Source organism: Pseudomonas sp. MD330_10 (assembly GCF_042610415.1).
Lineage (GTDB): Bacteria > Pseudomonadota > Gammaproteobacteria > Pseudomonadales > Pseudomonadaceae > Aquipseudomonas > Aquipseudomonas rhodesiae.
This window is the reverse complement of record NZ_JBHGZU010000001.1, coordinates 1-56,078: the sequence shown is the minus strand read 5'-3', so window position 1 is coordinate 56,078 and position 56,078 is coordinate 1. Positions and strand designations below refer to the sequence as shown.

Here is a 56,078-nt window from a genome sequence, read left to right as displayed (position 1 = left end):
CCGCACAGGCCGTGGGCCTCGAAGGTTGGCTGATCACCCTGGAATTCCCTAGCTACTACGCGGTGATGACCTACGCCCAGGACCGCGCCCTGCGTGAGGAAATCTACGCAGCCTACTGCACCCGTGCGTCGGACCAAGGCCCGAATGCCGGTCAGAACGATAACGGCCCGGTGATGGAACAGATCCTCGACCTGCGTCAGGAACTGGCCAGCCTGCTGGGCTACGCCTCGTTCTCCGAACTGAGCCTGGCCACCAAAATGGCCGAGTCCAGCGACCAAGTGCTGAGCTTCCTACGTGACCTGGCCAAGCGCAGTAAGCCGTTTGCCGCTCAGGACCTGGAGCAGCTCAGGGCCTACGCCGCCGAACAGGGCTGTGCCGATTTGCAGAGCTGGGACAGCGGTTACTACGGCGAAAAACTGCGCGAGCAGCGCTACAGCGTGTCCCAGGAAGCCCTGCGCGCCTACTTCCCGATCGACAAAGTGCTGAGCGGCCTGTTCGCCATCGTGCAGCGCTTGTATGGCATTGAGATCGCCGAGCAAAAGGGTTTCGACACCTGGCACCCGGACGTTCGCCTGTTCGAAATCAAGGAAAACGGCCAGCACGTCGGACGCTTCTTTTTCGACCTGTACGCCCGCGCCAACAAGCGCGGCGGCGCCTGGATGGACGGCGCGCGCGACCGTCGTCGCACCATCGATGGCGTGCTGCAAAGCCCGGTGGCCAACCTGGTGTGCAACTTCGCCCCGGCCGACAGCGGCAAGCCTGCTCTGCTGACCCACGATGAAGTCACCACGTTGTTCCACGAATTCGGTCACGGCCTGCACCACCTGCTGACCCGTGTCGACCACGCTGGTGTCTCCGGGATCAACGGTGTGGCGTGGGATGCGGTGGAGTTGCCGAGCCAGTTCATGGAGAACTGGTGCTGGGAGCCCGAGGGTCTGGCGCTGATCTCCGGCCACTATGAAACCGGCGAGCCGCTGCCCCAGGACCTGCTGGAAAAAATGCTTGCGGCGAAGAACTTCCAATCCGGCCTGATGATGGTGCGGCAGCTGGAGTTCTCGCTGTTCGACTTCGAACTGCATGCCACTCATGGCGATGGTCGCAGCGTGGCGCAGGTGCTTGAAGGAGTACGCGACGAGGTTTCGGTCATGCGCCCGCCGGCCTACAACCGGTTCCCCAACAGCTTTGCGCACATCTTCGCCGGTGGTTACGCGGCGGGGTACTACAGCTACAAATGGGCCGAAGTGCTATCGGCGGATGCCTTCTCCAAGTTCGAAGAAGAGGGCGTGCTCAATGCTGAAACCGGCCGTGCGTTCCGTGATGCGATCCTGGCGCGTGGCGGTTCCCAGGCACCGATGGTGCTGTTCGTCGATTTCCGCGGCCGCGAGCCTTCCATTGACGCTCTCTTGCGTCACAGCGGCTTGAGCGAGGAAGCAGCATGAGCCAAGGACCTGTAATCACCAAAAAGCAATTTATCGCCGGGGCTGTGTGCCCGGCGTGCAGCGAGCCGGACAAGCTGAAAATGTGGACGGAGGACAACGTGCCCCATCGCGAATGCGTGGCCTGCGGCTATACCGACACGCTCAATGACCAAGGCTTGTCGGTGCCCAAGGAACTGGGTACGCGGGTCAATACCTCGGCGCTGAAAGTGCCGGATCCGAAGGTGCAGGCGGTGCAGTTCTTTCCGAACCCAAAGCTGAAAAAAGACTGAAGAAACCTCACGCAATCATTTAGGAGCTGGGGGCTCGCAAAGAGCCTCAAGACAATGCGGTCATTCACGTGGCTGCATTGTTTTGATCACGTCCGCCCCTACTGCATCTGCTCCCTCCTTGTTTGAGGTGGAGATCCAATCCTTCATCGAACACAGTGCAAACGCGCTAGTGCTGCAATCTCCGTTTGCCAAGGCTGTGCGCAATTTGCCGACATCGGCCCGCATCATGTAGCGAACGCCGTCCTTGAAACCATTACTGTTGCCAAATCCACCCAGGGTCATTTCGTTCAGCGCGTCTTCTTTGCTCCACCCTTGAATTACTACCCGGTACATCGCTGCCATCAAGCCCGTACGGTCCGAACCATGCTTGCAGTGCATCAGCACTGGGCCGTTGCTCTCTGCTTGCTGAATGGCGCGTAGCGCCGCCAGTACGTCCGAATCATCAACGTGATTGGTGCGATAAGTCAGTTGCACTTGCTTGATATCGGCTGTTTTAAGCCAAGTGGCATCGGATTCCGGTAGGAAATTGATCACCGTGCCGATCTTCAGCTTTTCCAACAATGGCAGCGCGCCGCTATCCGGTAAGCCACTGCGGTACAACGTGGGGGTCATCTGGTGCAAGTTGTAGTGGGTATCAATCGGTTGCGCCCATTCGGGTGAGCGCACGGAAGTGATGATCTCATCGGCCTGCACGGGGGTAGTGGCGAACAGGCTGACGAGCGTGAGGCAGAGAGCCGCAAATAAGCCGTGTTTCAACATGGTCGACGTAACCGAAAGGAGCTAATGGCTTTCAGATTGCGTGACGTCGGGTCAATGCCGTGTGAGTCGGTCGTCAAAGAAGCGTGATTTGGCGGGCTTTGTGGCCGGTGATTTTCAGCTGAATCGATTTTCCTCGATGCTTAGCCTGCTATCATTCGTAACTATTCATGTCAGCTGTGTTCTATCTCTCTGAAACAGTTGGATCCAATTGCCCTGTAGACGCTCAAGCCGCTCGCCAGAAGCGGCTGTTCAATCCGTGACCACATGATGAGGTGCTCCATGTCTGATCAAGATCAAGACAACCCCCGGCGTGAGTTTTTACGCAAATCCTTGACCTTGATCCCGGTGGTCACGGTTGCCAGTACCGGCCTGGGTGGTTCGATGCTGATGGCCGCGCCTGAGCCGGCACAGGCCAGCGCGGCCAAGCCAGCGGTTAGCGAAAAAGCCTACGAACCCAGCTACTTCACGGCTGAGGAATGGGCGTTTATCCAGGCTGCCGTCGCGCGCTTGATCCCTGCCGATGCCCAAGGCCCTGGTGCCCTTGAAGCGGGTGCGCCGGAGTACATCGACCGTCAGATGAACACGCCCTATGCCAGTGGGGCGTTGTGGTACATGCAGGGGCCATTCAACGCCGATGCCGCCCCAGAGATGGGCTGGCAGAGCAAGTTGGTGCCCAAAGAGATCTATCGCCTGGGCATTGCCGCGACCGATGCCTGGTCGAAGGCATTCAATGGCAAAGCCTTTGCCGCTCAAGACAGCGCTACCCAGGACGATATGCTGCGTCGCCTTGAAGCTGGCGGCGGCGAGGTGTCGGCCCATTTCGAGGCGGTGCCGGCGAAGATGTTCTTCAACCTGTTACTGCAGAACACCAAAGAAGGGTTTTTCTGCGACCCGATTCACGGGGGCAATAAAGGCATGGTCGGCTGGACACTGATCGGTTTCCCCGGCGCGCGCGCCGACTTTATGGATTGGGTGGAACGCAACGAGCAATACCCCTTCCCGGCAGTTTCCATCCGCGGCGAGAGGGCATAAGCGTGGCGACCATCATGAAGAAAGTCGATGCAGTGATCGTAGGCTTTGGCTGGACCGGCGCGATCATGGCCAAGGAACTGACGGAAGCGGGCCTGAACGTGGTTGCGCTGGAGCGCGGCCCGATGCAGGACACCTACCCCGACGGCAACTATCCCCAGGTCATCGACGAACTGACCTACAGCGTGCGTAAAAAGCTCTTCCAGGATATTTCCAAAGAGACCGTAACCATTCGCCATAGTGTGAATGACGTAGCCTTGCCCAATCGGCAGCTCGGTGCATTCTTGCCCGGTAATGGCGTGGGCGGTGCGGGCTTGCACTGGTCGGGCGTGCATTTTCGCGTCGACCCTATTGAGCTGCGCATGCGCAGCCACTACGAAGAGCGCTACGGCAAGCACTTCATACCCAAGGACATGACCATCCAGGACTTCGGCGTCAGCTATGAAGAGCTGGAGCCGTTCTTCGACTATGCGGAAAAAGTCTTCGGCACCTCCGGCCAGGCCTGGACCGTCAAAGGTCAATTGGTGGGCGAAGGGCGCGGCGGCAACCCTTATGCGCCGGACCGCTCCAACCCGTTCCCCCTGCAAGCGCAGAAAAATACCGTCTCTGCACAGCTGTTTCAGAAAGCCGCTACGGAGGTGGGTTACAAGCCCTACAACCTGCCGTCGGCCAACACCTCGGGGCCTTATACCAACCCCTACGGTGCGCAAATGGGGCCGTGCAACTTCTGCGGTTTCTGCAGTGGCTACGTGTGCTACATGTACTCCAAGGCGTCGCCGAACGTGAACATCCTGCCGGCCCTGCGGCAGGTGCCGAATTTCGAACTGCGGCCCAATTCTCACGTACTCAAGGTCAACCTCGACAGCACCAAGCGCAAGGCCACCGGCGTGACCTACATCGACGGCCAGGGCCGCGAGTGCGAGCAGCCGGCGGACCTGGTAATCCTCGGTGCGTTCCAGTTCCATAACGTGCGTTTGATGCTGTTATCGGGTATCGGCAAGCCCTACGACCCGATCAGCGGCGAAGGCGTGGTCGGCAAGAACTTCGCTTACCAGAACATGGCCACCATCAAAGCGTTCTTTGACAAGGACACCCACACCAACAATTTCATCGGTGCCGGCGGCAACGGCGTGGCCATTGATGACTTCAACGCCGACAACTTCGACCACGGCCCCCACGGCTTTGTGGGCGGTTCGCCGATGTGGGTCAACCAGGCCGGCAGCCGGCCGATCGCAGGTACGTCCAACCCGCCGGGCACCCCCGCCTGGGGCAGTGCGTGGAAGCGCGCCACCGCCGATTACTACACCCATCAGGTGTCAATGGACGCCCACGGCGCTCATCAATCCTACCGGGGCAACTACCTGGATCTGGACCCGGTATACCGCGATGCCTACGGCCTGCCACTGCTGCGGATGACATTCGACTGGCAGGAAAACGACATCAAAATGAACCGCTTCATGGTCGAGAAAATGGGCAAGGTGGCGCAGGCCATGAACCCCAAGGCGATCGCTCTGCTGGGCAAGAAGGTCGGTGAGCACTTCAATACCGCGTCCTACCAGACCACCCACCTCAACGGTGGCGCGATCATGGGCACCGACCCGAAAACCAGCGCGGTCAACCGCTACCTGCAGTCCTGGGATGTGCACAACGTGTTTGTCCCGGGCGCATCCGCTTTCCCACAAGGCTTGGGTTACAACCCTACCGGCCTGGTGGCGGCGCTGACCTACTGGTCGGCCCGAGCGATCCGCGAGCAGTACCTGAAAAACCCCGGCCCGCTGGTTCAGGCATAAGGAGCGATGACCATGAAAGCATTTGTTATCGCGACCTTGGCGCTGCTCAGCAGTTGCTCGATCAGCGCCGCTGAAACCGACCTGATCAAGCAAGGCGAGTACCTGGCCCGCGCCGGTGACTGCGTGGCCTGCCACACCGCCAAGGGCGGCAAACCCTTTGCCGGTGGCCTGCCGATGGAAACCCCCATTGGTGTGATCTATTCCACCAACATCACCCCGGACAAGACCGGCCTGGGTGATTACAGCTTCGAGGACTTCGACAAGGCCGTGCGCCATGGCGTCGCCAAAAGCGGTAGTACGCTTTACCCAGCCATGCCCTACCCGTCTTACGCTCGTGTCAGCGAAAGCGATATGCAGGCGTTGTACGCGTATTTCATGAAAGGCGTCGAACCGGTCGCCCAAGCGAACAAGGACAGCGATATTCCCTGGCCCTTGAGCATGCGCTGGCCGTTGACGGCGTGGCGCTGGATGTTTGCGCCGGCCGTTGAGGATTATAAGGCCGTAGCGGGCTCCGACCCGGTGATCAGTCGCGGCGCCTATCTGGTGGAGGGCCTTGGCCACTGTGGCGCATGCCATACGCCGCGCGCCCTGACCATGCAGGAAAAAGCCCTGAGTGCTCAGGACGGCAGCGCGTTTCTGTCCGGCAGTGCGCCGTTGGAAGGTTGGATCGCCAAAAGCCTGCGCGGCGACCACAAGGACGGGCTCGGCAGCTGGAGCGAAGAGCAACTGGTGCAATTCCTCAAGACCGGTCGCAGTGACCGCAGCGCGGTGTTTGGCGGCATGAGCGATGTGGTCGTGCACAGCATGCAATACCTGTCGCAAGACGACCTGACCGCTATCGCCCGGTACCTCAAGAGTCTACCGGCGGTGGATCCCAAGGATCAGCCGCACCAGTACGACAAGCAGGTGGCGCAAGCCCTGTGGAAAGGCGACGACAGCCAGCGGGGTGCGTCGGTGTATATCGACAACTGCGCGGCCTGCCACCGTACCGACGGGCATGGTTATACACGGGTGTTCCCGGCGCTGGCGGGCAACCCGGTGTTGCAGACGGCGGATGCGACGTCGCTGATCAACATCGTGTTGAACGGCGGCACATTACCGGCCACCCACGCGGCACCGTCCACCTTCACCATGCCGGCGTTCGCCTGGCGTCTGTCGGACCAGGAAGTGGCGGATGTGGTGAGCTTTATCCGGGGCAGTTGGGGCAACCAAGGTGGGCCAGTCAAGGCCAGCGACGTGGCGGACCTGCGCAAAGACGACATGCGCACCACCTCCGGCGATGATCTGGGGCAAGTGACGAAAAAGCACTGATCTTGCATTGACCGCCAAACGGCACTGGTCAGACACCCTGCGCCTCGGTACTGTATATAAAAACAGTATCGAGGCGTTCTTATGTCGACTGCGCTGCCACCCCGGGGCCGGGGCACGGCCACCAACCTGCACAACCGCTTTGCGCCCACGGTCAGCGTGGTCGAGGATGACGGTTGGCATCAGGAAGTACCGCCGACCCAGGGCACCGAAGTGCGTATCGAGACGGCCAAGACCATCATCACGCGCAACAACTCACCAGACCTGCCGTTCGACCGCTCGATCAACCCTTATCGTGGCTGCGAGCATGGCTGTATTTACTGCTACGCGCGGCCCAGCCATGCCTATTGGGACATGTCCCCGGGGCTGGATTTCGAAACCCGTCTGATCGCCAAGCACAATGCCGCCCAGGTGCTGGAGCAGCAGCTGTCGAAACCGGGCTATGTGTGTGCGCCGATCAACCTCGGTTCCAACACCGATCCCTACCAACCCATCGAGCGCGAGCACCGCATCACCCGACAAATCTTGGAAGTGCTGCTGCGATACCGGCACCCGGTGACTATCATCACCAAGGGCTCGCTGATCCTGCGCGATCTGGACTTGCTCACCGAGTTGGCGCGCCAGCGTCTGGTGGCGGTGATGATCAGCCTCACCAGCCTGGACGATGAGCTCAAGCGCATCCTGGAGCCACGCACGGCGGCGCCCAAGGCGCGTCTGCGAGCGATTCGGGTGATGCGTGAGGCGGGGGTCCAGGTGGGCGTGCTGTGTTCGCCGATGATCCCGATGATCAACGACAGCGAGCTGGAAAGCCTGCTGAGCGAAGCCCATGCCGCCGGTGCCCAGAGCGCGGCCTACATGATGCTGCGCTTGCCGTTGGAGGTGGCGCCGCTGTTCGAAGAATGGCTGGCGGCGCATTATCCGCAGCGCGCGGCCCATGTGATGAGCCTGGTGCGCCAGGTGCGCGGCGGAGAGGTGTATGACAGCCGTTTCGGCGTGCGCATGCGCGGCGAAGGGCCGTTTGCCGATCTACTGGCCCAGCGCTTCAGCAAAGCGATCAAGCGTTTGGGGCTGGATCGTCGGGAAGGCTTCAATCTGGATTGCGAGGCGTTCTGTCCACCTGGCCGACAATTGGCATTGTTGTAGACTGGCTGGGAAGAATGCACCATTCCTGTAGGAATAGTCGCGTTTTGACATCACTGAAACCCGCGTTCTAGAGCGGTTCATTCAGTTTGAGTTAAGTTTCGATGGTTACCTTGTTCAGCGAGTGACTGATGAGTCGGCTCTGGAGTCCGTGGTGGTTTACAACTATTCCACTAGCCAGGCGTCGAACTGACCTGAAAACTCCCCTGCATTAATTAAGAGGATGAATCATGAGTGACAAGGATAAACAGCCGTTGGCTGCGTCGGCATCAGCCCCTCAGGTGGCAGAATCCGCCGATGCAGCGTTGCAACATATCGTTGACGGTTTTTTGCATTTCCATCACGACGTCTTCCCTCAGCAGGAAGAACTCTTCAAGAAACTCGCCACGGCCCAGAGCCCAAGAGCGATGTTCATCACCTGCGCAGACTCGCGCATCGTCCCTGAATTAATCACCCAAAGCTCGCCCGGCGACCTGTTCGTTACCCGTAACGTCGGTAATGTGGTGCCCCCTTACGGGCAGATGAACGGCGGTGTTTCCACTGCGATCGAGTACGCGGTGCTTGCCCTGGGTGTACAGCACATCATCGTCTGCGGGCATTCCGATTGCGGCGCCATGCGCGCGGTGCTCAACCCCGACAGCTTGGAGAAAATGCCCACGGTCAGGGCCTGGCTGCGGCACGCCGAGGTCGCCAAGGCCATGGTTCATGACAACTGCGACTGCGCCAATGAAGGCGAGAGCATGAAGGTGCTGACCGAAGAAAACGTCATCGCCCAGTTGCAGCATTTGCGCACCCACCCTTCGGTGGCTTCGCGCATGGCCAACGGTCAATTGTTTATCCACGGCTGGATTTACAACATCGAGACCAGTGAAATTCGCGCGTACGACGCGGAGCAATCAGCGTTCCGACCGTTGAGCGGTTCCGGACCTATCCCTTGCGCGACGCCTAAAGCGCGCTTCTAAAACACTTCCCTGCCGGGTAAAGCGGTGGCTGCCATGGACGCAGCCAGGCTTTACCGCGCCCGGCGAATGCCTCGGGAGAGCCATCATGCGTGCTGCTCAATTGAAAGCTGTACTGCCACGGGAGCTGCTCGCTTCGGTGGTTGTGTTTCTGGTCGCCCTGCCCCTGTGCATGGGCATCGCCATTGCGTCCGGCATGCCGCCGGCCAAGGGCCTGATCACCGGCATCATCGGTGGCCTGGTGGTGGGCTGGCTGGCGGGGTCGCCGTTGCAAGTCAGCGGTCCGGCGGCGGGTTTGGCAGTGCTGGTGTTCGAGTTGGTGCGCCAGCACGGCATGCTGATGCTCGGGCCTATCCTGCTGCTGGCGGGTTTCCTGCAACTGGTGGCCGGACGATTGCGCCTGGGCTGCTGGTTTCGTGTGACCGCACCGGCGGTGGTCTACGGCATGCTGGCGGGGATTGGCGTGCTGATTGTGCTGTCGCAGGTCCATGTGATGCTCGACGCCGCGCCCAAGCCTTCAGGGCTGGATAACCTGGCGGGCTTCCCGGCCGCGCTGGCCGAGGCGATCCCCACCCTTGGCGGTGGCCTCGGCTGGCAAGCGGGACTGCTTGGTTTGTCCACCATGCTGGTGATGTACCTGTGGGACAAACTGCGCCCGCAGTCACTACGATTCGTGCCGGGAGCCTTGCTCGGTGTTGGCCTGGCGACGGTCACCAGCCTGGTGCTGGCGCTGCAGGTCAAGCGGGTGGAGGTGCCGGAGAACCTCGCCGATGCCATCGACTGGCTGCGCCCCAGCGACCTGCTCAACCTGGCTGACCCCCAACTGCTGATCGCCGCGTTCGCCGTTGCTTTCATTGCCAGCGCCGAAACCCTGCTCTCCGCGGCGGCTGTGGATCGCATGCACAGTGGTCAACGTTCCGATTTTGATAAGGAATTATCTGCCCAAGGTGTAGGCAACATGCTGTGTGGTCTGGTGGGCGCCCTGCCGATGACCGGTGTGATTGTGCGCAGTTCGGCCAACGTCCAAGCAGGCGCTACCACGCGGCTGTCAGCGATGTTCCACGGCGTGTGGCTGTTGGGTTTTGTGCTGCTGCTGTCGAGTGTGCTGCAAAGCATTCCGGTCGCAAGCCTGGCGGGTGTGCTGGTGTACACCGGGATCAAGCTGGTGGACGTCAAGGCGTTCAAGGCGCTGGGGCGCTACGGACGGATGCCGATGTTCACCTATGCCGCCACAGCGCTGGCAATCATCTTCACTGACTTGCTGACGGGTGTGCTGGTGGGCTTCGGGCTGACCCTGGTCAAGCTGGCGTTCAAAGCGTCGCGCTTGAAAGTCAGCCTGATCGATCTGCCTCAGGACGGTGAGATGGAACTGCGGTTGATTGGCGCGGCGACGTTTCTCAAAGTACCGGCGCTGACTCAGGTGCTGTCGACTGTGCCTACCGGCACCACGGTGCATGTGCCGCTTAACAACCTGAGCTACATCGACCATTCCTGCCTGGAGTTGCTGGAAGAATGGGGCCGGGCAAATGCGGCCAAAGGGTCGAAGTTGGTGATTGAGGCGCGGGGGTTGAAGCGCAGGCTCGAAGGCCGAATCAGGACGACGACGGGGATCGGCTCGGCACCCTCTATCGGCTGACGGAGCCGGATCAAATGCGGGAGAGGGTTACCACCCTCCCGCATTAGATTGAAAATTCAAGCCGGCTGATCCAGCTCCAGCTCAACACCCAACTGGCGCGACAGGCACGGCCAGCGCTTCCACGCGGCTTCCGTTTCCGGGCTTTTGAGCTGCTCGCGATAGGTCTCCACAGACTCCAGCGCAAAGCTGTCCTCGTTGAGCATTTCATCCACGGCGTGGTGTACGGCTTCATCCAGCTGGTTGGCGAATGCCTCGCCGATCAACTGATGGGCGATCACGTTGGCGACGGTGATATCCACCGGAATCAATGGCTGGCCAAAGTGCTTGATATACAAGTCGTTGACCTCTTCCACCAGACGATGGGCCAGGTACGCTTCATCCAGCAGACCGTCGAGCCCTTCGTGGCCTTGCAGCAAAGCGGGCGGTTGCAGGAAAAAATGCTCGGCGATCTTCAGGACGGGTTTGATCTGACTTTCGATACCGGCCTCGCGCGCCACCTCGTTGGCCGCATCCAGCAGGTCCGGCACGAGGTCGATGTAGGCAGTGACAAAGCGGGTCATGATGGCGACGTGATCACCGTCAGCCAGGGAAATGGCCGAATGCAGGTGCGGCAATTGTTTTTCCAGCTGGCAACCCAGCTGGCCCGTTTCGGTCTCGTGTTGATGGGCACGGGAAATCTGCTCGCGCAATGCGGCGGTGTTCATGAACGCTCCAGTAGTGCAGGCATAAGAAGAAAGAGCATAAGGTAGCTCGTTTATACGAGAGCCTCAGATGCATTTGTCATAATTATTTCACGGTTATACGCAGGCGTTATATCGGATAGCCATCGTTCGTCGGAAAATCGATTCCGCCCCCCGCTTCCATTGGGTTTCCACCCAGCCTTTTCGGCTCATTTGCCCCTACACATTGCGGGGTTGCAGACCCTGTCTATACTCGGATTTGTACGCGATTAGCTGATGACGCCAGACTGCATAAGCAGGCAAGGCTAAGCGGTTGTAAGCAGTATGGAAGCCGCTCCCTTCGACGCAGGTGCAAACCGGCGGGATAACAAGAACGATAAGGGGAACCCGCAATGATGCGACATCCACACGTTTGGATGGGCCTCCTGTTGTGGTCGGTATTCGGCCAGGCGCACGCCGCTTGGACCACGAATATGGCGCCAGGGGCGACAGAAGTCAGTCACGCTGTGTTCGACCTGCATATGACCATTTTCTGGATCTGTGTGGTGATCGGCATCGTCGTGTTCGGCGCCATGTTCTGGTCGATGATGGTCCACCGCCGCTCCACCGGGCAGGTCGCCGCCAAGTTCCACGAGAGCACCACCGTGGAAATCCTCTGGACTGTCGTGCCCCTGCTGATCCTGATCGCGATGGCCATCCCGGCCACCAAGACCCTGATCAATATCTACGACAGCAGTGAATCGGATATCGATATCCAGGTCACCGGCTATCAGTGGAAGTGGCACTACAAATACCTGGGCCAGGATGTGGAGTTCTTCAGCAACCTGGCCACACCCGCCGAACAGATCCGTAACCAGGCTACCAAGGGCGAGCATTATCTGCTGGAAGTCGACCAGCCGCTGGTGCTGCCGGTGGGCGCCAAGGTGCGCTTTCTGGTGACGGCCGCCGACGTGATCCATTCCTGGTGGGTGCCGGCCTTCGCGGTCAAGCGCGATGCCATTCCGGGGTTCGTCAACGAAGCCTGGACCCGTGTCGAGAAGCCCGGCCTCTACCGTGGCCAATGCGCCGAGCTGTGCGGCAAGGACCACGGTTTCATGCCCATCGTGGTGGAGGTCAAGTCCAAGGCCGACTACGACACCTGGCTGGGCGAGCGCAAGGCCGAAGCCGCCAAGCTTAAGGAGCTGACATCCAAAGAGTGGACCCTCGACGAGCTGGTGGCTCGTGGCGACAAGGTCTATCACACCACCTGTGTGGCCTGCCACCAGGCCGAGGGCCAGGGCCTGCCGCCGATGTTCCCGGCGCTCAAGGGCTCGAAGATCGCTACGGGGCCTGCGGCCGATCACCTGAGCATCGTGTATCACGGTAAGCCGGGAACCGCGATGGCCGCGTTCGGCAAGCAGCTCTCGGAAGTGGATATCGCCGCCGTAGTGACTTACGAGCGCAACGCCTGGGGCAACAACAAAGGCGACATGGTCACGCCTAAAGACGTGTTGGCCATCAAGCAGGCGGAAAGCAAATGACTCCTTTCATTGCAAATGCCCTGAACCGCCCCGCCCCTTCGTTTGCAGGAGAACGGCCATGAGCGCTGTGATCGATGACCATGGCCACGCCAGTGACCATGCCCACGGCCCCGCCAAAGGTTTGATGCGCTGGGTGCTGACCACCAACCACAAAGACATCGGCACGATGTATCTGTGGTTTGCCTTCACCATGTTCTTGTTGGGCGGCTCCTTCGCCATGGTGATTCGCGCCGAGTTATTCCAACCGGGTTTGCAAATTGTGGAACCCGCGTTCTTCAACCAGATGACCACCATGCACGGCCTGATCATGGTGTTCGGCGCGGTGATGCCGGCATTTGTCGGCCTGGCCAACTGGATGATCCCGCTAATGATCGGTGCCCCCGACATGGCCCTGCCGCGCATGAATAACTTCAGTTTCTGGCTGTTGCCGGCGGCGTTCCTGTTGTTGGTGTCGACTTTGTTCACGCCAGGCGGTGGGCCGAATTTCGGCTGGACCTTCTACGCGCCGCTCTCCACGACCTATGCGCCGGAAAGCGTGACGTTCTTCATCTTCGCCATTCACCTGATGGGCATCAGTTCGATCATGGGTGCGATCAACGTGGTCGCCACCATCCTCAACCTGCGTGCGCCCGGCATGACATTGATGAAGATGCCGCTGTTCGTGTGGACCTGGTTGATCACCGCGTTCCTGCTGATCGCGGTCATGCCGGTGCTGGCCGGCTGCGTGACCATGATGCTGATGGATATCCACTTCGGTACCAGCTTCTTCAGTGCCGCCGGTGGCGGTGATCCGGTGCTGTTCCAGCATGTGTTTTGGTTCTTCGGCCACCCTGAGGTGTACATCATGATCCTGCCGGCCTTCGGCGCCGTCAGCTCGATCATCCCGACCTTCTCGCGCAAGCCATTGTTCGGTTACACCTCGATGGTCTACGCCACGGCGAGCATCGCGTTTCTGTCGTTTATCGTGTGGGCGCACCACATGTTCGTGGTGGGCATTCCGCTGGTGGGCGAGTTGTTCTTTATGTACGCCACGTTGCTGATCGCCGTGCCCACGGGGGTGAAGGTGTTCAACTGGGTCAGCACCATGTGGCAAGGCTCGCTGACCTTCGAGACGCCGATGCTGTTTGCCGTGGCCTTTGTGATTCTGTTCACCATCGGCGGCTTCTCTGGCCTGATGCTGGCGATTGCGCCGGCGGACTTCCAGTACCACGACACCTACTTCGTGGTGGCGCACTTCCATTACGTACTGGTGCCCGGCGCGATCTTCGGCATCTTCGCCTCGGCGTACTACTGGCTGCCGAAATGGACCGGCCATATGTACGACGAAACCCTGGGCAAGCTGCACTTCTGGCTGTCTTTCGTGGGCATGAACATGGCGTTCTTCCCGATGCACTTCGTGGGCCTGGCGGGCATGCCGCGGCGGGTGCCGGACTACAACCTGCAGTTCGCTGACTTCAACATGGTGTCTTCGATTGGCGCCTTTATGTTCGGCGCTACGCAGATCTTCTTCCTGTTTATCGTGATCAAGTGCATCCGTGGCGGCCCGCCCGCGCCGGCCAAGCCGTGGGATGGCGCCGAAGGCCTGGAATGGAGCATTCCATCGCCGGCGCCGTACCACACCTTCACCACGCCGCCGGAGGTCAAATGAATACGCCGATCCCCTGTGGGAGGGGGCTTGCTCCCGATGACGGTATGTCAGCCGACATCACCCTGGTTTGCGACGCAGCAGGTGGGCGTCATGGCTGACTCCGTGCCCGTCAGGCGGCTGGTCACGCGGCTGTTGATCCTGGTGGTGGCGATGTTCGCCTTCGGGTTCGCCCTGGTGCCCATCTACGACGTGATGTGCAAGGCATTTGGCATCAACGGCAAGACCGCTGGGCAGTACGAGGGCTCGCAGGTAGTGGACCCGTCGCGCCAGGTGCGCGTGCAGTTTCTGGCCACCAATGCCATCGACATGGTCTGGGAGTTTCGCTCCAAGGCCGATGAACTGGTGGTTAACCCTGGGGCGGTAAACGAGATGCTGTTCGTGGCCTATAACCCCAGCAATAAGCCAATGACCGCCCAGGCCATTCCGAGCATTTCCCCGGCCGAAGCGGCGGTGTATTTCCACAAAACCGAGTGTTTTTGCTTCACCCAGCAAGTGCTACAGCCTGGCGAGCGCATCGAAATGCCCGTGCGTTTCATTGTCGATCGCGACATGCCCAAGGATGTAAAGCATTTGACCCTGGCGTACACGCTGTTCGATATCACTGCGCGCCAACCGCCCGTGGCTGCCCATAGCGGCGGCTAGCTACTGTTTGCCCGCTCAATCAGGAGAGCGAATACATGTCGACTCATGATACGTACTACGTACCAGCGCAAAGCAAATGGCCAATAATTGCCACGTTCGGCCTGTTGATCACCGTGTACGGCCTGGGCCTGTGGTTTAACGATCTCAAGGCCGCGCGCCCGGAATCCCACGGGCCGTGGATCTTTTTCGTCGGTGGCCTGCTGTTGGCCTACATGCTGTTCGGCTGGTTCGGCGCGGTGATCAAGGAAAGTCGCGCCGGTTTGTACAGTTCGCAGATGGACCGCTCGTTCCGCTGGGGCATGAGTTGGTTCATCTTTTCCGAAGTGATGTTCTTTATCGCGTTCTTCGGTGCGCTGTTCTATGTGCGGCATGTGTCCGGTCCGGCGTTGGCGGGCGAAGGCCCTAAGGGCATTGCGCACATGCTGTGGCCGAACTTCGAGTTTGCCTGGCCGTTGCTCAACAACCCGGACCCGAAACTCTATCCAGCGCCGGAGGGCACTATCAGCCCGTGGGGCTTGCCGTTGGTCAATACGATCCTGCTGGTCAGTTCCAGCGTGACCATCACCATTGCCCACCATGCCCTGCGTAAAGGCCATCGCGGTGCTCTGAAACTCTGGCTGGCGATCACCGTGCTGCTGGGCTTGGCGTTCCTGGGGTTCCAGGCCGAGGAATACATCCACGCCTATAAAGAGCTGGGTCTGACCTTGGGCTCGGGCGTGTACGGCGCGACCTTCTTTATGCTCACCGGTTTTCACGGCGCCCACGTGACCATCGGCACGATCATTCTGTTTGTGATGCTGATGCGCATCCTGCGCGGGCATTTCAATGCCGAGCACCAGTTCGGCTTCGAAGCGGCCAGTTGGTATTGGCACTTTGTGGATGTGGTGTGGATCGGCCTGTTTTTCTTCGTTTACGTGCTGTAGGGCGTTTCACCACGGCGCGTGCGACACCAACTGGCCGCTGAAAAATCCCCAGGTAATCAAGCCGAGGGTGATCACGGCCAGCACTACGCGCACGGTCAGGGCAGTGACGAGGCGGTTGGAGTGGCCCTCGTCCTTGACCAGAAAGAACAAGCCACTGAACAGGCTCACGACGGTCGCGATCAGCATCAGGGCAATAGCTGCTTTGAGCATGGTGCGGCTCCTGGGCTTTCGAGGGGAGGGGCGATGAGATCCAGTATAGCCAGTGCCTGGCAGCGCTTTCGTCCCGGTATTGCGCCGACGGTGGTAGTGCTTGTGCTGCTGCCGCTGATGGTGGGGCTGGGATGCTGGCAGCTGTCTCGCGGCCAGGAAAAGCAGGTGCTGGTGGACAGCTATGCCGAGCGCCGTGCGGCCGAACCGATCCATGGTGACCAGCTCGCGGCGCTCGCAAACCCTGCGTTTCGTCGGGTTCACCTGCGCGGGCAGTTCGATGCCGAGCACAGCGTACTGCTCGACAACCGCATGCGCGATGGCAAGGCTGGTGTCGAGCTGCTGCAACCCTTCCATGACCAGGCCAGCGGTCTGTGGCTGTTGCTCAATCGCGGCTGGCTGCCCTGGCCGGACCGGCGCACCCCGCCGGCCTTCACCACCCCTGAACAACCGGTGAATCTCGACGCCTGGGTGTACGTGGCGCCGGGCGAAACCTTCCAATTGCAGGCCGACCCGGTGGCGTCCAATTGGCCGAGCTTGCTCACCGCGCTGCACCCCTCCGCGTTGTGGGCCGAGCTGGGTCGCAGCGGGTATGCCTACGAGTTGCGCGCCGAACCCGGCCCGGGCACGTACGAAACCCGCTGGCCGGTCGTGGCCATGGGCCCGGAAAAACATCTGGCGTATGCCGTGCAGTGGTTCGCCATGGTCTTGGCGTTGCTGGCGCTTTATCTCTATCTCGGATGGCACCACACAAAAAAGGAGAAGCCCCATGAGAGCGGCCATGAATCCACCCAACATGTCTGAGCTGCCCGACCGTCGCAAAGGCCGCTGGCAGTTGATCCTGATTCTGCTGATGGTCATCGGCCCGATGGTGTTGGCCACACTCATGTACAAGCTGCAGTTCTGGGTGCCCGATAGTCGCAGCTATCACGGCGAGCTGATTGGTGATGGTCAGACCCGCGCCGACATCGGCGTGCAGGCCGACGAGCAGCGCTGGCAACTGCTGGTTACGGCACCCACGGCCTGCGCCGCCGACTGCCAGCAACTGGTGTACCTGGCGCGGCAACTGCAGATTGGCCTGGGCCGCGATGCTTCGCGCGCCAGTCATGCCCTGGCCAGCGCGCAACCTTTGAGCACTGACTATGACGCCAAGCTCAAGGCCGAATACCCCCAGTTGCAACGCTACGCGCTGGACCTGTCGACCTTCGGCAAAAACGCCGCCGCGCCGGGTGACGCGCAGCTTTGGATCGTCGATCCCCACGGCAACCTGGTGCTGCGCTATGACGCCACGGTCAAGGGCAAGGATCTGCTCAACGACCTGCGTCATCTGTTGAAACTGTCCAACATCGGATAAGGGCATCGTCATGGCCAAACCTGGATTTCGCCTCGCGTTGTTTGCCACCCTGCTGGCGCTGATCGTCGTGCTGCTGGGTGCCTATACCCGCCTGACCCACGCCGGTCTCGGCTGCCCGGATTGGCCCGGTTGCTACGGTTTTATTGGGGTGCCCAACAGTGAAGCCCAACTGGCCCATGCCGAATTGCATTTTCCCAACACGCCGGTGGAGGCCGACAAAGGCTGGAGCGAGATGATCCATCGCTACTTCGCCGGCACCTTGGGGCTGCTGATCGGCGTGTTGGCGGCGCGGTGCTGGAGCCATCGGCGCGATCCCGGTCAGCCGGTGAAGTTGCCGCTGTTTCTGCTCGCCGTGGTATTCGCCCAGGCGGCGTTTGGTATGTGGACGGTGACATTGAAGCTGTGGCCGCAAGTGGTCACCGGGCACTTGCTGGGCGGCTTTGCCACCCTGAGCCTGCTGTTTTTGCTGACCCTGCGTTTGTCGGGAGTGTTACCGGCGTTGATCGTGCCGAAGCGCCTGCAGTATTGGGCCACGGCCGGGCTGGTGCTGGTGATCGGCCAGATCGCGCTGGGCGGCTGGGTAAGTTCCAACTATGCGGCCGTGGCCTGTATCGACCTGCCCACCTGCCACGGTCAATGGTGGCCGGCGGCGGACTTTGCCAACGGTTTTCACCTGACCCAACATATCGGCCCGAACTACCTGGGCGGGCAGCTCGACAGCGAGGCGCGTACGGCGATTCACCTGACCCACCGCTTGGGCGCGGTCATCGTCACCTTGGCCCTGCTCGGTTTGGCCTGGCAACTGCGCGCGGTGGGCATGACGCGACTGGCGGGCCTGTTGCTGATTGCCTTGGCCGCGCAAATCGGCCTGGGCTTGAGCAATGTGTATTTCCATCTGCCGCTGCCGGTGGCCGTGGCCCATAACGCCGGTGGCGCCGGGTTGTTGCTGACGCTGGTGCTGGTCAATTACCACGCGCGTACCAGCCTGGTACGGGTGCGCAGTCAGCGGCCGTTCGGCTGGCGCTTTATCCCGCGCAAACAGATATCGGGCCTGACCACCCTTAAAGGAGAAATGCCATGGCGACCTTGACCGGCGCGCGGCACGACCAGGCGCTCTGGCGCGACTATCTGGAGCTGACCAAGCCGAAAGTGGTGGTGCTGATGTTGATCACTTCCCTGGTCGGTATGTTTCTCGCGACCCGCGCTGGCGTGCCGTGGACGGTGCTGATTTTCGGCAATCTGGGGATCGCTCTGTGTGCAGGCGGCGCGGCGGCGATCAACCACGTGGTGGACCGGCGGATCGACGCTGTGATGGCTCGCACCCATAAGCGCCCGTTGGCCCAGGGGCGCGTGCAGCCTGTGGCCGCCCTGGCCTTTGCGTTGGTGTTGTCAGTGGCTGGGCTGACGCTGCTGCTGGCGTTCACCAATCCGCTGGCGGCATGGCTGACCTTGGCATCGTTGTTGGGGTATGCGGTGATCTATACCGGGTTTCTCAAGCGCGCTACGCCGCAGAATATCGTTATCGGCGGTTTGGCCGGAGCGGCGCCACCACTACTGGGCTGGGTTGCCGTCACTGGGCATGTCAGCGCCGAACCGCTGCTGCTGGTGCTGATTATCTTCGCCTGGACCCCGCCACACTTCTGGGCTTTGGCCATTCACCGCAAAGAGGAGTACGCCAAGGCCGATATTCCGATGCTGCCGGTAACCCACGGCGAGCATTACACCAAGGTGCATATTCTGCTTTATACCTTCGCCCTACTGGCAGTGAGCCTGATGCCCTACGTGATCCACATGAGCGGCCCGCTCTACCTGGGTTGCGCGCTGGTCTTGGGTGCGCGCTTTCTGCAATGGGCCTGGGTGTTGTACCGTGGCGGTCGGCCGCACGCGGCGATCAACACCTTCAAGTACTCTATCTGGTACCTGTTCCTACTGTTTATCGCGCTGCTCGTAGACCACTACTTACTGTTGAACCTATGACTCGAACTCAAAAAACCGTCTTTATCCTGGTGGCCATCGTCGCGTTGATCATGGGCCTGACCGTTAACAAAGTGCTCAACGGCAAAGGCCAGGGCGACCCCACCGCGCTGATCGACGCCGGCATCATCCTGCTGCCGCAAAGCCGCGCGCTGCCGCCGGTGACCATGACCAATCAGGACGGCCAGCCGGTGGTGATCAATGAATTGAAGGGTAAGTGGAGCTTGCTGTTCTTCGGCTACACCTTCTGCCCGGACATTTGCCCTACCACCCTTGCTCAACTGCGCCAGATCAAGAGCGAACTGCCCAAGGACGTTGTGGATAAGCTTCAGGTGATCCTGGTGAGTGTCGACCCCAACCGCGACACTCCGACCCAGCTCAAGCAGTACCTGGGCTATTTCGATCCGCAATTCCAGGGTTTGACCGGCGCAAATGTGGCTGAGGTGCAGAAGGTCTCGAACGCCGTGAGTATCCCGTTCATCCCGGCCGATACCAGCAAGCCGAACTACACCGTCGATCACAGCGGTAACCTCGCGCTGATCGGCCCGGACGGAACGCAACGTGGTTTTATCCGCGCGCCGTTGAACAACCAGAAGCTGGTGGCGCAATTACCAGGGTTGTTACAGCGTCAGTAGTAGCCGACACAAAAAATGTGGGGGGGGGGCTTGCTTGGCCGATAGCAGAGTGTCAGTCGATGTAGATGTCGACTGAAGCATTGCCATCGGGGGCAAGCCCCCTCCCACATTTGCTTTGTGTTGCCTGAGGGGTCGGGGCCAGCGTCTGCTGTTGATTGGGATCGAGTTCACGCCGTAAAGCTGAATTGAGATGCAAGCCCATCGGGTGGCCGATGTCAGAGGCACTGAACCACGGTTGGTCGTCGATTAGCACATTCGAGTCTTGCACAAACCTAATGTGGGAGGGGGCTTGCCCCCGATAGCAGGTGTCAGTCGATGTAGATGCCGACTGAAGCACTGCTATCGGGAGCAAGCCCCCTCCCAAATTGTCGATCGCCAGTGGACTGGGGATCAGTTTGTTTCTTCAGGATCAGAAAGCCGGCTTGATCGCACCTTTGTATTTTTCTTCGATGAATTGCTTCACCTCAGGGGTATGCAGCGCGGCGATCAGTTTCTTCACGGCGTCCGCGTCCTTGTTGTCTTCGCGGGTGACTAGGATGTTCACATACGGCGAGTCGCTGCCTTCGATCAACAGGGCGTCCTTGGCAGGGTCCAGCTTGGCTTCCAGGGCGTAGTTGGTGTTGATCAGCGCCAGGTCGACCTGGGTCAATACGCGTGGCAGGGTGGCGGCTTCCAGTTCGCGGAACTTCAGGTTTTTCGGGTTGGCGGTAATGTCTTTGATGGTCGACAGGATGTTGGTTGGGTCCTTCAGGGTGATCAGGCCGTTGTTGGCCAGAAGCAGCAGGGCGCGGCCGCCGTTGGTGGCGTCGTTAGGGATCACGACGTTGGCGCCGCTTGGCAGCTCGTCCATTTTTTTGTACTTGCTGGAGTAAGCACCCAGGGGCTCCAGGTGTACCCCGCCCACGCTTACCAAGTGAGTGCCCTTGGTCTTGTTGAACTCATCGAGGTACGGTTGGTGCTGGAAGAAGTTGGCGTCCAGGCGCTTCTCGGCCACTTGTACGTTGGGCTGCACGTAATCGGTGAACACCTTGACCTCGAGGTCCACGCCTTCTTTAGCCAGGGCCGGCTTCACGAATTCGAGGATTTCCGCGTGGGGCACCGGCGAGGCCGCGACGGTGAGGGTCTCGGCCGCGTGAGCGGAAAACGCGGCAACGGCGGCGAAAGCAACCAGTAGTTTTTTCATCCAGCAAGCTCCTTGTTCGGGCATCTGCCGGCAGTTGGCCGGCAATGGCCGTTATTTTCGAGAATAGTGTGTCACCAGCTTGTCGCCGATGGTTTGCAGAATCTGCACCAGCACAATCAACATGATGACGGTGACGACCATGACGTCGTCCTGGAAACGCTGGTATCCATAGCGGATCGCCAGGTCGCCCAACCCGCCGGCACCGACCACGCCGGCCATGGCGGTATAGCCCACCAGTGCAATGGCGGTCACGGTGATTGCGGCAATGATGCCAGGCTTCGCCTCGGGCAAAAGTGCCTTGACGATGATCTGCCGAGTAGTGGCACCCATGGCTTGCGTAGCTTCGATGATGCCGCGATCCACTTCGCGCAGAGCCGTTTCCACCAGCCGCGCGAAGAACGTCGAGGCGCCTACCACCAACGGCGGAATAGCGCCGGCCACTCCCAGGGATGTGCCGGTGATAAAGATCGTTGTAGGAATCATCACAATCAGCAGAATGATAAACGGCAGTGAGCGTATAGCGTTGACGATAAACGCCAGAACGCCGTAGGTGGCTTTCTGCTCCAGCAACTGACGTGGGCTGAACAAGAAGAGCAGGATGCCGAGCGGCAGGCCGACCAGCACGGTGAACAGCAGTGAAGTGCTGAGCATCAGCATGGTGTCACCGGTGGCGACCCAAATGTCGGCCCAATCCACCTTATCGAAGTAATGCAGTAACACGTCCATTAACGCAGGACCTCCATATGCACGTCGGCTGCGGTGAAGCGGGCGAAAGCTGCTTCCATATCACCGCCGGTGATGGCCAGAGTCAGTTGCCCGTAGGGAATGTCTTTGATGCGATCGATACGACCGGCAAGGATGCTGTAGTCCACTCCCGTCTCGCGCGCGACGGTACCCAACAATGGCGCGTAAGTCGCTTCGCCCTGGAATGTCAGGCGCACGATACGGCCAGGCACGTGAGCGAAGTCATCGCGCTGTTCGCTTTCGTCGATTTGGTCGGCTTCCTGCACAAAACGCTTGGTGGTCGGGTGCTTAGGGTGCAGGAACACATCCGCCACCGACCCCTGCTCGACGATCACACCGGCGTCCATCACGGCGACTTGGTCGCATACGCGACGGATCACATCCATTTCATGGGTGATCAGCACGATGGTCAGTTTCAACTCGCGATTGATTTCGGCCAGCAATTGCAGGACCGACGCGGTGGTCTGCGGGTCGAGGGCGCTGGTGGCTTCGTCGCACAGCAGGATCTTCGGCTTGGTTGCCAGGGCGCGGGCGATGCCGACGCGTTGCTTTTGGCCGCCGGAGAGTTGCGCGGGGTACTTCTTGGCGTGGTCGGACAGGCCCACGCGAGCGAGCAGTTCTGCCACCCGTTGGTCGATTGCCTTGCGCGACATTTCGCCGGCCAGGGTCAGTGGCAGCGCCACGTTGTCGGCGACGGTCTTGGAAGCCAGCAGGTTGAAGTGCTGGAAGATCATGCCGACCTGCTGACGGAAACGACGCAGGCCGTTGGCGTCCAGGGCGGTGACTTCTTCGCCATCGACCGTGATCTGACCGCCGCTGGGTTCTTCCAGGCGGTTGATCAAGCGCAACAGCGTGCTTTTACCTGCACCCGAATGGCCGATCAGGCCGAACACCTGGCCGTTCTCGACTCGCAGGCTGGTGGGATGCAGCGCGGGGATATCCCTACCGTCGACACGGTAGGTTTTATGGACGTTTTGAAACTCGATCACGTAGCGAACCTTGTGGGGCGCATGAAAAGGGATCAGCGGTTAGCCGGGCGCGCATTTTAGCCTGTCCGTATAGCGTTTCTTAGCATTTATTTCGTATCCAACCAGCGATTTGGCAATAACGCGATCAAAGGTCACAAAAAAGGAACGGCGCAAAACCCTGTCAGTCCCTACTTAAGCAACTCAATTTCCCAGGTGCCGTGCCTGGGGTTTTGCTCAAACGAGCCGGGGAACGCTCTGGCCACTTTGAATAAGGAGTTTTGACTGATGAGCACCAAGAAGCCAGCTACCCCGTCCAAGAGCGAACTCGCGGGGACCGATACCCTGGACCGCGGCAATACCAACGCCAAGCTGCAGGCCCTGGAAGCCTTTCGCTCCGATGCCACCGGCCAGGCTTTGCGTACCAACCAGGGCGTGAAGATTTCTGACAACCAGAACAGCTTGAAGGTCGGCTCCCGCGGCCCGTCGCTGCTCGAAGACTTCATCATGCGTGAAAAAATCACGCACTTTGACCATGAGCGCATCCCGGAGCGCATCGTGCATGCTCGCGGTACCGGCGCCCATGGCTATTTCCAGACCTACGAAGACCATTCGGCACTGACCAAGGCCGGATTCCTACGGACCCCCGAGCATAAAACCCCGGTATTTGCGCGGTTCTCCACCGTACAGGGCCCGCGTGGTTCCGGTGACACCGTGCGCGATGTGCGCGGCTTTGCCGTGAAGTTTTTCACCGAGGAAGGCAACTTCGACTTGGTGGGCAACAACATGCCAGTGTTTTTCATTCAGGACGCGATCAAGTTTCCTGACTTCGTGCATGCGGTAAAACCTGAGCCCCATAACGAAATTCCGACCGGCGGCTCGGCGCACGACACTTTCTGGGATTTCGTTTCCCTGGTGCCGGAATCGGCCCACATGGTGGTGTGGGCAATGTCCGACCGCGCCATTCCGAAAAGCCTGCGCGCCATGCAGGGTTTTGGCGTGCATACCTTTCGCCTGATCAACACTGAGGGCAAGTCCAGCTTCGTCAAATTCCACTGGCGTCCGAAGGTCGGCACCTGCTCCCTGGTGTGGGACGAAGCGCAGAAGCTTGCCGGTAAAGACACCGACTACCACCGCCGCGACCTGTGGGAATCCATCGAGAGCGGTGACTACCCAGAGTGGGAGCTGGGCGTACAGATCGTCGCCGAAGAGGACGAGCATAAGTTTGACTTCGACCTGCTCGACCCGACCAAGATCATCCCCGAAGAGTTGGTGCCCATCACGCCGCTGGGCAAGATGGTGCTTAACCGCAACCCAGACAACTTCTTTGCCGAAGTCGAGCAGGTGGCGTTCTGCCCGGGTCATATCGTGCCGGGTATCGATTTCACTAACGACCCGCTGCTGCAAGGCCGTCTGTTTTCCTACACGGACACGCAGATCAGCCGCCTGGGTGGTCCGAACTTCCATGAAATCCCGATCAATCGACCAGTCGCGCCGTTCCATAACGGCCAGCGCGACGCGCAGCACCGCAGCGTGATTGATAAGGGACGTGCCTCTTACGAGCCGAACTCCATCGATGGCGGCTGGCCGAAAGAAACCCCGCCGGGCCCGACCGACGGTGGCTTCGAAACCTATTACGAGCGCGTCGACGCCAACAAGGTACGTGAGCGCAGTGAGTCGTTTGGCGATCACTTCTCCCAGGCCACGCTGTTTTTCAACAGCATGAGCCACCATGAGAAAGAGCACATTATTGCCGCTTACAGCTTTGAGCTGGGCAAGGTCGAGCGCGAGCATATTCGTGCGCGCCAAGTGAACGAGATCCTCGCCAATATCGATTTGGAACTGGCCAAGCGTGTGGCGCAGAACCTGGGTCTGCCGGCACCGACCAAGGGCACCGTGCCGCCACGCGAAACATCGGTGAAAACGTCGCCAGCGTTGAGCCAAGTGAACCTGCTGTCGGGGGATATCAAGACGCGCAAAGTGGCGATTTTGGCCGCCAACGGCGTGGATGGTGCCGCGATTGATGCATTGAAAAAGGCCCTGGAGGCCGAAGGGGCTCACGCCAAATTGCTGGGGCCGACTTCGGCGCCGGTGAAGACGGCCGATGGCAAAACCCTGGCGGTGGATGCGTCGATGGAAGGCATGCCGTCCATTGCGTTCGATGCGGTGTTTATCCCTGGCGGCAAAGACTCGGTGAAAGCCCTGAGCGGCGACGGTGTGGCGTTGCACTACGTACTGGAAGCCTACAAGCACCTGAAGGCGATTGCCGTAGGGGCGGATGTGAAGCCGCTGCTGGATCAGCTGAAGCTAGAGGCGGATGCGGGGCTGATCGTCGGCTCGGATGCCAAAGCATTCAAGGCGTTCTTCGCCGCGATTGCACAGCACCGGGTCTGGGAGCGTGAGCCGAAGGCCAAGGCGATTCCGGCTTAAGGCAGGAGTTGCTAGTTAGATAGCTATCGGGGGCAAGCCCCCTCCCACATTTGAATGTATTCACAGTTCAATGTGTGGGAGGGGGCTTGCCCCCGATGCTTTTACTTCACTGCGCCTTGCGCGGAATCAGCACGATCTGCGCCGGTATCTTCTTCAGAATCTGCCGGTGAATCTTCAGGTCATATCCCGAATCAATGCGCTTCACCCGTTTGGTCAGCAGGCTGGCCAGCCACGGGTAATCTTCTGTGCGCGGCACCTGGATGCTCACGTCGCACTGGTAATTCACCACGTCGGTGGCGATGGCGTCGAGCTGATGGCGCATGTCTTCGATGTTGGTGAGGTTCAGCGCCACGGTGGTGCTCGGTGCTGCCGGGTCGATGACCTTCGCGGCGGGCTTGGCTTCGGCGGCTTTAAGGGCCTCTTCGGCTTGATCCAACTCGGCTTTACGGGCGTGAGTGATAGCGCTGTTGACGCCGCCGGTCAGCGCCGGTGCTTTTGGCATCAATGCCCGGGCGCGGCTCAAGGCGGTGGCGGCCGCGTTGACGTCGCCTTTTTGCAGCACGATTTGGCTGCGTTGTAGATAGGCTTCGGCCAGTTGGCGCTGGTAGGTTTCCAGCGCCGGATCATTGGGCGTCTGTGCCTGCAGGGTGGCGAGTTGGTCTTCGGCGGTGGCCAACTCACTGCTGGCCAGGTTTTGCTCCAGCTGCGCGATGGCCGCAGCACGCGGGTCCGTGGCCTCCGGGGCAGCGGGCGGTGTGCTTTGACAGGCACCCAGCAGCAGGGAAAATGCGGCAAGGAGCAGATAACGTGCGGTGAACGGCTTCATTCCTGCGACTCTCTATTTGCGCAAAAAGCGAGCAAGTCTACACCCCTCGACGGGGCAGGACAAAACTCAGCAGAAACAGGGCGGCGGCGGTGACCACGATCGACGGTCCGGCCGGCGTGTCCTTGAACCACGACAACGCCAGGCCCCCACACACCGCAAGCATCCCCAGCAGGCTGGCGCCAATCGCCATTTGCTCCGGTGAGCGGGCGTGACGCTGAGCGGCCGCGGCGGGGATGATCAGCAACGATGTGATCAACAATACGCCGACAATCTTCATCGCGACAGCAATCACCACCGCGATCAATAACATCAAGGCCATGCGCAGGGCGGGCACCGGCAAGCCTTCGACCCTGGCCAGTTCCTCATGCACAGTGATCGCCAGCAGCGGGCGCCACAGCGTCACCAGCAACACCAGCACCATCGCGCTGCCGCCGAGGATCCAGGCCAGGTCGGTGGGGCTGATTGCCAGCAGATCGCCGAACAGGTAAGCCATCAGGTCGATGCGCACTTCATGCATAAAGCTCAGCACCACCAGGCCCAGGGACAAGGTGCTCGGTGCCAGGATCCCCAGCAAGGTGTCGGAAGCCAGCGGCTGGCGCTGTTGCAGCGTCACCAACAGCACGGCCAGCAGCAGGCAGCCGGCGGTCACGGCGATGGTTGGGCTCACATCCAACAGGAAGCCCATGGCTACGCCCAGCAGCGCGGCGTGTGACAAGGTGTCGCCGAAATAGGCCATGCGCCGCCAGACCACGAACGAGCCCAGAGGGCCCGCGACCAGTGCCAGAGCCAAGCCTGCCAGCAGGGCGTAGAGCAGAAAATCAGCCATGCTTGCAGCTATCTCCGTGAACGTGGGTATGGGGGACGCTCGGGTCGTCGACCACTGCGCCATGTAGGTCATGGGCGTGGTCATGATGGTGATGGTAAATCGCCAGGCTTTGCGCGTTTTTGCCGAACAACTCGACAAATGCCGGGTCGCCGCTGACTTGTTCCGGGTGGCCCGAGCAGCACACATGGCGGTTGAGGCATACCACTTGGTCGGTGGTGCTCATCACCAGATGCAGATCGTGAGACACCATCAGCACGCCACAGCCGTGGCGGTCGCGCAGGCGGGTGATCAGGCTATACAGTTCGGCCTGGCCGGCGACGTCGACGCCCTGCACGGGCTCGTCCAGCACCAGCAGCTCCGGTTCGCGCAGCAGCGCGCGGGCCAGCAGCACGCGTTGCATTTCGCCGCCGGAAATACTTTGTACCGGGCTGTCGATCACCTGTTCGGCGCCGACTTCCTTAAGTGCGGCTTGGGCGCGGGCGCGGTCCACGCCGGGCACCAGACGCAGGAAGCGCAATACGGACAGCGGCAGAGTTGGGTCCACATGCAGTTTCTGCGGCATATAGCCCACGCGTAGCTTGGGCTTGCGCCACACACTGCCGCTGTCGGGCTTGAGCAGGCCGAGCACGGCGCGCACCAGCGTGGTCTTGCCGGCACCGTTAGGGCCGATCAGTGTGACGATCTGCCCCGGCTCCACGCTGAGCGCGATGTTATCCAGCACGTTTTGCCCGGCGAACTTGACGCCGACCTGCTCCAGACGGATTAACGCGTTGCTCATCAAGCCCCCTGGCAACCCGAGCACAAACCGACCACTTCGACGGTTTGCCCTTCGACTTGGAAGCCAACGTCGGCGGCGCTGTGGATAATCGCATCGCTGATGCTTTTTTGTTCAAGCTCGATGGCCGCATGGCACACCCGGCAGATCAGGAACTGGCCCTGGTGCGCATGCTCCGGGTGGTTGCACCCGACAAACGCGTTGAGGGAGGCGATACGGTGGACCAGGCCGTTTTCCAGCAGGAAATCCAGCGCGCGATAAACCGTAGGCGGCGCGGCGCGGCGGCCGTCCTGCTCGCTGAGCACGCCGAGAATGTCGTAGGCGCCCAGTGGTTTGTGGCTCTGCCAGACCAATTCCAGCACGCGCCGCCGCAGCGCGGTCAGGCGCAGGCCTTGGCGTGCGCACAGCGCATCGGCCTCCGACAGCGCGCTGTGCACGCAGTGAGAGTGGTCGTGGGGACGGCTGGCAAGCGGTGTTATAGGCATGAGCGGCGACAGATATTTGATAGAGACGTTATTATGTTACCCGTTCCTACGCCATTGAGTGGTCATCGTGTCCCGACTTTTTCCCGTTTTTGTCGTATTTGTCACCAGTTTATTCATTGCCGGTGCCGCTCAGGCCGACGTCAAGGTGCTCACCAGCATCAAGCCGTTGCAGCTGATCGCCGCGGCGGTGCAGGACGGCGTGGCGGTTCCGGAAGTGCTGTTGCCGCCGGGCGCGTCGCCGCATAACTTCGCCTTGCGCCCCTCCGACGTACGGCGTGTGCAGTCGGTCGACCTGCTGTATTGGATCGGGCCGGACATGGAAACCTTCCTGCCTCGCGTGCTCAAAAATCGTACAGCCACAACTGTGGCCGTGCAGGACCTGCCTGGCATGCAATTGCGCCGTTTCGCCGAAGATAGCCATTCCCACGCCGATGAAGACGAACATGATCACGATCACCGTCCAGGCAGCGTGGATGCCCACTTGTGGCTATCGACAGTGAACGCCCGCGTGATTGCCGCGCGCATGGCCTCCGATCTCGCCAGCGCCGACCCTGCCAATGCCGCGCGTTATCAGAGCAACGCCAAGGCTTTCGCCGCACGCCTGGATGCGTTGGACGCGCGCTTGAAGACACGTCTGGCCGGCATCGGCGACAAGCCCTACTTCGTCTTTCACGAAGCCTTCGATTACTTCGAAGCTGCCTACGGCCTCAAGCATGCCGGCGTGTTCAGTGTTGCCGCTGAGGTACAGCCGGGGGCTCAGCACGTCGCGGCAATGCGTACGCGGTTGCAGGAAGTGGGCAAAACCTGTGTGTTCAGCGAACCGCCGCTGCGTCCGCGTTTAGCTGAAACCCTGGTGGCAGGGTTGCCGGTAAAACTGGCGGAATTGGATGCTTTGGGCGGTTACACCCCGGCGACCGCGCAAGGTTATGAGCAGGTGCTGGAAAAGTTAGGCAATGACCTGGCTGGGTGCCTGGAGTCGTTGTAAGTCTTAGTGCAGTTCAAATGTGGGAAGGGTTTGCCCCTTCCCGCATTGTTGACCGGATCGGCGCTTAGAGCGCGAATGGCAGGTTGACCGTGACCTGCTGACGCTGCGCCAGGCGATGTTCGAACTCGGCGGGATCGTGAATGAGAACATCCTGCCCGGCAAACGACTCTGCCGCGATCAAGCGCGAGAGCCAGAAGCGTACACACGCTACCCGCAGCAGGGTCGGCCACAGCTCGGCTTCCTTGGCGGTAAATGGCCGCAGGCTCGCGTAGGCGCCCAACAGTGCGCGAGCGCGGGGTGCGTCGATCACACCGTCGGCGTCCGAACACCAGTCGTTCAGGGCAATCGCCACGTCGTACAGCATCGGGCCCGAGCAGGCGTTGTAGAAGTCGATCAGACCGGTCAGATGTGTGCCTTCGAACATCGCGTTGTCGCGGAACAGGTCCGCGTGCACGTTGGCCCGAGGCAAGGCCAGGATCTGAGCCTTATGGGCGGCGATTTCATCCAGCGCGCCTTGCAACAGGCGCTGCTGGGCACCGTTAAGATGTGAAATCAGCTGGTTGCCCTCACTGAGCATCCAGTCCAACCCGCGATCGGTCTTACGCTCCAGCACCTTGTCGCCCTGAGTCGCCAGATGCAGGTGACCGAGCAATTCGCCGACCTGGGCGCAGTGCTGGGCATTGGCATCTTTGATGTGCTTGCCGGCCAGGCGCGGCTGCAACAGCGCCGGTTTGCCGGCCAGTTCGCGCAGGGCCACGCCATCGGTTGTACGCAGGGCGTATGGCACGGGCAGGTTGGCGTCGTGGAGTACATCCAGCAGCTCGATGAAGAACGGCATTTCCTGCACCGGGCCGCGCTCAACCAGGGTCAGGACAAACTCGCCCTGCTCCAGGCTGATAAAGAAGTTGGTGTTTTCGCTACCAGCGGCAATCCCCTGGAAGTCAAGCAGGCGGCCGAGCCCATAAGGGGCAAGAAAGGTTTCCAGCTCGGGCCGAGCCAGGGGGGTAAACACAGACATGGTTAAAACTGCCAGTACGGGCGCCGCGGTGGGCGGCGCCAATTGAAGTTAAGAAGTCATTTCCATTCGAAGATCTTCCATGACGGGATCAGCATATCCGGCTGGTCGGAGCGGATGAAGTTCGCATCGGTTCCGTCTGCGCGCACCAGGAAATAGGGCGGGCCCTTCTTAGGGATCACCTTAATTGCGTACAGGAAGCCATTCTGACGATATTCCTGAATAGTCTTATCGCCTTCCGTGCGAATGGTAACTTGCGGGTCGCCCGAAGGCGCATCGTCTGCCGCCATGGCAGCCATCGGAGCGAGTGCGATCAAGCCGGTCAACAGCAGGCGATTGAATGTACGCATGATAACCTTGTCCCTTTGTTTTCATTGGTCCGGCTATTCTAGCGCCTGACCCGCCGAAAAGGTTGATCCTGCTCATGAGCCAAGCCCCCCTCGTCCTGGTGGACGGTTCGTCCTACCTGTACCGCGCCTTCCACGCGCTGCCACCGCTGACCACCTCCAAAGGCCTGCCGACCGGTGCGGTCAAAGGCGTCTTGAACATGCTCAAAAGCCTGCGCAAGCAGTACCCGGACAGCCCGTTCGCGGTGGTGTTCGACGCTAAGGGTGGGACTTTTCGCGATGACATGTACGCCGAATACAAGGCCAACCGCCCCAGCATGCCTGATGACATGCGCCTGCAGATCGAGCCGCTGCACCAGAGCGTGATCGCCTTGGGCTTCCCGTTGCTGTGCGTCGAAGGCGTCGAGGCCGACGACGTGATCGGCACCCTGGCGCGCAGCAGTGCGGCCGCTGACCGTCCGGTAGTGATCTCCACCGGTGATAAAGACATGGCGCAGTTGGTCGACGGGCACATTACCTTGGTCAACACCATGACCGGTAGCGCCTTGGACGTGGAGGGCGTAAAGGAGAAATTTGGCGTCGCTCCCGAGCAGATCATCGACTATCTGGCGTTGATGGGCGATTCGTCCGACAACATCCCCGGCGTACCGGGCATCGGCCCCAAGACTGCGTCCGGCCTGCTGGTGGGCGTCAATGGTGGCCTCAAAGAGCTTTATGAGCAGTTGGATATCGTGCCGACGCTGCCGATCCGTGGGGCCAAGAACCTGCCGGCCAAGTTGGAAGAACACAAGGAAATGGCGTTTCTTTCCTACCAATTGGCGACGATCAAGATCGATGTGCCGCTGGACGTGGGCTTGGATGACCTGCATCTGATCGAACCGGACCGTGAAAAACTGCTGGAGCTGTACACCCTGCTGGAGTTCAAGAGCTGGTACGACGAAGTGCAGCGTGATACCAAACGCGTCGAGCTGAGGGCGTCGACCGAAGCGGCCCCCGTCGCAGCGGTAGCGGAGGCAGTGGTAGTGGCCCCTGTTGAAGCGGTCTACACCACCATCTTGGATCAGGCCACGTTCGACGTCTGGCTGAAGAAGCTCGACGCTGCAACGTTGATCGCGTTCGACACGGAAACCACCGGGATCGACGCTCATCAGGCGCAATTGGTCGGCGTGTCCTTTGCTGTGCAGCCCCACGAAGCGGCCTACGTCCCCCTAGCCCATTCCTACATCGGCGTACCGCAGCAACTGGATCGCGACAGCGTATTGCTCGCCCTGAAACCGCTGCTGGAAGATCCGAACAAGCTCAAAGTCGGCCAGCACGCCAAGTTCGACATGAACATCCTGGCCAACTGTGCCATCGGCGGCGACCCCGCGCACGGCATCACGGTGCGCGGCATTGCATTCGACACCATGCTCGAATCCTACGTGCTCAATTCCACCGCGACCCGGCATGACATGGACAGCCTGGCGAAGAAATACCTGGACTACGACACAGTCAGCTTCCAAGACATCGCCGGCAAAGGCGCCAAGCAACTCACCTTCGACCAGATTCCACTGGAGCAGGCCGGGCCTTATGCGGCTGAAGATGCCGATGTGACGCTGCGTCTGCATCAGGCGCTGCATGCGCGACTGGCCGCCATCCCGAGCTTGGCCAGTGTGCTGACGGACATCGAAATGCCGTTGGTGCCGGTGTTGGCACGTATCGAGCGTCAGGGTGCCTTGGTGGATGCGCAGCTGCTGGGCGTTCAGAGCATCGAACTGGGCAACAAGATGGTGGAGCTGGAGCGACAAGCATTCGAGATCGCCGGTGAGGCGTTCAACCTGGGCTCGCCCAAACAACTAGGGGCGATTCTTTACGAAAAGCTCGGGCTTCCGGTACTGAAGAAAACCGGCAAAGGCCAGGCCTCCACCGCTGAAGAAGTGCTGGCCAAGCTGGCCGAAGATGACTACCCGTTGCCCAAAGTGCTGATGCAGTACCGCAGCATGAGCAAGCTCAAAAGCACATACACCGACCGCCTGCCGGAGCAGATCAACCCGCGCACCGGGCGTATCCACACGTCTTATCACCAGGCAGTGGCGGCGACCGGTCGACTGTCGTCCAGTGACCCGAACCTGCAGAACATTCCGGTGCGTACCGCCGAGGGGCGACGGATTCGCCAGGCGTTTGTCGCACCCAAGGGCTACAAGCTGCTGGCGGCGGACTATTCGCAGATCGAGCTGCGCATCATGGCGCACTTGTCCAAAGATGAAGGGCTGATGAATGCCTTCCGTCATAACCTGGATGTGCACACGGCCACGGCGGCCGAAGTGTTCAAGGTCGAGCTGGGGGCGGTCACGTCCGATCAGCGTCGCAGCGCCAAGGCGATTAACTTTGGTCTGATCTACGGCATGGGCGCGCAAAAGCTGGGTAAGGACATTGGTGTCGATACCAAGACGGCCAAGGCTTATATCGACGTCTACTTCGCCCGCTACCCGGGAGTGCGCGAGTATATGGAGCGCACTCGGGCCCAGGCGGCCGATCAAGGTTATGTCGAAACCTTCTTCGGGCGCCGGCTGTACCTGCCGGATATCAACTCCAATAAACCCCAAGAGCGCGCCGCGGCGGAACGCACCGCGATCAACGCGCCGATGCAAGGCACGGCGGCGGACATCATCAAGAAAGCCATGGTGCGGGTGGATAACTGGCTTACCGACTCGGGCCTGGACGCCAAGGTGATCCTGCAAGTGCACGACGAACTCGTACTGGAAGTGCGTGAAGACCTGGTTGCGCAAGTCAGCGAGAAGATCCGCGAGCATATGAGCGCCGCAGCCCAGCTGGATGTGCCGTTGCTGGTGGAAGTGGGCGTGGGTGATAACTGGGATGAGGCGCACTGATAACGGGCGCTTTGCCATCGCTAAGGGTGGTGGCATTGCGCTTTATGTCGGAAAGACCTGACAGTTATTTCCAATAGTTTTCGGGCAATTCGGAACTTAACCTGTGAACTGCCACTCAGAGTTACTGAATGGGTGGTGAAGCCCTTCAATGCTCCTATGTTGTGTTAAGTGTTGGCAGATATCTGGACCCCGCCCTAGCGGTCCGGAACTTGAACCCCGAACTTCCCCTCCCCATAAGAAGTCCGGGGTTTTTTTTGCCCGCAGAAAAGTTACTCGGCGATTTCCGCGCCCTTGTCCGCCAATTCCATCCAGCCCGCTAGAACGGTGTAAGCCTCTTCCAAGCCCATGCGCTTAGGCGCGGAGAACAATTGGATGGTGATCGTATCGCCCCAACCCTTGCGGATTTCCGACTGCACTTTGAGCAACGTATTCTTGGCCGCGCCGTAGGTCAGCTTGTCGGCTTTGGTCAACAGGATGTGCATCGGCATGCCGCTGGCGACCGCCCAATCGAGCATCAGCAGGTCGAAGTCGGTCATTGGGTGGCGGATATCCATCATCAGGATCAAACCCTTCAAACTCTCCCGGCCACCCAGATAAGCCTCCAGGTGACGCTGCCAGTGCAGCTTCAACGGGATCGGTACTTTCGCATAACCGTAGCCTGGCAGGTCGACCAGACGCCGATCATCGTCTAGCTTGAAGAAATTGAGCAGTTGCGTGCGGCCCGGAGTTTTCGAGGTGCGCGCCAGGCTGGCGTGGGTGAGCGTGTTCAGGGCGCTGGATTTACCGGCATTGGAGCGGCCGGCGAAGGCGACTTCAAAGCCTTCGTCATCGGGGCATTGGTCAACTTTGGCGGCGCTGAGCATAAACGTGGACTGTTGGCACAGGCCGAGGATGGGATTCTTGAGTTGCATGAGATTTCCGATGTGGGCGGTGCCGAAAAAGGGTGCGGCAAGCGGTGTCGTTTCCGTTTCAGTGGCGCCAGTATATAATGCCGCAGATTTTGTGTGTGCTTTGTCCCAGCGAAGGATGAAGTTCACGGGAGCGATAGACCTTCATTGCGCATTAGAACGCAAAACGCTCTCAAACCCTGAAAAGGTCGATGTATGACCAGATGGTTGCTCGCTGTCGGTGTCCTGATTCCGCTTTACGGCGCTCAGGCTACACAGGAACCGGAAGCGCTGTACAACCGAGTTTGCGTGGCTTGCCATGCTGGCCAGTTGCCGAACGCCCCGAAGCGGGGTGATCAGGCAGCCTGGGCGCCGAGATTGGCGCAAGGTATGGACACGCTGGTACAGCACGTGAGCCAGGGTTTCAAGGCAATGCCGCCGCGTGGTTTGTGCATGGACTGCAGTACTGAGGATTACCAGGCCGTCATTGAATGGATGGTGAGTAAACCCGGTAGATAACTCTTAAACCCTTAGCCGTAGTTGGATTAGCTGATGAACAAACTGATCGTGAGTCTGCTGTTGACCCTGGGCATCACCGGTGTTGCCCATGCTGCAGGCGACGCTACTGCGGGCCAGGCGAAAGCCGCCGTGTGTGGTGCTTGCCACGGACCGGATGGCAACAGCCCGGCGCCGAACTTCCCCAAACTGGCCGGCCAGGGTGAGCGTTACCTGACCAAGCAGATGCAGGACATCAAGTCAGGCAAGCGCACGGTGCTGGAAATGACCGGCTTGCTGACCAACCTCAACGATCAGGATCTGGCGGACATCGCGGCGTATTTCGCCAGCCAGAAAGGCAGTGTGGGAGCTGCCGATCCGAAACTGGTAGCGCGTGGCCAGAAGCTGTTCCGTGGTGGTGACCTGGATAAAGGCCTGCCGGCTTGCACCGGTTGCCACTCGCCCAATGGCGCGGGTAATGCCGCCGCCGGTTTCCCACATCTGGGCGGCCAGCACGCTCAATACATCGCTAAGCAACTGACCGATTTCCGCAAGGAAGAAGCCGGTCGTGCCAACGATGGCGATGCGATGACCATGCGCACCATCGCCCGCAAGCTGAGCGACGAAGACATCGCGGCAGTGTCCAGCTATATCCAGGGCCTGCACTGATCGGCGCGGCGACGTTAACGCTCGATTAATCCCGCGATGCAAGCATAAAAAGGGTGGCCCTGGCCGCCCTTTTTTGTGGCCGCTGCCGTTACACTAACGAACTCATGCCTGCGTCGACCGGTCACAACTAAGGTCGCGTGAGGCGACTTTATTTGTCCAGGAGTAAAGCATGCGTAATCTGATCCTCAGCGCCGCTCTCGTCACTGCCAGCCTTTTCGGCATGACCGCTCAAGCTGCCGATGTGCCGCTTGAAGCCGGTAAGACCTACGTCGAATTGGCCAACCCAGTGCCCGTCTCGGTGCCGGGCAAGATCGAAGTGGTTGAGCTGTTCTGGTACGGCTGCCCGCATTGCTACGCTTTTGAACCGACCATCAACCCGTGGGTTGAGAAACTGCCTAAAGACGTGAATTTCAAACGCATCCCGGCCATGTTCGGCGGCCCTTGGGATGCCCACGGCCAACTGTTCCTGACCCTCGAAGCCATGGGTGTCGAGCACAAGGTCCACAACGCAGTGTTCAACGCGATTCAGAAAGAAGGCAAGCGCCTGACCAAGCCTGAAGACATGGCTGACTTTGTTGCCACCCAAGGTGTCGATAAGGATAAGTTCTTGGCCACCTTCAACTCCTTCGCTATCCAGGGCCAGATCAAACAGGCCAAGGAGCTGGCGCAGAAATACGGCGTGCAAGGCGTTCCGACCATGATCGTCAACGGCAAATACCGTTTCGACCTGGGTTCCACTGGTGGGCCTGAACAGACCCTCAACGTTGCTGACCAACTGATCGCCAAAGAGCGCGCAGCCAAGTAAGGGGCCTTTCATGCGCCGCTGGGGTACCGAACGTGTCGTTGGCCTGCATGATCCGCGGGTCAACGAAGATCACCTGGAATCCACTGGCCAGCTCGTGGACAGCCGTCTACGCCTGCTCAGTTTCAATATTCAGGTTGGCATCAGTACCGAAAAGTATCGGCATTACCTCACCCGCGGCTGGCAGCATTTGCTGCCCCACAACGGGCGGGCCGTGAATCTGCAGAAGATCGGCGACCTGTTGAGCGATTTCGACCTGGTCGCGCTGCAGGAGGCCGATGGGGGTAGCATCCGTTCCGGTTACATCAATCAGGTGGAACACCTGGCCAGGCTCGGAGCGTTTCCCTACTGGTACCAGCAGCTCAATCGCAACCTCGGGCGCCTGGCGCAGCACAGCAATGGCGTGCTGAGTCGCTTGAAACCCACCGCTATCGAAGACCACCCGCTGCCAGGCCCCAAGGGGCGTGGCGCGATCCTCGTGCGTTTCGGCGAAGGGCCGGAAGCGTTGGTGGTGGTTATGATGCACCTGGCGCTCGGGGGGCGTACGCGCAACCTGCAGTTGGCTTACGTGCGCGAAATGATCGGCAACTACAAGCATCAGGTGCTGATGGGTGATATGAACACCCATGCCAATGACCTGCTGCAAAACTCGCCGTTGCGCGACCTCGGGTTGCTGGCGCCGCAAGTCGAAGCGACGTTTCCCAGCTGGCGTCCGCAACGTTGTCTCGACCATATCCTGCTCAGCCCCACCCTCACGCTGGAAAGTGTGCAGGTGCTGGCGCAGCCCATTTCCGATCACCTGCCGGTCGCGGTAGAGATTCGTCTGCCGGGTTCGCTCACGGCTGATGCATTGCCCGCGTTGAGCCCCGGCCCTCGCGGACCCCTTGCATGAGCGACGACGCCCAGCGCTGGAAAGAAAAATACCTGTTAAGCATCGAGCAACAAGACAAACTCGAACGCCGCTGGGCTGCGCGCCTCGACCTGCTGCGCCGTGGCCTCGTGCGCAGCACCTTGGCGGCTGAAGGCACCGACCGCGCGGTCGACCAGTGCATGAAGGAGATGCGCGACGTTGTCCGCACCGACGACATGGACGCCGCCCTCGCCGCGCTGCTGCCGCGTCTGGAAAAAGCCGTGTTGGATTCGGAGCAGCGCCGCGAAACCCGGGTTGAACAGATGAGCACCGCGCTGACGTCCCTGGTCACGCAGTTGCAGAAACTGCCGCTGCCCCGCGAGGTGGCGCGACCATTGAAGACCTTCGCTAAACAGTTGGATGGCCGTGTCGGCCAGGCCCGGGAAATTCCGCTATTGCTCAGCGAGCTGAGCGACTTGCAAGGGCAGGCGCTGACTAACCTGGACCCGGATGGTGAAACTCCACGTCCCGGACCAGGGCTTTTACAGCGTTTGTTCGGAACCAAGGACACCCACGTAGAAGCACCTGCCAGTGAGCCGGCTCCCGGCCCCTCAGCTGCACCGGTTGCGACTAAATCCGCATCGGAAACCCCGCAGCCCGAGCAATCCGAAGAGCTGACCCAGGCTTTGCGTGCCTTCGCGCCACAACCCGAAGCCGCGGCGCCTCAACCCGCCACACCGATCCAGCCAGCCCAAATTGCCGTCGAGACCTTCGTCTACGAATCTCCGCCTCAAGCCGACGCAGTGGCCGAGCCGGTCAAAGCTGCGCTGGCCCGCACGGAACCCAAGGCGCCTGAGCTCGAACCGCAGGCGCAAGAGCCGGCCAACGAAAGCGCCCTCGCCGCCTTTATCGACGCACCGCAGCCCGACGTCATAGAGGCACCGGAGCAGACGGTAATTGGCAGTCTGTCGCTGCCGCCTGTGTTGGACGTGGAGGCGCTTGACCCCGACGCGATGCAATCGGACGGCCAATACGCTTTGCCGGACTCGCCCGAGCCGTCCTACAGCTCCGTGGCCAAGCACATCGAAGACACGCTTATCGGCTTGCTCGAAGAGCTGGACCTGCCCGAGCGTCATCGCCCTCAGGCTGAAGCGATGCGCGAGCGTCTGGCCCACGGTTTGAACTGGTATGAACTGCTACCGATCCTGGATGATCTGGCGGTACTGATGTTGGCGATCACCGACAGTGGCCATCTAGAATTCGAGGCTTATCTCAAGCAACTCAATGAGCGCCTCGAAGCCTTCCAGGGGCATCTGAAGGTGGCCAGTGACGGGCATGCCGACAGTAGCTCTGCCGCGCGTGAACTGGATACGCAGATCCGCGAGCAGGTCGATGGGCTGCAAACCAGCGTACAGGACGCCGCCGACCTGGACAGCCTCAAACAGGTGCTGGAGAGCCATCTTGAGGGCTTGCTCGGCACCATGGACGAGCATCGGCAACAACGCGATCTGCGCGAGCAGGAGGTTGCCGAGCGCCTCAAAGGCCTGGCCGAACGCGTCGCCAACATGGAGCAGGAAGCCCAGGGCTACCGTGAACACCTTGAAGTGCAGCGCCAGAAGGCCCTGATCGATCCATTGACCGGCCTGCCCAATCGTGCGGCCTGGAGCGAGCGCCTGGACTACGAAATCAATACCTGGCACCAGCGCGGCAACAGCCTGTCGCTGGCCATGCTGGACCTGGACCACTTCAAACGCATCAACGATGGTTACGGCCACCTGGCCGGCGATAAGGTGCTGAAGATCATCGCCAATGTGCTCAGCAAGCGCCTGCGGCCCACCGATTTCATCGCGCGTTTTGGCGGTGAAGAGTTTGTCTTGCTGATGCCCGATTCGACCCTCGCCGAGGCCTTGGCGGTGGGTGAAGGGCTGCGCGAGGCAATTCAAGCGTGTCCGTTTCACTTCAAAGGCGAACCGGTGACGATCACGGTGTCGATGGGCGTGGCGCAATTGCGCTCGGGTGAGCGCAGCGAACTGGCGCTCAAGCGCGCCGATGAAGCGTTGTATCGAGCCAAGGCGGCGGGGCGTAATCAAGTGCAGGCGGCGTAAAAGATGTTGCCTGTTTGTAATTAGGCCGCTCTGTTTCAGTCGGTACGTTACACTGTTGCATTGTCGTCTTCAGCGTACTGTCATCCGCCATGAAATCCATTTGTCTCGCCCTTGCGTTTCTCCTGCTTGCCGGCTGCGCCAGCGGCCCCCGCATCAACACCAGTCATCCCTCGGTCAACTACGACAATCGCGTGCAGTTTGTGATCGTTCATTACACCTCGGCCAACCTGGAACGCTCCCTGGCCTTGTTGACCCACGGCCAGGTCAGTAGCCATTACCTGATTGGCGATGACGCCTCGGCCACCATTTATAAATTGGTGGATGAAAGCCAGCGCGCCTGGCACGCAGGTGAGAGTGAATGGATGGGCCGCACATGGCTCAATTCAAGCTCCATCGGTATCGAGATTGTGAACCCGGGTTTCACGGACACCCCGACAGGCCGTCTGTGGTACCCGTATTCCGAGGCGCAGGTGAAGTCGTTGGTCGTGTTGCTTAAAGACATCAGCAAGCGCAACGGCATCGACCCGAAGAACATCATCGGCCACAGCGATATCGCGCCGTTACGCAAGTTGGACCCGGGGCCCTTGTTCCCCTGGAAGCGTTTGGCCGATGAAGGGTTGGGGGTTTGGCCGGATGCACAGGCTGTCGCGCGTTTTCAGGTGCAATACACCGCAGAGCTACCGAGCATCACTTGGTTCCAGGAGGAGTTGGCCCGATTGGGCTACCAGACGCCTCAAACCGGTGAGCTGGATGTCGCCACGCGTCATGTGCTCGCAGCGTTCCAGATGCACTTCAGGCCGTCGCGGTTCGATGGCACGCCGGATGCCGAAAGTGCCGCCATTCTGCGCGCCCTCAACCGGCGCTGACCGTCAGAGCGGCAGCGCCATGTAAAACTGGGTGCCCTGCCCCGGCCGCGAATACACCCCCATGCGGCCGCCGTGCAACTGCACGATCTCTTTGCACAACGCCAGCCCCAGACCGGCGCCGCCTTTCTTGCGGCCCACCTGCACAAAGGGCTCGAAGATGCGCCCTTGCTGCCCATAGGCAATCCCTTCGCCGTTGTCTTCGACGCTGATAATCACCCGCTCGCCATGGCGACGCGCTTGCAGGCGAATTTGCCCGCCATCGGCGGTATGGCGCAGTGCGTTGGCCAGCAGGTTGTCGAGTACCCGTTCCAATTGCGCCTGGTCTGCATATAAGCGTGGCAGGTCGGGCTGGGCTTCGATCAGCAGCTCGATTTGCTGCGCATTGGCCTGTTCTATAAAGCGCCCGCGGGCTTGCTCCAGCAGGTCGGGAATCTCACAGGGGCCGAGGGTGAGTTTCTGCAGGCCATTCTGGTAGCGCGAGAAGTTGAGCAAGTCATTGATCAGCTGCATCAGGCGCTGCATTTCTTCGTTAACGGTGTCCAGCAGGTCCGCTTCCCGGGACTCCGTGGGGAATTTCGCGCGTTCGCGGAACAGCCCGAACGCCATGTGCATGCCGGTTACCGGCGTGCGCAGTTCATGGGAGGCACGCAGCACGAATTCACTGCGCACGCGTTCGAAGGCGCGTTGCTCGGTCACGTCGTGCATCACCATCACCGCGCCGAGAATATGCCCTTGGGTGTGGCTGACTGGGGTCAGGCTGTAGGTCAGCAGGCGCAGTTCGCCGTCGACTTCCACCTCAAGGTCTTCCGGCGCGCGCTCCAGATTGCCGCCACGCAGCACCAAGTGCAGTTGTTCATCCAGCTCCGGGCGGCCCAGCGCTTCGCCCAGGCCTTGGCCGAGGCGTTCTTCATCCCAGCCCAATTGGCGTTGGGCAACCGGGTTCAGGTGCTCCAGACGCCCTTGGCGATCAATCATCAGCAAGCCGTCGTCGATGCTGTCGAGTACCGCCTGTAGCCGCTGCTGGCCGGCCAGTAGTTCGTCCACATTGGTGGCCTGATGCTGACGCAGCGCCTCGGCCATGATGCCGAAGCGCCGAGTCAGTAGGTTCATTTCCGCGGCTGACGAGATCGGCAGCGTGACCTCGAAATCGCCCTGGCCGATCTTGTCCGCGGCCTTGGCCAGCGCTTCGATCGGCCCGCCAAAGCGCCTGGCGATACCGTGGGCGGTCACGAAGCCGATGATCAGCACCGCCAAGCCCACCAAACCCATGAGACCGGCGATCAACAGCGCGCGGTCGCGGGATTTGCGTTCACTGGTGTTGATGGCTTCCAACGCGCGTTTGTGCTCGGCGATCAAGCCATTGCGCAGCACGTTGAATGTCTGGGTGAGTTTGTCGTTATTGCCGCTTACCAGCGATGCAGGTTGGGACTCGTCGAATGCCTTGAGGAAATTCAGGTAGTCGATGCGGGCCTGACTGAACCCGCTGCTTCTGCTGTCTTGCTGCTCGTGGGCGATACCCTCGTCCAGTAGTGCGAAATACTGTTGTTTGGACGCGTCCAGCGCTTTCGAATTGGGCCGCTCGTCGAGCATCAGGATCAACTGGTCGCCCAGGCTCTGGCGCAATTTCAGGCCAAGCTCCAAGGTGACGAAATTGCTGCGGATCAGCGACTCTTGGGTCTTGGCCATCTGCATGACGCTGACCAGGCCCAGGATCAATCCAAGCAGGGCGACGGTGATCAGCGCTGAGATACTCAAGAACAGCCGAGTCCGCAGCTTCATCGCTAACTTCATAAGGTACAGCTCACAGGTTGTACTGTTTTCGTTTGCGGTACAGCGTCGACGCGTCAATGCCGAGGGTGCGCGCCGCCTGATCTAGCGTGTCGCTGGTGGCCAGTACAGCACCGATGTGGGCTTTTTCCAGTTCGTCCAGGCTTAGCGCCGCACCGATGCGCGGGGCGTTGTTGGTCGGTTGCTCGGCCATCCCCAGGTGGCTGATTTCAACCTTTTCCTGCGGGCAGATAATGCTTGCGCGCTCCACCACGTTACGCAGTTCACGGATATTACCCGGCCAACGGTAGTTGAGCAGGGCTTCCCGCGCCTGATCGCTGAAACCGCGCGCCGGACGGGCATACTCCTTGACGAAGCGCGCCAGGAAGCGGTCGGCCAGGGTCAGGATGTCCTCGCTGCGCTCGCGCAGCGGTGGCAGGTGCAGGGTGATGACATTCAGGCGGTACAGCAAGTCTTCCCGGAAGCGGCCGTCGCGCACCATGTCTTCCAGGTTCAGGTTAGTGGCGGCGAGGATACGTACGTCGGCGCGCCGGGTAACCGGGTCGCCCACGCGTTCGTATTCCTTATCCTGAATAAAGCGCAGCAATTTTGGTTGCAACGTGAGGGGAAAGTCGCCGATCTCGTCGAGGAACAGCGTGCCGCCGTCAGCCTGGTTGACCCGGCCCAAGGTGCTTTCGCTGGCGCCGGTAAAGGCGCCGCGGCTGTGGCCGAACAGTTCGCTTTCCATCAGTTCGGCGGTTAGCGACGGGCAGTTGATGGTCACGCAGGATTTTTTCGACCGCTTGCTCCAACCGTGGATGGCCCGCGCCAGTTCACCTTTACCGGTGCCGGACTCGCCCAGGATAAGGATGTTGGCATCTGTACCGGCCACTTGGCGCGCGGTTTCTAGCACCACCATCATCGACGGGCTATGGGAGTCGAGTCCGTCCTTGGGCTGGCGCACCGCGCCTTCCAGGGCTTCCAGACGTGCAGAAAGTTGGCGCACTTCCAGCTGCTTGGCGGTGGCCAGGCGCAGTTGGTCCGGGCTGCACGGTTTTACCAGATAGTCGGCGGCGCCGGCCTGGATCGCGTCCACGGCGGTGTCCACGGCCGAATGCGCGGTGACGATCACTACACGCATCCACGGCGCCTGAATACGCATCTGGGCCAGCACGTCCAGGCCATTGTCTTCGCCTAGACGCAGGTCCAGGAAGCACAGGTCGAACACCTGGCGTTGCATCAGCGCGTCGGCTTGGGCGGCGCTGTTGGCGGTGGCGACGGTATAGCCTTCATCTTCCAGGCAATAACGGAAGGTGCGGAGGATCGCGGACTCGTCATCTACTAAAAGAATGCGGCCTTGAAGTTCCTTGGCTGATTCCATCTGTCCCGCGCTCCCTAACTGATAAATGATGGTGTTTAGTCCCGGAATAATCGGGCAAGTTGCATGGTTTATTCTGACCGACAAAACGAATCGTCGTGCAGGTATCTGCGCTTCTTCTCACAAAGGCCACAGCGAGTGGCCATTTCATGTCATTCGCTCAGTTGGGCAGCGCCCATGTCGCGATGTATCCCTTGACCCGACCGCTGGCCATCGTGCATTTCGCACGGCCCCTAGAGGCCCATCGTGCAGGATGCTGCCCCTATCATCGAGCGACTATCTATAACTTACTGATTTTATTGGGTTTTATTTTGTTAAAAACCTGGCATGCGCTCTGCAATACCTCTCCCAAGAGCGTCATGAACGAATAATCAGAATGCGGGAGTACAGCAGCATGACTCGCCAAACCCTCAGCCAATTGCGTGTATCGCCACTGCATGTGCAGCAAGGTTTGTTTGCCAGCTTGGCCTTGATGGTCACGTTGATTGCAGGCCAGCAGATTCAACATTGGCAGGAGAGTCAGCAGCAAGCCCAAGTGTTTGAGCGTCCGGCCATGACCCAGACCCATTTCAGTTCGATGCAGAGCCGTCCCGCCGCCAGCGCTGTTGGCGATGTGAGCGTCAAGCAATTGCGAGTAGCTGACCAGAATTCAACGCTGGATCAGCTGCCAGCTCAGGAACGTTGGGTGTTCTAGGCAAGAAAAGCGGTCGTCCGCACTGGGCGTCCGTACGGCATGACCGCTGTACCCTCTAATAGAAGCGTAAGGAGAATCACCATGTTGAGTTGGGCAATCACATTTCTGATCATCGCCATTGTTGCTGCAGTCCTGGGCTTCGGTGGTATTGCAGGCACCGCAACCGGTATCGCCAAGATCCTGTTTGTCGTCTTCCTGGTGATGTTCATTGCTTCGTTCTTCTTTGGTCGTCGCGGCCGAGGCTGAATATGACCACTTTGTCTCTCAAAGCCATTGCTGCCGCCCTATTGCTGGGCGGTAGCGGTCTGGCGATGGCCGCCAATGACGGCCAGTCGCGGGCCAACGAATTGCTCAGCGCGGACCCGCAATACCGTGAGACCTGGCAAGGCGTGGTGAAGAAAGAAGAGCGCCTGCCGGAATGGGTGATGAACCTGACCGGTACGGCCGAGCAAATGAATGCTGTCGAAGAGGATGGCGACAAGTACTTGGTAGGGCCGCTCTGCGAGACCGCGGACACATGCCTGAACAAGCGTCTGATCGTCGCTTTCAGCTTTGACAAGGAAGATGCCTACGCCATGTTGGTGGAAGTGCCGGCCGGCCTCCCGGCTGACAAGTCGCCTACGCGGCACGCCGACTACCGCTTTATTGGTAAACCGGACGAAGGCATGCAGAAGTTGCTGATGGAACAGCTCAAGAAAGACCCGAATTGGTACTAGGTTTCGTTTAAAGCGCTTGCTGATAACGGGACCAGCGTCCATAGAAAGAAGCTCTTCGCTTCTTTCTTCTGCACGCCCCGCCGCGGGGCGTGCATGACCAGGGGGCCGGGTTGCTCTGATCGATTGGGATCGGCGTGACCTACGGGTACAGGGAGTACCTGCGCAAGGGCCGGGTCAGGCGAAAAGCTGCGACGCAGGTTCACAAGTCGTCGACTTGTTGAACTTGCGGCGGGCTTATACCTGTTATGCCGCCCATAGCCCACCATTTTATTTTTGCCTGCCCTCAACCATTACTGAGTGTGTCGCGGCGACCATCTATCGAGAAAGTTTGCAGGGGTCTATAGGACATTTCAGACACTACTGCGCTGAATCCTCAAGCATTTGTGCTGATTCTTCGATCAACGCCTGCAACCCTGCGTGAGCCTGAATTGGCCGTTTCACGGCATATTCGTCGGGCAAAATGTCGCATTTGAACTGACCGTTCGGACAGTTATTATCTAAAAAAGCCATGCCGATTCGGCATAGGGTAGGCGTTTACGGCATTAGACGTCGCCCCCTTGCATGGGAATAGTTGCGCCTTTTTTCGCCTGCCAGTAAGTCATTTCGGCCACGCGGCGGCGACCTTTCATGGAGGCGGATGCTCACACTTTTTCGCTTTCGAGCGTTGCAGCTGGCGCATTTGCCTTAAGTTCACTTGAAGTAAGGGTAATGACATGAAGAAGGCAAAGCTAAGCCTCGCCTGGCAGATCCTCATCGGTTTGGTACTGGGGATCGCAATCGGAGCAGTGCTCAACCATTTCAGTGCTGAAAAGGCCTGGTGGATCAGCAATGTGCTGCAGCCGGCGGGCGATATCTTTATTCGCCTGATCAAGATGATCGTGATCCCGATTGTGATTTCCTCGCTGATCGTCGGTATTGCCGGTGTCGGTGACGCGAAAAAGCTCGGTCGCATCGGCGTCAAAACCATCCTCTACTTCGAAGTGGTCACCACCATTGCCATCGTGGTCGGCTTGTTGCTGGCAAACCTGTTCCACCCCGGCGCCGGGATCGACATGAGTACCCTGGGTACCGTGGACATCTCCAAATACCAAGCGACCGCCGCCGAGGTGCAGCACGAGCATGCGTTTATCCAGACCATCCTCAACCTGATCCCGTCCAACATCTTCGCCGCCGTCGCCCGTGGCGAAATGCTGCCGATCATCTTCTTCTCCGTGCTGTTCGGCCTGGGCCTGTCGAGCCTCAAGCCTGAGCTGCGCGAGCCGCTGGTGACCATGTTCCAGGGTGTATCCGAGAGCATGTTCAAAGTGACCCACATGATCATGAAATACGCCCCCATCGGTGTATTCGCGCTGATCGCGGTGACTGTGGCCAACTTCGGCTTCGCCTCCCTGCTGCCGCTGGCCAAGTTGGTGATCCTGGTTTATGTCGCCATTCTGTTCTTCGCTTTTGTGATTCTCGGCCTGATCGCGCGCCTGTTCGGTTTCTCGGTGATCAAGCTGATGCGCATCTTCAAGGATGAACTGGTGCTGGCCTACTCCACCGCCAGTTCCGAAACCGTGCTGCCGCGTGTGATCGAAAAGATGGAAGCCTACGGCGCGCCGAAGGCGATCTGCAGCTTCGTGGTGCCGACCGGCTACTCGTTCAACCTCGACGGTTCGACCCTGTACCAGAGCATCGCCGCGATCTTTATCGCCCAGCTGTACGGCATTGACCTGTCAATCGGTCAGCAACTGATGCTGGTACTGACCCTGATGGTCACCTCCAAAGGCATCGCCGGTGTACCGGGCGTGTCCTTCGTGGTGCTGCTGGCCACCCTGGGCAGCGTTGGCATTCCGCTTGAGGGCCTGGCGTTTATTGCCGGTGTCGACCGTGTGATGGACATGGCGCGTACCGCCCTTAACGTGATCGGTAACGCCCTGGCTGTGCTGGTTATCGCCCGTTGGGAAGGCATGTACGACGACGCCAAGGGCGAGCGCTACTGGAATTCCCTGCCGCACTGGCGCAGCAAGGAAGCATTGCCGGTCGGCGAGGTCAGCCGCGGTTGAACCCCCTGAGCTGAACAACGCAAACCCCGGGTAAATCCGGGGTTTGTCGTTTCTGCCGGCCCCGCTATCATTCGCCCCATCATTCGAGGGGATTCAACTGATGCTCAATGGCCTGTGGCTTGGCTTCTTTGTCGTGGCAATGGTGTCAGCACTGGCGCAATGGCTGGTCGGCGGTAACGCTGGGATCTTCGCGGCGATGGTGGAAAGCATTTTCGCCATGGCCAAACTGTCGGTTGAAGTGATGGTGTTGCTGTTCGGCACCCTGACGTTATGGCTGGGCTTTCTGCGCATCGCCGAAAAGGCCGGCATCGTCGATTGGCTGGCCAAGGCCCTCGGCCCGCTGTTTCGTCGCCTGATGCCGGAAGTGCCGGCGGGTCACCCCGCTATCGGTCTGATCACCCTTAACTTCGCCGCCAACGGCCTGGGACTGGACAACGCCGCGACCCCCATCGGCCTCAAAGCCATGAAGGCGTTACAAGAACTCAACCCGCTGCCGACCACCGCGAGCAATGCGCAGATTCTGTTCCTGGTGCTCAATGCCTCGTCGCTGACGCTGTTGCCAGTGACCATCTTCATGTACCGCGCCCAACAAGGCGCCGCCGACCCGACGCTGGTGTTCCTGCCGATTCTGCTGGCGACCAGTGCGTCGACCCTGGTGGGCCTGCTCTCGGTTGCCGTCATGCAGCGCCTGCGGCTGTGGGACCCGGTGGTGTTGGCTTATTTGATTCCTGGCGCGCTGATGTTGGGCGGCTTCATGGCGTTGCTGGCGACCCTGTCCGCCACGGCACTGGCCGGGTTGTCATCGATTCTCGGCAACCTGACCCTGTTCGGCCTGATCATGCTGTTCCTGCTGATCGGTGCGTTGCGCAAGGTGAAGGTGTACGAAGCATTTGTCGAAGGTGCCAAAGAAGGCTTCGATGTCGCCAAGAACCTGCTGCCGTACCTGGTGGCGATGCTGTGTGCGGTGGGCGTATTACGTGCCTCCGGCGCGCTGGATTTCGGCCTGGAAGGGATTCGCCATGTGGTGGCGTGGACTGGCATGGACACGCGCTTTGTCGATGCCTTGCCGACTGCGATGGTCAAGCCGTTCTCCGGCAGTGCCGCGCGGGCAATGCTGATCGAGACCATGCAGACCCAAGGCGTGGACAGCTTCCCGGCGCTGGTGGCCGCGACGATTCAGGGCAGTACCGAAACCACCTTCTATGTGTTGGCGGTGTACTTTGGTTCGGTCGGTATCCAGCGCGCGCGGCATGCGGTGGGTTGTGCGTTGCTGGCGGAGTTTGCCGGCGTCGTGGCGGCTATCTCGGTGTGCTACTGGTTCTTTGGCTGAGACTTAGATAGCTATCGGGGGCAAGCCCCTCCCACCCATTGACCTGTGAATACATTCAAATGTGGGAGGGGGCTTGCCCCCGATGACGCCCTCAGCGCTTCACGCCCCGGTTGCCCTGAGCCACCACCCAATCCACCACCTGCTTGTTCAACTGATCCCCTGCCTGGCCAAACGCAGCGACCACCCCTGGCACCTGGGTATTGCTCACCGGCTGGCGCGCTTCAAAGCGTCGACTGGCCAGAATCCGTTGATCGCTCCCACGTACCAGGCGTGCGTCCAGGCGAATCACCACCTCCACCGCATTGCCCCGGTATTCGCTCTGAAACGCCTGCAACTGCCCGCCCAGCTCGTAGTCGGCCTGCAGGTTGGTGTCATCGGTGCTGAGCAGCGTGACCCGGCCATCGCGCTGTAAGCCGTCGAGCAGGCGATTACGCAACAGCACCGGCGCCGGATCGCTCCAGCGCGAGTTCGCGTAGCTGCTGATCAAGTCGCCATTGGGCACCACGGCAATGCGCGGGCTGTCGAGAAATTCGCTGGTTTGCGGCTTGGTCACGCGTAGCGACCAACTCACCGGCGTGCCTTGGCTGGTGGCTTGGGCCGAAGCCAGGCGGTACACGTCGGACGGGTCGGCTTTGGGCAGGATCGAGCACGCGCTGATCAGCGCCAAGGCCACAGGGACGATCAGTTGATAAGCACGCTTCATGGCGTGAACTCCTTGTTCTTGTCGCTGCCCAGCAGATAACCGCTGGGGTTGGCCTCCAGGCGGCGGGAGATGGCACGCAGCGAGCCGAGGGTTTCGCGCAGTTCGCGCACGGCCGGCGCCAGTTCGTTGAGCCCTTGCATGCCGCTGTTGACCGAATCCTTGTTGTTGGTCAGCAAGGTATTGATGGTGGCGGTGCTTTGCTCAAGGGACTTCATGGCCTGTTCGGCGCTGCCGAAGGCTTGCTTGCCCTGCTCGTTCAACAGGCCATTGGCATTGCGCATCAGCGCGGTGGTCTGCTCCAGCGCGGCGCTTGCCTGTTTGCTCACTTGCATCAGCTGCTGCATCACAACCTTGATATCGCCACGCTGGTCAGCGATGGCACCGGTCGTTTGTTCCAGATGTGCAAGGGTATTGCTCAAGTGCTCGACGTTTTCCGCGGAGAACATGCTGTTGGCGTTGTGCAGCAGCACGTTGATGCTGGTCATCAGATCATTGCTGTTGTTAAGCAAGCGCGCGATGGGCGAAGGTGAGGCGATGATTTCCGGCAGGTTGCCATTTTTGCCTTTGAGTTCGGGGCTTTGCGGCGTGCCGCCACTGAGCTGGATGATCGAGGTACCGGTGATGCCGGTCAGCGCGAGTTTGGCCTGGGTGTCTTCCTTGATCGGCGTCTGCCCGGCCAGGCGAATACGGGCGAGGACGCGACGCGGGTCTTTTGGGTCCAGGCGCAGGCTGATCACATCGCCCACCTTGATCCCGCTGTATTGCACCGCACTGCCTTGGGACAGACCGCTGACCGCTTCATTGAAGACCACTTCGTAATCCTGGAACGCGCTGTCGACGCTGGACTTGGCCAGCCACAAGCCAAACAGCATGGCGCCGACCACCACGATCACGCTGAACAGTCCGATCATCACATGATGGGCTCGGGTTTCCATGTCATACCTCGTTGAGCGATTGAGCGGCATCCAATGCCGCGCGGCCACGGGGGCCGTGGAAATATTCGTGAATCCACGCATCGTCCGTTTCCGAGACGACATCGATAGCATCGGCCACCAGCACTTTTTTCTGCGCCAGTACCGCCACGCGGTCGGTGATGGTGTACAGCGTGTCCAGGTCGTGGGTCACCAGGAACACGCTCAAGCCCAGCGCGTCGCGCAGGGTCAGGATCAGTTGATCGAATTGCGCCGCGCCGATCGGGTCGAGGCCCGCGGTGGGTTCATCAAGGAACAGGATGTCTGGGTCTAGCGCCAAGGCTCGGGCCAGAGCTGCGCGTTTGATCATGCCGCCGGACAACGAGGCCGGGTACTTGTCGGCCGCCGACAGCGGCAGCCCGGCCAGCGCTAGTTTCACCGCAGCCAAATGCTCGGCATCGGCGCGGCTCAGGCCCGCATGTTCGATCAGTGGCAGGGCGACGTTCTCGGTCACCGTCAGCGAGGAAAACAGCGCGCCCTTTTGGAACAGCACGCCGAAGCGCCGTTCCACCAGGGAACGCTCCTGTTCCGGCAGGCTCGGCAGGTTCTTGCCGAACACCCGCACTTCACCCTCGTTTGGCCGGCGCAGGCCGACGATACTGCGCAGCAGCACCGACTTACCGCTGCCGGAACCGCCCACCACCGCGAGGATTTCACCTTTATACAAGTCCAGATCGAGGTTCTCGTGCACGCGCTGACTGCCAAAGCGATTGCACAGGCCGCGCACCTCAATCACCGCCTCGGCGGGTGCCCGGTGTAGACGGCTCACCAGCTCATCTCCATGAAGAACAGAGCCGCGACCGCATCCAGCAAGATCACCACGAAAATCGATTGCACCACGCTGGAGGTGGTGTGGGCACCGACCGACTCAGCACTGCCGCTGACCTTGAAGCCCTCCAGGCAGCCAATCGCCGCGATCAGGAAAGCGAATATCGGGGCTTTCACCATGCCCACCAGGAAATGTTGAACCCCAATGTCCGATTGCAACAGCGAAAGGAACATCGCCGGTGAAATATCCAAGGCCACGGCGCATACCACGCCACCGCCGACAATCCCCGAGAGCATCGCCAGAAACGTCAGCATCGGCAGCGCCACCAGCAGCGCCAGCACGCGGGGCAGCACCAGCAGCTCCATCGGGTCTAGCCCCAGGGTGCGGATAGCGTCGATTTCTTCGTTGGCCTTCATCGAGCCGATTTGTGCGGTAAACGCACTGGCCGTGCGGCCGGCGATCAGGATCGCCGTCAGCAGCACGCCGAATTCCCGTAGGAAAGAGAACGCCACCAGGTCCACGGTAAAAATCGTCGCGCCAAAGCTTTTGAGCACGGTGGCACCGAGAAAGGCCACTACGGCGCCGACCAGGAAGGTCAACAAGGCCACGATGGGGGCGGCATCCAGGCCGACCTGTTCGAGGTGGGCAACCATGGGCGTAATGCGCCAGCGCTTGGGCCGGAACAGGCTGCGGGCGAAGGTTTCGAGGATCAGGCCGATAAAGCCCAGCAGTTTCTTGCTGTCCTGCCACACCTTGTCCACCGCTGCACCGATACGCGCCAGCACCTGAATACCGGTAGCTTCTTCGGGGGCCTTGTCCGGCACGCAGAAGTCGTTGAGGGAGCGATACACGGTTTTAAGCAGTGCGCGGTCGGCGGTGGACAGGCTGCAATCGGTCTGCTCGGCGGATTGCTCGATGCGGGTCGGCCCGAGCAGTTCCACCAGCAGGGACGCGCCAGCAGTGTCCAGGGCGCCGAGGCCATTGAGATCGATGCGCGCGCCGGCGTCGTATTGGCCGTCGAGCTTGTCCGACAGCTTTTTCAGGCTGGCGTAGTGGGCAAGCGTCCAGTCCCCCGTAATCCTGAGTAACGGAGGGGCGGTGGACGTATCGAGATGGGCGGCGCCAGGCGTGGTGTGGGTGGTCATAAGCTCCGAGCTTGTTTGCTATCCACAAGTCCTACGTAATAGCACGAAGCAGCCTACTGTGGGTTGTCCGTTTGTGCTGCGTCGGTGACTTTAAAGCGCAGCACGCCGATCACTTGTCCGTCTTCGGTGAGCACCCTCACCTGCCAGCGCCCTACGGAGTCGGCCGGGAAGTTCTGCTTGTGGGTCCAGGCGCGGTAGCCCTCTTTGCGTCCGCCGTGAATATCCAGGGCGATACGGTCCACTTCTTTGCCGTTGAGTTTCCACACATGGTAGATGCGCTCATCCAGCCCCCGCGGCGCGTTGATAGCGGTGTAGGCATACAGGCCGCCGTTGCGCAGTTGCGCGGCGCTGACTTGTTTGAGGTCATCGCCCGGGGTGCGGTCCTGCAACTGCGTGCTGATGGCCACTTCGGTCATCCACAGCGTGGCCGGCGGCACCCAACTGCGCAGCAGCCAGCCCGCCGCGCCGATGGCGGCCGTGACCCCCAGCAGCATCGCCCAGCCCTTGAGGCTGCGCAGCGGCAGGCTCACGGCCAGGCTCGGAATCGACAAGGCCATGGCCACGCCGAGGGCGAGTTTGTAACTCTCGGCGGTGGTCAGGTGCAGGATGATCGGCAGTGCAGTGAGCAGCGCGGCGAACAGGGTCAGGGTGTGCAAGGCCAGGAACAGCGAACGCTTGGGCGCCAGCCACTTGTAGTACAGCGGGTCGATGATCGACACCAGCGCCGCGGCGCCGAGCAGCCCTGTGAATATCGATTGGCCGCTGTTCCAGGCCGTGGTGATGAAAAAGAACGGCAGCACGAAGAACAGACTTTCCTGGTGGATCATCTGGGTCGCGTAGCGCAGCAGAGGTTCGGGAATTTCCCGTTTGAAGAGTTTGGTGAACAGCTGCGTGAAGCTGTTTTCGAGCATCAGCCATAGCCAGCTCACCAGCATGATCACCGCGATCCAACTGGCCATGCCCTGCTGACGGTCCACCAGGATGAAGCTGCACACCCCCGAGATAAAACCACCGAGTGCGATCACCCCTGGGTAGCGCTTCATCAGTTCAAGGATGCGCTGGATATAGTGAGTCAGGTTTGGCATTCGGCGATTCGCAGTGTGTGTAGGAAAAATCCCAGACAGAATAACGTCTTAGCCGGGTGTTCGGTGCGTCATTGCACAACCCGTTTGCGATAACGCCGCACGCTTACCCACAGGATCGCGATCACCCCCAGTAGGCCGACGCCGAGGCCACTCAGGCTGTCGTAGCTCAACAGTGGTTTTTCGATGCGCCAGTAGCCGGGTTGCTTGAGCAACTCGCGCAGCGTCTGGTTGGCCTCGTCCAGTTTGACCGCCTTGATGCGTTTGGCTGGGTCGCTGAAATGGCCGTTGTCGTAGTCGCTGGTAGCGCTCCAATAGTAGTCGGCTAGCGCGCTGTTGCCCTGAACGGCCCAGGCTTGTCGGGCAATGGCCGCTTGTTGCAGACGCGTAAAGGTGGCCGGGTCCAGGCCGTCTTTGAGCAATTGCGTCTTGAGGTCTTGCAGTACCTGTTCGGCTTCGCTGAGGTTTTCCCGTTCCAGGTCTGCATTCAGGCTCAGAAAACCGACACCGCCGAGCACTTCGCGTTCGGCCCAGGGGCCGTAGGACAGGCCATGCTTGAGGCGCAGTTGGCGGTACAGCGCCCAGTCCAAGTAGTCCTTGAGCAGGTCGTAGGTTTCATCGTGCTGGTCGTCCAGCACCGGTTCCGGCAGCAGCCAGTGCAGTTTGGCGCTGTTGCCGAGCCATCCGTGGATCAGCTCGCGATGGGCGGCGGCGGCCTGTTGGATCTGCGGCAGCGGTAAATGTTCGCTGGGCTCGACCGGCGTCAATTGGCCGTAGGTGCGTTCCAGATAGGCCGGCAGCAGTTTGTCGAGATCGCCGACGACGATCAGCGTCATGTTGTTGGGGGCGTACCAGTCCTTGCGCAGTTTTTGCAATTGGTCGCGGGTCAGGTGATTGACCTCGGCGCGTTCGGCACATTTAAGGCCCAGTTCAACGGCCAGTTGATTGCTGGCGGTGTGGCCCAGGTCCTGGCGGTCAAGCAGGCGTTGCAGGCGTGAGTAGTGGCCGCCGTCCTCACGTTCCACCACCTGTTTAGCTGCATTGATGTGGGCGTCGGTCAACTCGGTGCGAGTGAGGATCGCCAGCAGCAGGTCCAGCACTTTGCGCTGGTTATAGGCGGGCGCTTCGATCACGAAGGTGGTGTCGGCGTTGCTGGTGTAGGCATTCCATTCGCCGCCCAGGGCTTGCATGCGTTCTTCCAGATCGCCTTCGCCGCCGCCATCGATCCCGCTGAACAGCAGGTGTTCAAACAGATGTGGCAGCTCTTTGTCCTCGCACCGGAAGTCATCCAGGCCCACACCCACCACCAAGCGAATCGCCACATGCCCGCGCTCGGTACCCGGTTTGAGCAGCAGTTGCAGGCCGTTGGGCAAGGTGTAGCCCTCGACTTGCAGGCGGTCAAAGGCAAAGGCGTGAGCGGCGCCCATCAGCAGGCAGGCGAATAACAGGCGACGCATAACTGGCTTCCTGGCGAGTGAGGTCAGTTGTAACTGACTTCACGGGCCATCGTACGTTCAGGGTGAATGCGTGATGTCGGCAATATCTTCGGCCGAGAGTGCGCCGGTGTCGGACGTTTCCAACACCACATACGCACTGCTGCAAAACAACGAGTTCAGGCGCTTCATGTCGGCAATCAGCTCCAGATGCAGGGAACTGGTCTCCAGGCTTTGTACGATCTTGCGCTGCAGACGGCTGACATGGGCATGGGCCAGGCGCCGCTCTTGGGCGCGGAAGCGGCGCTTCTCACGCAGCAGCTGGCGAGCGCTGTGGGGGTCGGCGCTGAGAAACACCGAAAGCCCCAGGCGCAGATTGGCGATCAACTGGCTGTGCAGGTCGGTGAGTTCTTCCAGGCCCACCTCCGAGAACTGCCGGCGCTGGGAGGTCTTCTGCTGCTGGACCTTGCGCAGCATGCGTTCGATCAAGTCGCCGGCCAGCTTGAGGTTGATCGATAGCTCGATGATTTCGGCCCACCGGCGGCTGTCTTGTTCGCTGAGGTCTTCGCGGGGCATTTGCGCCAGGTAGAGCTTGATGGCGCTGTAGAGCGCTTCAACGTCATCGCTGAGGCTGCGCATTTCCTGGGTGATGGCCGTCTGTTTGCCGCGCAGTACTTCCTGCATGGCGGTGAGCATATTGTCGATCAGGTCACCCAGGCGCAGGGTTTCTCGCGCGGCGTTGGCTAGCGCCAAGCTGGGAGTGGTGAGGGCGGTAGGATCCAGATGCCGTGGTTTGGCTTTGCCATTGACCTCTTCTCGCTCTGGCAGCAGCCACGTGCACAAGCGTGCCATCGGGCCGATGGTGGGCAGCAGGATCAGGCAGCGGCTGACGTTGTAGAGCAGATGAAAGGTGATGACCATGCCCTGGGCGCTGTAGTCCAGGTTATCCATCCAGCGTACGAGCGGGTCGAGCACCGGGATGATCAGCAGCAGACCGATCAGTTTGTACAGCAGGCTCCCTAGGGCGACCTGGCGACCGGCCGCGTTCTGCATGCTGGTACTGAGAAATGCCAGTATGCCGCTGCCGATATTGGCGCCGATCACCAGGCCGATTGCCACATGCAGGCCGATCACGCCGGCGCCGGCCAGGGTGGCGGTCAGCAGCACCGCGGCGAGACTGGAGTAGGAAATCATGGCGAACAAGGCGCCGACCAAGGCGTCGAGCAGGATGTCGCCGGTCAGCGACGCAAACACGACTTTGACCCCCTGGGCATGGGTAATCGGTCCCGCCGCTTCGACGATCAATTGCAGCGCCAGGATGATCAGCCCCAGGCCGATGCCCACTCGGCCCAACTGCCCTGCCCGCGTCTGTTTGCGCGACAGGAAGAAAATCACCCCCAGAAAAATCAACAGCGGCGACAGCCAGGACAGATCAAAGGTGAGTACCCGCGCCATCAAGGCTGTGCCGACGTCGGCGCCGAGCATGGTGGCCATGGCCGGCATCAGCCCCATCAGGCCCTGGCCGACGAATGATGTCACCAACATCGCCGTGGCGTTACTGCTCTGCACCATGGCGGTCACCAGAATGCCGGCGATAAACGCCAGCCAGCGCTTGGCCATGTTCTGACCGATGACGTGGCGCAAGTTGGAACCGTAGACCCGCAGGATGCCGGTTCGGACGATGTGCGTGCCCCAGATCAGCAGGGTCACGGCGGAAAGCAGATTGAGCAAGGTCAGCATGCTCGGCCCCCCGTGTGGGTGGGCTCCAGAAGGAGCCAATGAGAATTGCCGCGTGCCGTTCTACGTCTTGTACTTAAGCTGTAGTTGGCGAATGGGCTCGGCGCCAGCATCGCATAGCTAAAGTGGGGATTGAAACAAAACTGTCATGAAATCAGCTTTTTGCGATGTAAAAAAAACGGGGCGCGAAGGCCTAATGCCAGTCAGTTAAGCTGACTGGCATTTTTATTTCTGATCGGATACTTCGGTGATTTCAGCCGAATCGTCCGAG

General features: G+C 60.4%; 53 protein-coding genes (1 of these 53 running past the window's edge). 31 read left to right on the top strand and 22 right to left on the bottom strand.

The features are described from left to right. A protein-coding gene (prlC, locus tag ACFZPT_RS00265) for an oligopeptidase A (RefSeq protein ID WP_169902272.1) crosses the window boundary here: on the top strand, positions 1-1,439 show its 3' portion. It extends 658 nt beyond the left edge of the window; only the last 1,439 of its 2,097 coding nucleotides appear in the window; the start codon falls outside the window, past its left edge; its stop codon occupies positions 1,437-1,439. Then, positions 1,436-1,708, top strand: coding sequence for a YheV family putative zinc ribbon protein (locus ACFZPT_RS00260; protein ID WP_034101676.1), 273 nt, complete (start codon positions 1,436-1,438; stop codon positions 1,706-1,708). The genes prlC and ACFZPT_RS00260 overlap by 4 nt, the downstream gene beginning before the upstream one ends. Positions 1,709-1,768: 60 nt before the next feature. On the opposite strand, the gene ACFZPT_RS00255 is transcribed toward ACFZPT_RS00260, so the two are convergent. Further along, entirely contained in the window at positions 1,769-2,467 is a 699-nt protein-coding gene (locus ACFZPT_RS00255; RefSeq protein ID WP_099312981.1) for a dual specificity protein phosphatase family protein, read from the bottom strand. A 279-nt stretch (positions 2,468-2,746) separates the two neighbouring features. On the opposite strand from ACFZPT_RS00255, the gene ACFZPT_RS00250 reads away from it, so the two are divergent. The 6 genes from ACFZPT_RS00250 (at position 2,747) to ACFZPT_RS00225 (ending at position 10,329) form a co-directional block, all read left to right on the top strand. Further along, positions 2,747-3,499, top strand: a complete 753-nt coding sequence (locus tag ACFZPT_RS00250; protein WP_040266521.1) for a gluconate 2-dehydrogenase subunit 3 family protein — start codon at positions 2,747-2,749, stop codon at positions 3,497-3,499. 2 nt (positions 3,500-3,501) lie between these two features. After that, on the top strand, positions 3,502-5,286 hold the full coding sequence (locus ACFZPT_RS00245; protein ID WP_034101680.1) for a GMC family oxidoreductase: 1,785 nt from the start codon (positions 3,502-3,504) through the stop codon (positions 5,284-5,286). A gap of 12 nt (positions 5,287-5,298) precedes the next feature. After that, positions 5,299-6,597 (top strand): cytochrome c, encoded by a 1,299-nt coding sequence (locus tag ACFZPT_RS00240; RefSeq protein WP_099312982.1) that lies wholly within the window; start codon positions 5,299-5,301, stop codon positions 6,595-6,597. 81 nt (positions 6,598-6,678) lie between these two features. Continuing rightward, positions 6,679-7,737 carry a PA0069 family radical SAM protein gene (locus ACFZPT_RS00235; RefSeq protein WP_099312983.1) on the top strand — a complete coding sequence of 353 codons (1,059 nt, stop codon included), beginning with the start codon at positions 6,679-6,681 and terminating at the stop codon, positions 7,735-7,737. A gap of 227 nt (positions 7,738-7,964) precedes the next feature. Next, positions 7,965-8,696, top strand: coding sequence for a carbonic anhydrase (locus tag ACFZPT_RS00230; protein WP_034101684.1), 732 nt, complete (start codon positions 7,965-7,967; stop codon positions 8,694-8,696). 85 nt (positions 8,697-8,781) lie between these two features. Beyond that, positions 8,782-10,329, top strand: coding sequence for a SulP family inorganic anion transporter (locus tag ACFZPT_RS00225; protein WP_034101685.1), 1,548 nt, complete (start codon positions 8,782-8,784; stop codon positions 10,327-10,329). Between the two features lie 56 nt (positions 10,330-10,385). On the opposite strand, the gene ACFZPT_RS00220 is transcribed toward ACFZPT_RS00225, so the two are convergent. Next, positions 10,386-11,033, bottom strand: coding sequence for a hypothetical protein (locus ACFZPT_RS00220; protein WP_034101686.1), 648 nt, complete (start codon positions 11,031-11,033; stop codon positions 10,386-10,388). Between the two features lie 368 nt (positions 11,034-11,401). On the opposite strand from ACFZPT_RS00220, the gene coxB reads away from it, so the two are divergent. The 4 genes from coxB to ACFZPT_RS00200 all read left to right on the top strand — a co-directional run bounded on the left by coxB (position 11,402) and on the right by ACFZPT_RS00200 (position 15,742). After that, positions 11,402-12,529 (top strand): cytochrome c oxidase subunit II, encoded by a 1,128-nt coding sequence (gene coxB, locus ACFZPT_RS00215; RefSeq protein WP_034101688.1) that lies wholly within the window; start codon positions 11,402-11,404, stop codon positions 12,527-12,529. Between the two features lie 58 nt (positions 12,530-12,587). Next, a complete protein-coding gene (gene ctaD / locus ACFZPT_RS00210; RefSeq protein WP_034101690.1) occupies positions 12,588-14,177 on the top strand; it encodes a cytochrome c oxidase subunit I in 1,590 nt (529 codons plus the stop codon). 90 nt (positions 14,178-14,267) lie between these two features. Then, positions 14,268-14,819, top strand: a complete 552-nt coding sequence (locus ACFZPT_RS00205) for a cytochrome c oxidase assembly protein (protein WP_099312985.1) — start codon at positions 14,268-14,270, stop codon at positions 14,817-14,819. A gap of 35 nt (positions 14,820-14,854) precedes the next feature. Next, entirely contained in the window at positions 14,855-15,742 is an 888-nt protein-coding gene (locus tag ACFZPT_RS00200) for a cytochrome c oxidase subunit 3 (protein ID WP_034101692.1), read from the top strand. A gap of 6 nt (positions 15,743-15,748) precedes the next feature. Here the strand turns inward: ACFZPT_RS00200 and ACFZPT_RS00195 are convergent, their stop codons facing one another. Next, positions 15,749-15,952: a twin transmembrane helix small protein gene (locus ACFZPT_RS00195; RefSeq protein WP_034101693.1), complete on the bottom strand. Its 204-nt coding sequence runs from the start codon at positions 15,950-15,952 to the stop codon at positions 15,749-15,751. Between the two features lie 33 nt (positions 15,953-15,985). Between ACFZPT_RS00195 and ACFZPT_RS00190 the strand changes: the two genes are divergently transcribed. From ACFZPT_RS00190 to ACFZPT_RS00170, 5 genes are read left to right on the top strand one after another with little or no spacing between them, the layout of a single operon-like run. After that, positions 15,986-16,753, top strand: a complete 768-nt coding sequence (locus tag ACFZPT_RS00190; protein WP_099312986.1) for an SURF1 family protein — start codon at positions 15,986-15,988, stop codon at positions 16,751-16,753. Continuing rightward, positions 16,719-17,303: a hypothetical protein gene (locus ACFZPT_RS00185; protein WP_034101695.1), complete on the top strand. Its 585-nt coding sequence runs from the start codon at positions 16,719-16,721 to the stop codon at positions 17,301-17,303. Before ACFZPT_RS00190 ends, ACFZPT_RS00185 begins: the two co-directional genes overlap by 35 nt. A 10-nt stretch (positions 17,304-17,313) precedes the next feature. Next, a complete protein-coding gene (locus tag ACFZPT_RS00180; RefSeq protein ID WP_099312987.1) occupies positions 17,314-18,393 on the top strand; it encodes a heme A synthase in 1,080 nt (359 codons plus the stop codon). After that, positions 18,381-19,280, top strand: coding sequence for a heme o synthase (gene cyoE / locus ACFZPT_RS00175; RefSeq protein ID WP_034111134.1), 900 nt, complete (start codon positions 18,381-18,383; stop codon positions 19,278-19,280). The genes ACFZPT_RS00180 and cyoE overlap by 13 nt, the downstream gene beginning before the upstream one ends. After that, complete coding sequence (locus tag ACFZPT_RS00170) at positions 19,277-19,912, top strand: SCO family protein (protein ID WP_034101699.1); 636 nt, start codon at positions 19,277-19,279, stop codon at positions 19,910-19,912. The genes cyoE and ACFZPT_RS00170 overlap by 4 nt, the downstream gene beginning before the upstream one ends. A 409-nt stretch (positions 19,913-20,321) precedes the next feature. Here ACFZPT_RS00170 and ACFZPT_RS00165 read toward each other — a convergent pair whose 3' ends face one another. From ACFZPT_RS00165 to ACFZPT_RS00155, 3 genes are read right to left on the bottom strand one after another with little or no spacing between them, the layout of a single operon-like run. Next, on the bottom strand, positions 20,322-21,095 hold the full coding sequence (locus ACFZPT_RS00165; protein WP_047882318.1) for a MetQ/NlpA family ABC transporter substrate-binding protein: 774 nt from the start codon (positions 21,093-21,095) through the stop codon (positions 20,322-20,324). Between the two features lie 51 nt (positions 21,096-21,146). Next, positions 21,147-21,821 carry a methionine ABC transporter permease gene (locus ACFZPT_RS00160; protein ID WP_034101701.1) on the bottom strand — a complete coding sequence of 225 codons (675 nt, stop codon included), beginning with the start codon at positions 21,819-21,821 and terminating at the stop codon, positions 21,147-21,149. Further along, positions 21,821-22,828, bottom strand: a complete 1,008-nt coding sequence (locus ACFZPT_RS00155) for a methionine ABC transporter ATP-binding protein (protein ID WP_034136349.1) — start codon at positions 22,826-22,828, stop codon at positions 21,821-21,823. The genes ACFZPT_RS00160 and ACFZPT_RS00155 overlap by 1 nt, the downstream gene beginning before the upstream one ends. Before the next feature lie 264 nt (positions 22,829-23,092). On the opposite strand from ACFZPT_RS00155, the gene katE reads away from it, so the two are divergent. Further along, complete coding sequence (gene katE / locus ACFZPT_RS00150; RefSeq protein WP_034111138.1) at positions 23,093-25,234, top strand: catalase HPII; 2,142 nt, start codon at positions 23,093-23,095, stop codon at positions 25,232-25,234. A 106-nt stretch (positions 25,235-25,340) separates the two neighbouring features. Here katE and ACFZPT_RS00145 read toward each other — a convergent pair whose 3' ends face one another. Genes ACFZPT_RS00145 through zur form a run of 4 tightly spaced genes read right to left on the bottom strand, consistent with a single transcriptional unit; the run spans position 25,341 to position 28,146 of the window. Then, positions 25,341-26,060, bottom strand: coding sequence for a PA5502 family lipoprotein (locus ACFZPT_RS00145; protein ID WP_034111139.1), 720 nt, complete (start codon positions 26,058-26,060; stop codon positions 25,341-25,343). A 37-nt stretch (positions 26,061-26,097) separates the two neighbouring features. Continuing rightward, a complete protein-coding gene (gene znuB, locus ACFZPT_RS00140) occupies positions 26,098-26,886 on the bottom strand; it encodes a zinc ABC transporter permease subunit ZnuB (RefSeq protein ID WP_034101706.1) in 789 nt (262 codons plus the stop codon). Then, positions 26,879-27,664, bottom strand: a complete 786-nt coding sequence (gene znuC / locus ACFZPT_RS00135) for a zinc ABC transporter ATP-binding protein ZnuC (protein ID WP_034101708.1) — start codon at positions 27,662-27,664, stop codon at positions 26,879-26,881. The genes znuB and znuC overlap by 8 nt, the downstream gene beginning before the upstream one ends. Then, complete coding sequence (gene zur / locus ACFZPT_RS00130; protein ID WP_034101709.1) at positions 27,664-28,146, bottom strand: zinc uptake transcriptional repressor Zur; 483 nt, start codon at positions 28,144-28,146, stop codon at positions 27,664-27,666. Before zur ends, znuC begins: the two co-directional genes overlap by 1 nt. A gap of 58 nt (positions 28,147-28,204) precedes the next feature. On the opposite strand from zur, the gene ACFZPT_RS00125 reads away from it, so the two are divergent. Then, on the top strand, positions 28,205-29,131 hold the full coding sequence (locus ACFZPT_RS00125; protein ID WP_034136353.1) for a zinc ABC transporter substrate-binding protein: 927 nt from the start codon (positions 28,205-28,207) through the stop codon (positions 29,129-29,131). A gap of 64 nt (positions 29,132-29,195) precedes the next feature. On the opposite strand, the gene ACFZPT_RS00120 is transcribed toward ACFZPT_RS00125, so the two are convergent. Next, positions 29,196-30,149 (bottom strand): homoserine kinase, encoded by a 954-nt coding sequence (locus ACFZPT_RS00120; protein ID WP_034101711.1) that lies wholly within the window; start codon positions 30,147-30,149, stop codon positions 29,196-29,198. Positions 30,150-30,205: 56 nt separating this feature from the next. Further along, positions 30,206-30,496 carry a DUF2782 domain-containing protein gene (locus tag ACFZPT_RS00115; protein WP_034101712.1) on the bottom strand — a complete coding sequence of 97 codons (291 nt, stop codon included), beginning with the start codon at positions 30,494-30,496 and terminating at the stop codon, positions 30,206-30,208. A 74-nt stretch (positions 30,497-30,570) separates the two neighbouring features. On the opposite strand from ACFZPT_RS00115, the gene polA reads away from it, so the two are divergent. Then, the gene (gene polA, locus ACFZPT_RS00110) at positions 30,571-33,363 is read left to right on the top strand and encodes a DNA polymerase I (protein ID WP_099312988.1); all 2,793 of its coding nucleotides are present in this window, start codon (positions 30,571-30,573) and stop codon (positions 33,361-33,363) included. Positions 33,364-33,632: 269 nt separating this feature from the next. Here the strand turns inward: polA and yihA are convergent, their stop codons facing one another. Beyond that, positions 33,633-34,274: a ribosome biogenesis GTP-binding protein YihA/YsxC gene (gene yihA / locus ACFZPT_RS00105; protein WP_003187369.1), complete on the bottom strand. Its 642-nt coding sequence runs from the start codon at positions 34,272-34,274 to the stop codon at positions 33,633-33,635. A gap of 192 nt (positions 34,275-34,466) precedes the next feature. On the opposite strand from yihA, the gene ACFZPT_RS00100 reads away from it, so the two are divergent. From ACFZPT_RS00100 to ACFZPT_RS00075, 6 genes are all read left to right on the top strand, one after another. Then, entirely contained in the window at positions 34,467-34,769 is a 303-nt protein-coding gene (locus ACFZPT_RS00100; RefSeq protein WP_034101715.1) for a cytochrome c5 family protein, read from the top strand. Positions 34,770-34,802: 33 nt separating this feature from the next. Further along, positions 34,803-35,414: a cytochrome c gene (locus tag ACFZPT_RS00095; RefSeq protein WP_034101716.1), complete on the top strand. Its 612-nt coding sequence runs from the start codon at positions 34,803-34,805 to the stop codon at positions 35,412-35,414. A 169-nt stretch (positions 35,415-35,583) separates the two neighbouring features. Further along, positions 35,584-36,219 carry a thiol:disulfide interchange protein DsbA gene (dsbA, locus tag ACFZPT_RS00090; protein WP_034136358.1) on the top strand — a complete coding sequence of 212 codons (636 nt, stop codon included), beginning with the start codon at positions 35,584-35,586 and terminating at the stop codon, positions 36,217-36,219. 10 nt (positions 36,220-36,229) lie between these two features. Continuing rightward, on the top strand, positions 36,230-37,108 hold the full coding sequence (locus tag ACFZPT_RS00085) for an endonuclease/exonuclease/phosphatase family protein (RefSeq protein WP_099312989.1): 879 nt from the start codon (positions 36,230-36,232) through the stop codon (positions 37,106-37,108). After that, complete coding sequence (locus ACFZPT_RS00080; protein WP_034101722.1) at positions 37,105-39,171, top strand: diguanylate cyclase; 2,067 nt, start codon at positions 37,105-37,107, stop codon at positions 39,169-39,171. Before ACFZPT_RS00085 ends, ACFZPT_RS00080 begins: the two co-directional genes overlap by 4 nt. A gap of 89 nt (positions 39,172-39,260) precedes the next feature. Next, positions 39,261-40,037 (top strand): N-acetylmuramoyl-L-alanine amidase, encoded by a 777-nt coding sequence (locus ACFZPT_RS00075; RefSeq protein WP_034101723.1) that lies wholly within the window; start codon positions 39,261-39,263, stop codon positions 40,035-40,037. Between the two features lie 3 nt (positions 40,038-40,040). Here ACFZPT_RS00075 and ACFZPT_RS00070 read toward each other — a convergent pair whose 3' ends face one another. Both ACFZPT_RS00070 and algB read right to left on the bottom strand, forming a co-directional pair. Next, positions 40,041-41,828 carry an ATP-binding protein gene (locus ACFZPT_RS00070; RefSeq protein ID WP_099312990.1) on the bottom strand — a complete coding sequence of 596 codons (1,788 nt, stop codon included), beginning with the start codon at positions 41,826-41,828 and terminating at the stop codon, positions 40,041-40,043. 10 nt (positions 41,829-41,838) lie between these two features. Then, positions 41,839-43,185 carry a sigma-54-dependent response regulator transcription factor AlgB gene (gene algB, locus ACFZPT_RS00065; protein ID WP_034101725.1) on the bottom strand — a complete coding sequence of 449 codons (1,347 nt, stop codon included), beginning with the start codon at positions 43,183-43,185 and terminating at the stop codon, positions 41,839-41,841. A gap of 391 nt (positions 43,186-43,576) precedes the next feature. Here algB and ACFZPT_RS00060 point away from each other — a divergent pair, with 391 nt between their 5' ends. The 5 genes from ACFZPT_RS00060 to ACFZPT_RS00040 all read left to right on the top strand — a co-directional run bounded on the left by ACFZPT_RS00060 (position 43,577) and on the right by ACFZPT_RS00040 (position 47,967). Further along, positions 43,577-43,876 (top strand): hypothetical protein, encoded by a 300-nt coding sequence (locus ACFZPT_RS00060; RefSeq protein WP_034101781.1) that lies wholly within the window; start codon positions 43,577-43,579, stop codon positions 43,874-43,876. Between the two features lie 81 nt (positions 43,877-43,957). Continuing rightward, the gene (locus ACFZPT_RS00055) at positions 43,958-44,122 is read left to right on the top strand and encodes a DUF1328 domain-containing protein (RefSeq protein ID WP_003170804.1); all 165 of its coding nucleotides are present in this window, start codon (positions 43,958-43,960) and stop codon (positions 44,120-44,122) included. A gap of 2 nt (positions 44,123-44,124) precedes the next feature. After that, positions 44,125-44,592 carry an inhibitor of vertebrate lysozyme family protein gene (locus ACFZPT_RS00050; RefSeq protein ID WP_034111150.1) on the top strand — a complete coding sequence of 156 codons (468 nt, stop codon included), beginning with the start codon at positions 44,125-44,127 and terminating at the stop codon, positions 44,590-44,592. A 713-nt stretch (positions 44,593-45,305) separates the two neighbouring features. Then, entirely contained in the window at positions 45,306-46,637 is a 1,332-nt protein-coding gene (gene gltP, locus ACFZPT_RS00045; protein ID WP_034101729.1) for a glutamate/aspartate:proton symporter GltP, read from the top strand. A 100-nt stretch (positions 46,638-46,737) separates the two neighbouring features. Continuing rightward, positions 46,738-47,967, top strand: coding sequence for a nucleoside recognition domain-containing protein (locus tag ACFZPT_RS00040; protein ID WP_034101730.1), 1,230 nt, complete (start codon positions 46,738-46,740; stop codon positions 47,965-47,967). A gap of 91 nt (positions 47,968-48,058) precedes the next feature. On the opposite strand, the gene ACFZPT_RS00035 is transcribed toward ACFZPT_RS00040, so the two are convergent. The 7 genes from ACFZPT_RS00035 to ACFZPT_RS00005 form a co-directional block, all read right to left on the bottom strand. After that, positions 48,059-48,670, bottom strand: coding sequence for an ABC-type transport auxiliary lipoprotein family protein (locus tag ACFZPT_RS00035; protein WP_099312991.1), 612 nt, complete (start codon positions 48,668-48,670; stop codon positions 48,059-48,061). Then, positions 48,667-49,605, bottom strand: coding sequence for an MlaD family protein (locus ACFZPT_RS00030; protein WP_034101732.1), 939 nt, complete (start codon positions 49,603-49,605; stop codon positions 48,667-48,669). The genes ACFZPT_RS00035 and ACFZPT_RS00030 overlap by 4 nt, the downstream gene beginning before the upstream one ends. 1 nt (position 49,606) lies before the next feature. After that, positions 49,607-50,410: an ABC transporter ATP-binding protein gene (locus ACFZPT_RS00025; protein WP_034101733.1), complete on the bottom strand. Its 804-nt coding sequence runs from the start codon at positions 50,408-50,410 to the stop codon at positions 49,607-49,609. Next, positions 50,407-51,555, bottom strand: a complete 1,149-nt coding sequence (locus tag ACFZPT_RS00020) for an ABC transporter permease (protein ID WP_040266490.1) — start codon at positions 51,553-51,555, stop codon at positions 50,407-50,409. Before ACFZPT_RS00020 ends, ACFZPT_RS00025 begins: the two co-directional genes overlap by 4 nt. Positions 51,556-51,608: 53 nt before the next feature. Further along, positions 51,609-52,640 carry a DUF5924 family protein gene (locus ACFZPT_RS00015; RefSeq protein WP_034101737.1) on the bottom strand — a complete coding sequence of 344 codons (1,032 nt, stop codon included), beginning with the start codon at positions 52,638-52,640 and terminating at the stop codon, positions 51,609-51,611. Between the two features lie 68 nt (positions 52,641-52,708). Beyond that, positions 52,709-54,094, bottom strand: a complete 1,386-nt coding sequence (locus ACFZPT_RS00010) for a pitrilysin family protein (protein ID WP_099312992.1) — start codon at positions 54,092-54,094, stop codon at positions 52,709-52,711. Positions 54,095-54,151: 57 nt separating this feature from the next. Further along, on the bottom strand, positions 54,152-55,810 hold the full coding sequence (locus tag ACFZPT_RS00005) for a Na/Pi cotransporter family protein (protein WP_034111154.1): 1,659 nt from the start codon (positions 55,808-55,810) through the stop codon (positions 54,152-54,154). Positions 55,811-56,078: the final 268 nt, after the last annotated feature.

Coding starts and splice junctions, on each gene's coding strand:
- ACFZPT_RS00260 (WP_034101676.1), top strand. CDS start 1,436: ATGAGCCAAGGACCTGTAATCACCAAAAAGCAATTTATCGCCGGGGCT.
- ACFZPT_RS00255 (WP_099312981.1), bottom strand. CDS start 2,467: ATGTTGAAACACGGCTTATTTGCGGCTCTCTGCCTCACGCTCGTCAGC.
- ACFZPT_RS00250 (WP_040266521.1), top strand. CDS start 2,747: ATGTCTGATCAAGATCAAGACAACCCCCGGCGTGAGTTTTTACGCAAA.
- ACFZPT_RS00240 (WP_099312982.1), top strand. CDS start 5,299: ATGAAAGCATTTGTTATCGCGACCTTGGCGCTGCTCAGCAGTTGCTCG.
- ACFZPT_RS00235 (WP_099312983.1), top strand. CDS start 6,679: ATGTCGACTGCGCTGCCACCCCGGGGCCGGGGCACGGCCACCAACCTG.
- ACFZPT_RS00230 (WP_034101684.1), top strand. CDS start 7,965: ATGAGTGACAAGGATAAACAGCCGTTGGCTGCGTCGGCATCAGCCCCT.
- ACFZPT_RS00225 (WP_034101685.1), top strand. CDS start 8,782: ATGCGTGCTGCTCAATTGAAAGCTGTACTGCCACGGGAGCTGCTCGCT.
- ACFZPT_RS00220 (WP_034101686.1), bottom strand. CDS start 11,033: ATGAACACCGCCGCATTGCGCGAGCAGATTTCCCGTGCCCATCAACAC.
- coxB (WP_034101688.1), top strand. CDS start 11,402: ATGATGCGACATCCACACGTTTGGATGGGCCTCCTGTTGTGGTCGGTA.
- ctaD (WP_034101690.1), top strand. CDS start 12,588: ATGAGCGCTGTGATCGATGACCATGGCCACGCCAGTGACCATGCCCAC.
- ACFZPT_RS00205 (WP_099312985.1), top strand. CDS start 14,268: ATGGCTGACTCCGTGCCCGTCAGGCGGCTGGTCACGCGGCTGTTGATC.
- ACFZPT_RS00200 (WP_034101692.1), top strand. CDS start 14,855: ATGTCGACTCATGATACGTACTACGTACCAGCGCAAAGCAAATGGCCA.
- ACFZPT_RS00195 (WP_034101693.1), bottom strand. CDS start 15,952: ATGCTCAAAGCAGCTATTGCCCTGATGCTGATCGCGACCGTCGTGAGC.
- ACFZPT_RS00190 (WP_099312986.1), top strand. CDS start 15,986: ATGAGATCCAGTATAGCCAGTGCCTGGCAGCGCTTTCGTCCCGGTATT.
- ACFZPT_RS00185 (WP_034101695.1), top strand. CDS start 16,719: ATGAGAGCGGCCATGAATCCACCCAACATGTCTGAGCTGCCCGACCGT.
- ACFZPT_RS00180 (WP_099312987.1), top strand. CDS start 17,314: ATGGCCAAACCTGGATTTCGCCTCGCGTTGTTTGCCACCCTGCTGGCG.
- cyoE (WP_034111134.1), top strand. CDS start 18,381: ATGGCGACCTTGACCGGCGCGCGGCACGACCAGGCGCTCTGGCGCGAC.
- ACFZPT_RS00170 (WP_034101699.1), top strand. CDS start 19,277: ATGACTCGAACTCAAAAAACCGTCTTTATCCTGGTGGCCATCGTCGCG.
- ACFZPT_RS00165 (WP_047882318.1), bottom strand. CDS start 21,095: ATGAAAAAACTACTGGTTGCTTTCGCCGCCGTTGCCGCGTTTTCCGCT.
- ACFZPT_RS00160 (WP_034101701.1), bottom strand. CDS start 21,821: ATGGACGTGTTACTGCATTACTTCGATAAGGTGGATTGGGCCGACATT.
- katE (WP_034111138.1), top strand. CDS start 23,093: ATGAGCACCAAGAAGCCAGCTACCCCGTCCAAGAGCGAACTCGCGGGG.
- ACFZPT_RS00145 (WP_034111139.1), bottom strand. CDS start 26,060: ATGAAGCCGTTCACCGCACGTTATCTGCTCCTTGCCGCATTTTCCCTG.
- znuB (WP_034101706.1), bottom strand. CDS start 26,886: ATGGCTGATTTTCTGCTCTACGCCCTGCTGGCAGGCTTGGCTCTGGCA.
- znuC (WP_034101708.1), bottom strand. CDS start 27,664: ATGAGCAACGCGTTAATCCGTCTGGAGCAGGTCGGCGTCAAGTTCGCC.
- zur (WP_034101709.1), bottom strand. CDS start 28,146: ATGCCTATAACACCGCTTGCCAGCCGTCCCCACGACCACTCTCACTGC.
- ACFZPT_RS00120 (WP_034101711.1), bottom strand. CDS start 30,149: ATGTCTGTGTTTACCCCCCTGGCTCGGCCCGAGCTGGAAACCTTTCTT.
- ACFZPT_RS00115 (WP_034101712.1), bottom strand. CDS start 30,496: ATGCGTACATTCAATCGCCTGCTGTTGACCGGCTTGATCGCACTCGCT.
- polA (WP_099312988.1), top strand. CDS start 30,571: ATGAGCCAAGCCCCCCTCGTCCTGGTGGACGGTTCGTCCTACCTGTAC.
- yihA (WP_003187369.1), bottom strand. CDS start 34,274: ATGCAACTCAAGAATCCCATCCTCGGCCTGTGCCAACAGTCCACGTTT.
- ACFZPT_RS00100 (WP_034101715.1), top strand. CDS start 34,467: ATGACCAGATGGTTGCTCGCTGTCGGTGTCCTGATTCCGCTTTACGGC.
- ACFZPT_RS00095 (WP_034101716.1), top strand. CDS start 34,803: ATGAACAAACTGATCGTGAGTCTGCTGTTGACCCTGGGCATCACCGGT.
- dsbA (WP_034136358.1), top strand. CDS start 35,584: ATGCGTAATCTGATCCTCAGCGCCGCTCTCGTCACTGCCAGCCTTTTC.
- ACFZPT_RS00085 (WP_099312989.1), top strand. CDS start 36,230: ATGCGCCGCTGGGGTACCGAACGTGTCGTTGGCCTGCATGATCCGCGG.
- ACFZPT_RS00080 (WP_034101722.1), top strand. CDS start 37,105: ATGAGCGACGACGCCCAGCGCTGGAAAGAAAAATACCTGTTAAGCATC.
- ACFZPT_RS00075 (WP_034101723.1), top strand. CDS start 39,261: ATGAAATCCATTTGTCTCGCCCTTGCGTTTCTCCTGCTTGCCGGCTGC.
- ACFZPT_RS00070 (WP_099312990.1), bottom strand. CDS start 41,828: ATGAAGTTAGCGATGAAGCTGCGGACTCGGCTGTTCTTGAGTATCTCA.
- algB (WP_034101725.1), bottom strand. CDS start 43,185: ATGGAATCAGCCAAGGAACTTCAAGGCCGCATTCTTTTAGTAGATGAC.
- ACFZPT_RS00060 (WP_034101781.1), top strand. CDS start 43,577: ATGACTCGCCAAACCCTCAGCCAATTGCGTGTATCGCCACTGCATGTG.
- ACFZPT_RS00055 (WP_003170804.1), top strand. CDS start 43,958: ATGTTGAGTTGGGCAATCACATTTCTGATCATCGCCATTGTTGCTGCA.
- ACFZPT_RS00050 (WP_034111150.1), top strand. CDS start 44,125: ATGACCACTTTGTCTCTCAAAGCCATTGCTGCCGCCCTATTGCTGGGC.
- gltP (WP_034101729.1), top strand. CDS start 45,306: ATGAAGAAGGCAAAGCTAAGCCTCGCCTGGCAGATCCTCATCGGTTTG.
- ACFZPT_RS00040 (WP_034101730.1), top strand. CDS start 46,738: ATGCTCAATGGCCTGTGGCTTGGCTTCTTTGTCGTGGCAATGGTGTCA.
- ACFZPT_RS00035 (WP_099312991.1), bottom strand. CDS start 48,670: ATGAAGCGTGCTTATCAACTGATCGTCCCTGTGGCCTTGGCGCTGATC.
- ACFZPT_RS00030 (WP_034101732.1), bottom strand. CDS start 49,605: ATGGAAACCCGAGCCCATCATGTGATGATCGGACTGTTCAGCGTGATC.
- ACFZPT_RS00020 (WP_040266490.1), bottom strand. CDS start 51,555: ATGACCACCCACACCACGCCTGGCGCCGCCCATCTCGATACGTCCACC.
- ACFZPT_RS00015 (WP_034101737.1), bottom strand. CDS start 52,640: ATGCCAAACCTGACTCACTATATCCAGCGCATCCTTGAACTGATGAAG.
- ACFZPT_RS00010 (WP_099312992.1), bottom strand. CDS start 54,094: ATGCGTCGCCTGTTATTCGCCTGCCTGCTGATGGGCGCCGCTCACGCC.
- ACFZPT_RS00005 (WP_034111154.1), bottom strand. CDS start 55,810: ATGCTGACCTTGCTCAATCTGCTTTCCGCCGTGACCCTGCTGATCTGG.